We start from the raw sequence: 57,671 nt of genomic DNA on the forward strand, positions 1-57,671 counted from the left end.
TAGCGGTATTGGGATTCCAGAGGCAGATTTACCGCATATCTTTGAGCGGTTTTATCGAGTAGATAGCGTGCGATCGCGCCATACTGGAGGCTTCGGGTTAGGATTAGCGATCGCCCAACAAATTGTCCAGGTACATGAAGGACAAATTATCGCAATCAGCCGTTTGGATGAAGGCTCTACATTTCAAATCAAGCTACCCTTCACGCCTAAACCTTTACCATAACGAGCAATTAATACTGGGCAAGCAAAGATTTTAATTAGACCTCTTAGCAAAAGTACTTTTTGCACTCTCGTGGGAAAAGGGTAAAGGGTAAAGGGTAAAGGGTAAAGGGGAAGGGAAATACAAAACCTTTACCCTTATCTCCAGAGGGGACCCCACCCAATACTTGTCGGGTTTTGGGGAAAAGGGGAAGCAATACTTTTCGGTTAAGGGAGAAAGGGAAAGGTTTTAATTCACCTTTCCCCCTTATCCTTTAACCTTTTCCCAGACCAAAAGAGAGATTGTTAGGCTTATCCGCAAAGTATTGAAAGGGGAAGGGGAAAGAAAAAACCTTTAACCTTTAACCTTTTCCCCAAACCCAATGCCGAGTTGAAAACGCACAAAGCGTGCAGTATTGGGACCCCACCTTTCCCTTTTCCCGACAAATGCCAAGAAGTCTATTGTTAGTGAAGGAATTTCTTGGCTTAAGACCATGCTGTTACTTTCTTGTTACTTTTATCCGGCAATCTGAAAATAAGCGTGAGTTACACATCAGATTGGAGGTCTTAACAAATGAATTTCAATCCTATACCCAGCATCGTTTTAACTAGCTTGTTTGCCTTGCTAATTTCTTTTGAGGTGGAAGCGCAGAAAGCACCAAACCAAATTGAGAATTTGCCAAATGCTCGTGTTACTACTATCTCCGGTCAAGTTACTAAGCTTTTAGATGACGAGTTCATTCTCAACGATGGTAAGGGACAAATCATTGTTGAGGCAGAACCTCAGTTGGGGCAACCCATTAACCTCTCTGTAGGAGAACAAGTCACCGTAGTTGGCAACTATGATAACAATGAGTTCAATGCCCTTAGTATTACTCGTGCCAACGGTGAAACTATTCAAATTCATGACGATTAAATTTCCGATACTTCAGGTTGTTCCCATGAATCTAATTTTGATTGCTGAAGACTAACCGACGTTGCTGAATCAAGGGATGATTCTTGTAGGGTGGGCGTCTCACCATAGGTGTCAAGTTAAGGCAGATGCCCAAATGTCAAGTGAGGTTGCGGCGTTGCGTCGGTGTCGCTGACGCACTGCCTTAACTAGTCCCATAGAGCGTTGATGCTCAACCACCCAAGGAATAAGTTGTAGTTGTGGGTTTTGTAAAAGTGCGCGGTGAAAAAAATACAAACTGCGAAAAACCATTTCGACAGAAATACATTCAATAGGCTGTTGCAAAGCCACAGCTACGTCGGCAGACAAATCATTGAGTACTGCATAAAAAATCCAGGTAGCATAGATTTGCATTTGCACACCATTAGTGCCGCCAACCCATAAATAAGATAAACCCAACAATCTTTTTGTGAGTAAAAATGCATCCTCAATTTTCCAACGTCGGCGATACAAATCACAGACTTGCTGTGGTGAAAGCTGTTGCGGGTCAAGGACATTAGTCAAATAATGATACCAAATTTTACCCCAGAGTACTGACACTTGGCGCATCGGATAACGACAAGGATCAGTATGGTTGAGTCCCATTTGAATAATTTCATCTTTGTAATGAGAACTACTCGAAAGGCAGCGTACTACTTGATAGCGCACCTTGGCTTTTTGTCTAGTTAAAACATATTTTCCTTGCTCAGTCAGGGTATCAAACCACTCAAACCCATAAAAGCCCATATCTGTAATCAGTAAACCACCCACTGGCAGGCGTTGTGTTATTTCACCCCACCATTTGGTTTCGTTGCGTTTGGCATCAGCGTCGAAAAATGCAGCAACTGGGCGATGGCTAAATGCTTCTACTACCATCAGCATCTTTCCCCCTAAAACTGCACCTGTTTTTTCTTGAAGTTGCCCCAAGTGTTTTTTGACTGCTTCCAAAGTCGATGCATCCGCAATCCATACTTCACTAAACTTCTCTGCTATTGATGCCCAAGAAAGTGCAATTTCAATTGGATTTTTTTTGGCTGCTAGGCGCTCTACTACTTGCTCAAACAGCTTACTAAACAATTGTGCTGGCAAGCTCTCAAGCCGTTGAGATAATGCTTGCCGGCTTACAGACATTGCCTCTACCCACAACAATCCTTCAACTTCCAGGCAGCGAAGCACATCTGTTAAATAATTTATTTGTCGATATACCAAACTCAACACTATTGCTGCCATCACGGGTAGGGTTAGTATCCGCGATGCCTACGGCGGGCTACGCCTACGCAAATTTCTCTGTTTGTCTTTTACATCTTTGAGATTGGCAAATGTCCCCGGACTTAACAGTTCAATCAACCGTGATTCTATCTCCTGATTTGTTGGGGCTGGGCAAGTTACCCGATGTCGAAAGTCTGGATTTCCTTGTTTTTTGCGTGGCTTACTCATGGCTATGATTAACACCCTTGTGTTGAGTTTAACCATTGAGTTTGACCTACTTGACAAGTTTCTATTTTTCTTGACACCTATGGCTAGATTCCCATCCCACAAAACTAGCAAAATCATCCCGCAAATATGCAACGCCGACTAATCTTGTTTGCTGTTTTTTCTCTATCACTAGAATGATGGCTACTTTTCCAGTCGCAGACATAATGTGACCTTAGTAGGTATAAAACATCAAATAGGATAGGAGATGAATGTGGCTGAAGAATTTAAAAAAGGCGATCGGGTTGAATGGAACACTTCACAAGGTAAGACAACTGGCAAAGTAGTAAAGAAGCTCACTTCACCTACAGATATAAAAGAACACCATATTGCTGCAAGTGAAGATAACCCCGAATATTTAGTTGAAAGCGATAAGACAGGAAAACAAGCTGCTCACAAGCCTGATGCTCTGAAGAAAGTAGAGGAGTAATGCTTAGTCATGAGTAAAGATGTTAAAGCGGTGATTGACGAGTTTCATCAAGCTGTCAATATGACACCTAAAGAACTAGAATCTTGGCTAAATACGGATGAGTCACAAACTGTCGGGCAAAAGGATGGCGACGATGAGTCAATCGGTCATAAATCTGGACGGCGTATTATCCAGCTATTGCAGAGAAAGGATGATTATACCAATGACGATCTTTCGCACATGAAGAAAGTTATTAGTTACGTCCATCGTCACATGGCACAGAAGCCATCGGGTGATTTGGAACACACACGCTGGTGCTATTCTTTGAAAAATTGGGGACACGATCCACTTAAGTAAAGTACTTTGTAGGCTGCCATTTAGGTGGGCAAATTCCTGCGATCGCCCTAACTGCTTACGCCGCAGAAACGACACAAAAACAAGTTTTTACAGCCGGGTTTCAACTCCATATCGCTAAACCAGCCGATCCTGCCAGATTGGTGGGCTGCGATCGCAGCCCTTGTGAAGAATTGAACTTTTAAAAGCCATCAAGTTTGACGCACGCAGACTAACAGTAAAACTCACGCGCTGACAGTGAGATTGTAGATTAGGTAAAGACGTTGTTTGTCCGTTTCTAACCCAATACTGTTCAGTTAAGCTTTTTTCTCTCCCCCTGCTTCCCCTGCCTGCCTTAACAGATAAATTTCCTTAACCCAAGCGTATTGGTATCTAACCTAGTTCTACACTTGTCACAGCAAAGATGCGATTAATAGGTAAACTAGGAATTTCTTTAGTGTACATCCGAGCAGTTTGAGAGACTGGCTGCAATTGGTAATGTTGAACTAGGTCAATCGCTTGTAGATTTGCATCCGGCACATCAAAAAACACTGGAGCATGAGGATTTTGTGCAAGCAAGGCTTGAAACAATGCTTCAGCAATCTGTTCATCATTAGCAAACAGTGGCCCAACTCTAAAACCTGTATGGGCAGGTCGAATAACTCCGTAACCAGCAAGAGATCCATTTTTGAGAAACCCGAAAGCAGTACTTTCTGGCTGTTCAATCCAATGTTGCAGAAACAGCGATCGCTTAGAAGGAAAAAATTGGCGATCGTAAGCCACCAAATCTTCAAAAGGCACTGTTTTCAGATCCACGATTCCAGCAGGCACAACACCGCCACCTACCCCTTCATAACGAATATGGTTATAAGCGATTTTGAAACCAGACTTTTTGTAGTTATCTTGTTGAGCTACTGCACCATCCAAGCCGATGTTACGATCGGCACCCAGATAGTCCATTGCTGTCTTCCAAATTTTTATACCCAACCCTTGCCCACGAAACTGGGGTTTCACAACGTAAAAACCTATAACGGCAAAGTGTGGATCGTAAGCAACAGCAGAAATGCACCCCACCGGCTCACCATTCAACTCACCCAAGAAAAAACCGCTCTCGTCAGTTTGATAAAAAGATTGAGCATCATACTTTCCTGGATTCCAACCTTCAGTTGCTGCCCAAGTAATCGCCAAATCCATTTCCGATCTGTTCATTGGGCGGATGACGAAATTCTCAGTGGTCATAATATCTTCTTACTGCTAGGCTGTTAACTATTTAACTTTGCTTTTGCAAACTGAGTGATAACTCTTAATATTACTTTTTTGTATAGCTGCGACTTCCAGTCGCTTGAGCATCTTTTATTCAAATACTACTGTTCTATTACCATATACTAATACACGATTTTGCAAGCGCGATGTCTGACGACAAGGCTAGCACCAACGCCATTTTTTTAGCGGTGATTTAAAGATTTTAGGGAAATTCTGACAAATCAAGAGTGAGACTTTGTGCGACACAATTCTAAATAAATTAGTCCTGCTTTTGTCACAATTTTGCAATAGCTCTGTCAATATAACCCAATTTATCCCACTATTTTGCAACGCCAATTATTCTTGCAGACGAGCAATTACACAATGCAAAACTTTAATTTCATTAACAATTCGATCCAGTTCTGTGGAGAGTGGAGTTTGTTCTCGAACGGCTTGTAATGTGGGGGTTAAAGTGTTGGAATTGCTAGCAATCTCTGATAAACGAGCAGTATGTAGCTGTTGGATTTGGGCGTGAATTGCTTCGAGATAGCTATCCAGCGCTGGTAATGGTTGAGGTGGCTGTCCCTGCCCAAGGGCATCTGCTAAGTTTTCCAAAACTTGAACAATGGTATCAGCAAGTCGCTTTACTTCAGGAAATTGGTACTCACCGCTAAATTCCCGCAGATGTTCTGCCAAAGTTGTTACCGAACTGAAAAAGCCACGAATGTATATCATCAGCGTCATTACAGGTTCGATTTCTCCCTGAATGTGACGAGGTTCGCTGAACAATCGTTGAGCTGCGGCGTTGGCGTTGGCGTTCTCTAGTGCTGCTTGGTGGCGTAGCATGTTGATAGAATCAGCAAACGCATTATTTTCTGGATGGAGATAGTTAGCTATTACCTGTTGAAAGTAAGCAAGATTAGCTCGAATTGTCTTTTCCAGTTGTGCAGGAAGTTGCTGTCGTTCCCAACGAGGGAAAAGCAAATAGCTACCAAGCAGTGCTAAGACACCTCCAGCAAAGCTATCGAAGATCCGCAATACTCCAACCTCCCAGCCACCTGCACTAATCATGTTGAGTAGCAAGATGATGGCGGGAGTCAGCAGGATGATAAATATGCTATAGCTTAACGATCGCACCGACATCGCCACAAATACCAGCAGCAGGAAACAAACTGCGATCGCCAATTGATTCTTAACTAGTAAAATCAGAGCAATGCCAATAATTCCACCCAAAATAGTGCCAACAACTCTTTGGACTGTTGTCTGTGACGTTCCACCAAAGTTAGGTTTAAGTGCAACTAAAGCTGTGAGCGTTATCCAGTAACCTCTAGGTAGTTGCAATAGTGAGGCAATTAATTCAGCAAAAGTTGTGATCAGTGCGAGGCGCAACGCATGACGAAAGAGGACTGAATCAAAAGTGAAATTATTTCGCAGCGTATCAATAATCGTAGAACGCTCTGGTTGGGCTGGCGGAGAAATATCTCGCTGGGCAATACTGTTACGCAGTTTTCCTTGGCTTAAATCTGTAACAATCTCTGCATCAGTATGAATTTGCTCTACTAGCTTTGTCAGACTGGCTGTAATTTTGCCAAGGTTGAGGAGATCGGAATATTCATCTGTCTGAGCATTGATGGTTTGATTGAGGATTTGAGAACGCAGAACTTGCCTTTGGTGTTCTAGTGCTTCAAGACTCCGATCCAAATCCCCTAAGTGAGGTGAGTTTTTTCCTTTGGCGATCGCTTGTGATAACATTTGCAAAGCAATTGCCGACTGTTCTAGCACTTGCTGAATTTCTGGCTGTAACCGAGAAAATAGTTGATGTTCAGATGCGATCGCTAATAGTTCGCTCAGTGCTACAACAGAATTGACAATTTGATTTATATCCTCAATTAATACGAGTAATTGATTTCCCCGCAGGGTAGCTCCTCTTTGCCTAGTCCAGATAGTTGTCCAGACGCTACGGGCAGATATCAAGTTCTGAATGACTGTATCCTGAGCTTGCAAAAATCGCTGTTCCCATTCCTGACGATCCTTTGGATTTAATGCTCTCTGGCTTGCCAAGTCCACAAAATTGCTTAATGAGAGATAACAGTTAGCGACTGTCTGTATTGCAGGTACATCAGGACGCACTGCCCACAATCCCAATGACAAGACAGTTGTCCATGTTCCGCCAGCTAGACATAGCCCACAGTGTTGAATAAGAGTAGACAAATTAGAAAATGAAGCGAATCTAGCCAGCGCAATTACAAACATAATCGAAGTAACCAAGCTGACAGATGCAGCCACGTTGCCATAGAGATTTGCTAAACCTGCTATAAATATTACCAAGAACGTGGTCGGGACAGCTAACCAGAGATGACTGCTAACCAAACTTGCGATTAGGAACATTACAGTTACCCCAATCGTAGCTGCGATCATAGCGATCGCTCGCTGACGGTAGGCTCCGTCAACATTTACCATCCCAACAAACCAAGCTGCCATAGTGGCGATCGCACTTTCAGCAGCATGACCTGTAATGATGCCAATTCCAATCGGGACACCCAGTACAAAAAGGCTACGCAATCCAGAGGAAAGGGCGGGTTTACCTGGCTGGAGTTGAAACTGCTGCAACAACCAACCCAGAGGACGTTTATCTGTAAATGACATTATGAAATTGGCGATTATAACAAAGCGCGATCGCTTCTTACAGCATTTTAGCCAGATATAACTGCGTGGAGGATGGCTGTAATATGTCTTTTGAGATTATTCAGTTGTTTAATTTTTACTACGACTAGTTTAACATTAGAGATGATGACTTAAACCATCTAGTAAACCTTCGGCAGTATACTGCAATCCGGTTGAATGGGGTGACTGAGAATTCTTCAATGCCCATGCCAATTTACTTTCTATAAAAGGTGTAGGATTTATTTCAGAAATAAGGTTTCTTTTTTCTTCATTATATAATCCGTAATTATTCCAGAACAATATCCTCTCTAAAGAAACTAAAGCTTGATAGGATTCATTTGGATTAAATTCAGAAGAGTAATTTTGAATAATATCTAGTACTGCTAAAAGTCCGGTTTTTGATGAAGATTTACCAATAGTAAATAATAAACTACTCTTTGCTCTATTTGAATCAATAATCTCTCTTTTTAGGAATTCTACAATTTCTGCTTCTTCGCTGTCAGTTAAATTTATAGTTATTAACTCCTGTTTGATTAAACTATCATATCTACTCAGTCTTTCATCTAGTGGTAACTGCCAAGAATTAATTTCTAGGATGAATGATATATCAGTAATTGCATTACTACGTACACGTTCGTCGTCTGATTTTATATTTACAAAAAGTTCGTTAATTAAATGATTCATAGCTTTAAGGTGATTAATCCCAATTGTTCCAAACCCAAACCGAAACTCCAGAATATCCCCTGAGTAAATTCTATGGATGTATCTAAGATGAAACTTGAAAATTGGGAGATAGATAATTGACAAACGACTGGCTAGAAAACATCATCTCACAACTTCCCGCGTAGGCATCGCTCTGTTGCATTCCTTCGCATATAATAATCACTCAAATACTACTATCCTATTACCATATACTAAAACACGATTTTGCAAGTGCGTAGGCATCGCACCGCTCTTGCTAATACAACTCTCTCCAAATCCTTGCCTTTTCTCACCAAATCATCAACTTCGTCACGGTGGCTAACTCGCACCACATCCTGTTCAATAATTGGGACTGCATTTAAATTAGCAGTGGCATAATGAGCAGTTGCACCAATAATGCAATAACTATTAACCGATAAAAAAACGAATCAAACTAGATTAACCCCTCAAGAGTGAAAGTAAAATAAAATTATCCTCCACTTAAACCCCATCATGCCTATCCCAGAACTCGAACAACAACTCCTTCAGCTTTCCCCCAACGATAAACTGTATATTATCCAATTCCTTGCCCAAAGCCTGACCACACACAACACCCACCCAAACCAACCCACCAAACTTTCAGAATTCTTCCGTCAATCCCCCTTGGCCGAACTCACCGAAGAACTCGACCTTAGCCGAGGCTTGACATTGCTAAAAACCCTCATTGAGTCCCTAGAACCAGAAACCCAAATCGAAACTCCAGAATATCCTCTGACTAAATTCTATGGATGTATCCAAGATGAAACATTCTTTCGCCATCCCCAAGGAAAATAACAAGAACGCGAACCCATCCTGTGAAATTTCTGCTAGATACTAACACTTGCATTATCTATATGCGTGGTAAAAATTTCACCCTAAAGCAGAAACTAGAAACCACTCCTACCAAAGATATTGCCATTTGCTCAATCGTCAAGGCTGAACTATTTTATGGGGCAATGAAAAGTGCCAAACCAGAACGTAATCTTACCTTACAGCAAGAATTTTTAGCTCAATTTATATCACTACCGTTTGACGATTTCGCAGCAATGACATTTGGAATGATTCGCTCTCAGCTAGAAGCATTAGGCACTCCAATTGGAGCTTATGATTTACAAATTGCTGCCATAGCACTGACAAATAATTTAACCCTTATTACTCATAACACCAGAGAATTTAAGCGGATTAATAACTTGCTGATTGAAGATTGGGAGATAGATAATTGACAAACGATTGGCTAGAAAACATCATACAACTTCCTGCGTAGGCGTAGCCCGCACTTCTCTACGAGACGCTGCGCGAACGACAAAGCTCAGTGACCACCGTAGGCATCGCTCTCTTGCATTCTTTTTGGTATAAAATCACTCAAATACTACTGTTCTATTACCATATACTAATACACGATTTTGCAAGTGCGATCGCACCGCTCTTGCTAATACAACTCTCTCCAAATCTTTGCCTTTTCTCACCAAATCATCAACTTCATCACGGTGGCTAACTCGCACCACATCTTGTTCAATAATTGGGCCTGCATCTAAATCAGCAGTGGCATAATGAGCAGTTGCACCAATAATTTTTACCCCACGTTCAAAAGCTCGGTGATAAGGGTTTGCTCCGATAAAGGCTGGTAAAAATGAATGATGTATATTAATAATTTGTGGAAATTGATTAATAAAATCTGCACTAACAATCTGCATATATTTCGCCAATACAACTAAATCTATTTTGTACTTACGTAGTAATTCTAGTTGTTGGGCTTCTTGTTCTGATTTATTATCTTTATTTATGGGAATATGCTGGAAGTCAATATTAAATTGTTCTGCTACTATCTTTAAATTAGAATGATTACTAATAATTAAAGGAATTTCAGCAATAAATTCTTTAGCACATTGTCGCCAAATCAAGTCAAATAGACAATGGTCTTGGCGGCTTACCCAAATAGCAATGCGTGGTACTGTATCAGAAAAACGTAATTCCCACTTAGCACCTAAAGGTTGTGCGATCGCATTAAATGCAGGGGCAATAAATTCTCGCGGTAAATTGAACCCATCTAACTGCCATTCAATGCGCGTGAGGAATAACCCAGCAGCAAAATCTGTGTGCTGATCTGCATGGATAATATTACCACCGTTAGAATAGATGAAATTGGCAAATTTCGCCACTAATCCCCTTCGATCGGGGCAGGAAATCAGCAATGTTGCTGTCGGATTTGTCATGGTAACTTAGAAAAACTAGTGAGATTTGAAGTAGAGTAGCACAGATGTGCTAACCCATTGTGCGTTACCGAAACATACCACAGAAACCGTAATTGCCTATTTACTATTTGTCGGAGTTGGTAAAGGGGTGCTGAGTCCAGGTAGCTTCTGACTATTATCTACAGGTTGTTTCCACTCTGATAGTTCCCGATTTACAGCATTGGCAAAATCTGTAGATACTAACAGCACATTTATATTACCATCAGGTTTCGTAGCAGGGTCAGCTTGAGCATACAATAAACGACCGTTAAAGTTAGATTTACCCAAAATCAACTGATGGCTTTGTCGGTTTTTCAGGGTGATATTGATGGTTGCTTGGGGTTGATCTAGGGCGAATTCTTTAAGTTCTTTTGGTGGAGTTGAGACAGTGCGATCGCTATTACCTTTGACTAACAAATCCATTAAATAAGAAACAATAGCGTCATTTGCTGGGCCCGATATCGGAGATTTGATTAACCACTTGGGGTTACTAGAAGATTCAGGATTACGTTCCAGACTCAAGGTGATTTTTTTTGTTTTGACTGTTAAAGACTGGACATCATCTTCTGCAAAAGAGAAAATTTTCTGCTTTTGCTCTTTGATTTCTTCTCGCTGAGTTGCACCCCGAATTTCATAGAAGTAAACAAAACCACCTAAACCCAGCGCTAGCAGTATCAAAATTAAAGTTGTTCGTGGCAATTTCATTTTTTAGTCATTTGTCATTTGTCATGGGATCTGAGGGAGAATTCATAACTCTAACGTCGTTTCCACCAAATAATAACTGCGATCGCAAATCCAATTAAGGGTAAAAGCAACAGAGATAACAATATTAAAAGATTACCTTGTGCTGTTGTCAGGGTTATCCGTCGATTTTTCGGTTCTTTAGGGCGAATGGAAAGGGGTTGCTGATCCTGTTGACTCAGCCAAGTAACTGAGTTGAGGAATACATCTCCATTTAATTGCTGTTGAAACAAACCATCGGTGGCGAAATCGGAATTTCCTAAAACTACTAGACGGGACTCGGTAGCTGTTTGAGATGAGAGAGTAGGGGAAGATGGTTGAGATGAGGAAGTGGGCAAAGCCTTCCCTTGAGTGGTTGGTGATGGTAGGGTTAACGCTTGCGGAGTCTTGGGTGAGGGTGAAAGAGTCGGGCTAGTCTTGCTTTGAGTGGTTGGCGATGGTAGAGGTGAAGGTGTGGGTGAAGCCTTGGGAGTGAAAGTAGATTTGGGTGTTTGTTTTCTTGTTAAGGCAACACCCAAGGTTAAAGGCCCTTTCAGGTCTTTATCTGCATTAAACTCCAATTTTTCGCTTTGGAGGTCGCTTTCTGCCCAACTGCTGGGGTAGGGTTTGGTTCGTAGCAGTGGAGTAGCCTGAACACCAGGCACAGAGGTAATTTCCAGTGGTCGGGCAATCGGATAAAAGGAATTACCGTTACCGAAATCTTTGGTAATTGGATGTTGACCGTATTCTGTGACTAAGGGCGCAGCAGGGCCAAGTCCCACGACGCTTTCGCCAGAGACATCGACTGCTAAACGATTATCCAGACGAACACCCCACTCTTGTAGCAAGCTGTTAAGTTTGGGATCGGTATTGGGATCGATCATCAGCAATAAGTTACCGCCGCGATTAAGATATTCTTGCAAAGCTTTGACTTCACCCTCAAACAGCCCTCGTTTGGGGCCAGCTACTATCACTACAGCCGCATCTTGAGGAACTTTGGAAGTTTCTCCTAAATTCAGAGGTGATGTTGTAAAGTTTTTATTGCCCAATCCCTGAACTGCTTGTGATATTGCATCTTTACCAGGCGAAAGTTGGCGCTCGCCATGACCTTGTAGTAAGTAAACTTTGGCTGTGGTTGAATTTGTTAGTTGTTGCAGACGACCAGTTAATCTAATTTCTGATAATCGCTCATTTTCATTTATCGTCTGTACTAGTTGCCGTTTATCCCCAGATTCTAAATAAACTTCTCCATAATCTTTGACGCCAAACTTTTCTGCAAGTCCAGGTCTAGCTTGGGGGTCGATATACTCATATTTGAATTTTGAGCTTTGGCGTTGATAATTTTCTAGCAGTTCTCGGTCTTGGGGATTTTGGTTAATATCAAATACCCACACTTTAACTGGCTGTGGTAAAACTCTTACTAATTCGCGTGACTGGGGTGCAAGGGTAAATAATTGAGCCTCTGTTAAGTCTGCCCGTAAGTGATAGCGAGTTCCCAAAAAGTTAATCAATCCCAAAATTGCTAGTACTGCCAAAGTTGCCACTAGGGCATTAGTCCCAGCTTGGGTAGAACGACGGTTCCACCAGTTAGTTTGGTAGCTTTGCAATATTATGCCCAACCCGCTAATGACAATTCCCGTAATTAGAAATGCTAATGGAATTAATCCCCATTGTTCAGAGACTAATCCAACTGTTAAGCCGACAGCAATTAGGAACGGACCCAACCAAAACAGATATTTCCACAGTTTCTTTTTTGCAACTATTTTCATAATTTGTCATTTGTCATTTGTCATTTGTCATTTGTCATTTGTCATTTGTCATTTGTCATTTGTCTACAAATAAATAGTGACAATTTAAAATATATCGACGAAAATTGAGTGACTAAAAATAAGTAGATAAATGAATAAATGGCAACAAAGCGTTTCCAAGAATTACAGGTTTATCAATTATCAGAACAGTTGGCAGATGACATTTGGAAAATTGTTGAGGGATGGAATTTTTTTGCAAAAAATACTATTGGCAAACAGATTGTTCGTTCGGCAGATAGTATTGGAGCCAATATAGCAGAAGGTGTAGGAAGAGGTAGTTTTCAAGACAATAGACGTTTTATAAAAATAGCGAGAGGCTCTTTGAATGAAACTCAACATTGGTTAAGACGGGCTTACACTCGTAACCTTTTAACGACCGAACAGATAAATGCAATCAAAACAATCATTAACGAACTAGCACCCAAATTAAACTCGTACCTAAACTCAATTGGCAATGTCCCAGATGACTAATGACAAATGACCAAGGACAAAGGACAAATGACTATTGCCTTTGAAAGCGCAGTGCATCAATTGATTGAGCTGTGAGAAAGATGCCTAAAAAAATGTAACTGGCAAATAAAATTAAAGCGCTAGTATCAAAAATGCCTTGGATTAATGTGTTGTAATGTTTCAGCAACGATAGATAACCTAAAGCTTCGCCTACAGGACCAGGGACAATTTTGGCGATTAAATCAATCAATAACAATAATAAGATTACTGCAAAGGTAAAAACGGCAGACAAAATTGTGCTGTCTGTTAAAGAAGAAATAAACATTCCTACAGATAAAATTGCTGCTGCTAGTAAGATTAATCCAAGATGACCCAGCAAGGGAATTGAGGGTGTCATTGGTGGATTTGAGCCGCTGATGGCGATCGCTTCCAACACTAGCATGGGTATAACCATTGTGATAAAAAATGTTACGACGCCCAATAATTTACCTACAGCTACCGCCCAATTGGTGATTGGTGAGGTGGCTAACAGTTCTAAAGTGCCCCGCTTCCGTTCTTCGGCATAGAGTCCCATTGAAAGTATTGGCAGGATAAATAACAATAGCCATCCCATACGATCCAAAAATGCTCGGACAAATTCGTAGGGAACATCTATCGGTGGTACTGGTACTCCCAGCTGTTGCCCTTGTACATCTATTGCCGCCACTCCTACCAAAATGCCGTCTGGCCCTAGCAAAATCATCACGAAGAATAACCCGGCGATCAACCAAAATATGCCTGCGATCGCATAAGCTAAGGGCGATACAAAATAACTCTGTAACTCTCGGCGATAAATGGCAATAATATTACTCAGCACTACACCCATTTACGCTGCTTCTCCTTCTTTATCTGCTGCTAAGTCTACCTCAGGATCGAAATTCTTTTCTTCTGTGGTCAGTTGCAAGAATACGTCTTCTAAGGTGGCGTTAACCCGCCGCAGTTCATGTAAACCAAATCCTGCACGCACTAATGTTGTGGCAATATCGCGTCCTGGTTCTTTTCCTGGTTGCGATATCACCCGCAGATAAGCGCGATTTTCCTGGGGTTGATGACCTCCGGCTGTAGGAATTGATTCTATCAGACTTACACCCGCCACTTTTTGCAATACCTGTTTCGCTAGGGCAGCTTCGCCTTCTATTTCCAATTCATAGCCAGAACCACCTGTCAACTGAGTCATTAAGTTTTCTGGTGTATTAGTTGCCACAACTTTACCGCGATTGATGATAGCGACGCGGCTACAAGTCATGCTTACTTCTGGCAGAATGTGCGTGGAAAGAATAATTGTGTGAGTACCAGCTAGGCTTTTAATTAAATTCCGCACCTCAATTATTTGTCGGGGATCGAGTCCAACGGTGGGTTCATCCAAAATGATCGCTGGGGGATCGTGGACGATCGCTTGAGCAATTCCGACACGTTGGCGGTATCCTTTAGAGAGTTTGCGAATAATTACTCTTTGCTTATCTTCTAAGTTGCAGCGTTCGATGGCGGCTGTCACCTTATTGGGGCGATCGCCTGCTGGAACTCCCTTAATGCGGGCGACAAAATGCAAAAATCCCTCCACCGTCATGTCTGGATATAACGGCGGTGTTTCGGGTAAATAACCAATGCGTTGGCGCACAGCTAGGGAATTTTCATGGACATCATAACCAGCAATCCGGGCATTTCCATTGGTTGCCGGTAAATAACCAGCCAGAATCCGCATGGTTGTGGTTTTTCCAGCGCCATTGGGGCCCAACAACCCTAAAATCTCCCCAGGCTCGACGCTAAAGGTGACATCAGTAATCGCTGGGGTGGAACCGTATATTTTACTCAGATGTTCAACTTCAATCATCCGTATAGTGGCGATCGTAAATTATAGAATACCCAATAATCTTAGATCGCAATATTGAGTATAGGGGACTGGCACAAAGATTAGCTGACAAGGGGTAAAGTTCCTGAAAAACCTCTTTAGGCACTTCCAAATAAAAAACATCCCAAATTTTCTTGTGGGATGGGTGTCTTCACCCGTCTCATATTCAGGATGCCATTGCTGCAAATTAAGGCATCAGTCCCTAATAAGCCATTCTCATACTCTGCATAGGAACGAGATAAACGAGAGAATAATGGGAAATCGAGCTTTTTTAGATTTGTGTGTATACCATAGCCAATCTGTACTAGGAGCAGTGTCGAGTTAACTAAGCAAGTATCTTGAAAGAAACTATTTCTAATTTCTCTTTTGAGCGCAGACAAGGGCGAGATTAGCCAGCCACTTGAACGCCCGTTTACTCACCAGCTTGCAAATCGTTGGTGCATCTGTTAGCCATATTTATTAGCAGCTAATCGGTGTTGTTTGGGATGAGAATGTGGAGGATTAACTCAAATTTTGCCAAGGAGATTATGAGGTATGAGGTATGAATGAACCCTTGAACGTCCTAATGGTTGAAGATTCAGAAATCGATGCCATGTTAGTTATCCGTGAACTGCGTCGCGGTGGTTTCGAGCCAATCTCGCAACGTGTCGAAACGGTAGAAGACCTACATACAGCCCTCAATAGCCATACCTGGGATGTGATAATTTCAGATTACCGATTGCCTGGATTCAATGCTCCTATGGCTCTGGAAATAGCAAAGCAGAGTCAGAAAGATATTCCTTTCATTCTCGTTTCTGGCACAATCGGCGAAGTATCTGCTGTGGAAATGATGAAAGCAGGCGCTCATGATTATGTAATGAAAGACAACTTAAGCCGATTGCCGGTGGCGGTGCGTCGAGAACTTCGGGATGCTCAAGTGCGGGCAGAGCGCCAACAAGCCCAAAATCTGTTACAAACATTAGCATCTAATATACCGGGAATAATTTATAGCTTTGTACATCATTTTGATGGTTCTATTGTCTTTGAATACATCAGTTTCGGCTGCCTGGATCTTCTAGAATTAACACCAGATCAAGTTTTATCAGATGCCTCTCTGTGCTTTGCACAAATCTATATTGATGACCGTGCTGGATGTTATACGGCTGCCAAACAAAGCGCTCAAACTTTAAAACCATTCTTTTATGAATGGCGATTAGTTACACCCTCTGGCAAACTGAAGTGGGTACAGGCAAGTGCGCGTTCAGAGTGTCGAGAAAACGAGGATATTGTTTGGCATGGGGTTTTATTAGATGTGAGCGATCGCAAACATGCAGAAGAACAGATTATTCACAATGCCTTACACGATCCGTTGACAGATTTACCGAATCGGACGCTTTTGATAGAACGGTTAGAATTATCAATTAACCGAGCCAAACGAATAGAAACCTATCGTTACGCCGTCTTATTTCTCGATCTAGATCGATTCAAAGTTATCAATGATAGCTTAGGACATTTAGCTGGAGATCAACTACTTAAAAGCATTGCTCAGAAGCTAAAAACTCATCTGCGAGAAATTGATTTAGTTGCTCGAATCGGTGGTGACGAATTCGTAATTCTGCTAGAAGGTATTTCTGGTATTGAAAAAGCTATTCAAATTACTGAGCGGATTTTAAAAGATTTTCAAACACCATTGATCCTGAATGATTCGGAAGTGGTTATCAGTACAAGCATCGGTATTGTCTTAGGAACAAAGAACTATGCTCGCGCCTCCGATTTACTCCGAGATGCCGATATTGCCATGTATAGAGCCAAAGCTCAAGATAGAAGTTCCTACAAAATTTTTGATATAGAAATGCATACTCAAGCCGTAAATCGGCTAACTCTAGAAACCGATATCCGTAAAGCTCTCGAACGAGAAGAGTTTGTTATATACTATCAGCCGATTGTTGACATACTTGGCGATGCCTACGACGGTTCAAGCCAACACATTAGTCGCGAATTGCAGCTGCAAGCAGCTCGGCTGATTGGATTTGAGGCATTAGTGCGTTGGCAACACCCAACTCGTGGGTTTATTTTGCCGGAGGAATTTGTTCCTGTTGCCGAAGAAACGGGGCTAATTGTGCAAATCGATCGCTGGATGTTCTACAAAGCCTGTCAACAACTGGCAAACTGGAAAACCAAGTTTGCTAGTCACCTTCCACTCAAGATGAGTATTAATCTCTCTGCTCAAGATATTCGCCAAGCTAACTTAATTGATGGCATCGATCGAGCACTAGCCCAAACTGGTTTAGAAGGCGATTCCATAGCCCTAGAAATTACCGAGAGTATGTTAATTGACAATATCAGTCAGACAATTGATTTATTAACCCAATTAAAGCACAGAAAAATTCAAATCAGCATTGATGACTTTGGTAGTGGTTATTCATCACTCAATTATCTTCATCGTTTACCTGCTGATAATTTGAAGATCGATCGCTCCTTTGTAAGTCAGATGCAGGAAGGGAATCGTAATTATCAGGTCGTTAGTACTATTATTGCTTTGAGCAATCAACTCGGATTAGCCGTTATTGCCGAAGGTATTGAAACACCACAACAACTTCAATGGTTACAGGAACTTGGGTGCGAATTTGGTCAAGGTTATGTGTTCTCTAAACCTCTAAAATATGAGACAGCAGAAGTACTTCTAGCAAGTCAAATTATGTATTTATCTTCTGGTGAATCCGGCAACAAATGCGCTAATTAAAAAATCAGAAAAAGCTCTTAGCAAAGTCAAATTATAAGTAGGCGATCGCGTTGTGATTATCTGTAATGCTTAAGTAAATATCCTGACAATATTAAATTTTTACTTATGCATTCAAATTTCAATATTGATGGCCACCAAATAAATAGTAGTATAACAGTTAATGACCGACAGCCAATATGTTATGTTTATCTCTATCCCGAACCAGATATTTTTCTAACCCTCTTCCATCAGTCTTGCAGGAAGCAATCGCTGCAAGGCTTACGAGACTCAGCTTTCCGAGTTTTGGCTACATTTTTGAATTTATATTAGAAAATAAAGCCTCAAACCTTTATTAAGTCATAGTTTCAGTTTTCTGCTTCGATTATTGTTTTCTGAGAGTGATGGAAGAGCGCTAAGTAAGTCGGTGAGAATAAATCAAAGTACATTAAGTAATGTAAAAAATATTGAGATGAGTTTGTAGTTAAGGCTTCATCCCTAATTTGAGTACTAAAGTCTTTACTACATACAAACCTTGAATTATTCATGCTGCTCCACTTATAATTTTTGTTATGAATTAGTTTTGTGTTTGTATTTAGTATTTTAGATTAGCAAAACAGTGCCATTTATCTTGATGGATTGAGCTAAATTTTTCCTTTACATATCAGATAGCTAATCAATAAACCTCTAGCAAAAGAGGTTTTTATAACTCAGGAAAAATCTATCTGGAGATAAGTTACTAAAATTTACAAACTAGCTTAGGGTATATACAGCCTCTGTAATGAGTATTGGTTGTTCCAAAAACTTTTCATGCCCCATATTCATTATTCTCAGTTACTGCGTTATGGCATCGTTGTATTAATTGTCGCACTTGCACTAGTGCTAATGTTGATGCTAGACCCCTGGTTAAACATGAGTGGAACTCCTTTCCTACTGTTTTTTAGCGCTGTAATGTTGAGTGCTTGGTATGGTGGTTTGAAGTCAGGGTTGTTAGCAACTTCTTTATCTGCATTACTGAGCAATTACTTCTTTCTCCCCCCAGCTTATGAGCTGAGTTTTGACTTATCTAATTCTGTACGAATAGGGTTGTTTGCATTACAAGGATTGCTCTTTAGTATCTTATGTGAGGCATTAAAGACTGCGAAAAGACGAGCTGATATAAATCTGCAACAGCTAAGAGTTAGTGAAGAAAGATTTCGATTAGCGTTAAGTAGTTCAGATATCGTGGTTTTTCAGCAAGATCGTGATTTGCGATATCAGTGGATTCATAATCCTCAAGGTTTAGACACTGCTGAGGAAATGTTAGGTAAGTCTGATGATGAATTATTTCCAGCCTCAGTAGCAGAGCAGTTGCAGGCAATTAAGCTAAAGGTAATAGAGACTGGTGTTGCAATCCGTGAAGAAGTTTATCTGACAACTTCTGGAGAAGACTGTTTTTATGATTTGCTAGTTGAACCACTAAGGGATGCAGACAATAGCATTTTAGGTATTACCTGTGCAGGTGTGAATATTACTGAGCGCAAGCAGGCTGAGGAAAGACTCCGCTATATTGCCCAAATTAGTAGTTTACTCTCTACTTCGCTAGATTATGAACAAACCTTAGAACAGATCGCTAAAATCTCAGTTCCCCAACTAGCTGATTGGTGTAGCGTCGATATTTTAAATGAAGATGGTTCCATTCGTCGCTTACCCATTGCCCATGCAGACCCATCGAAAGCAGAGTTGGCGCGTAAACTTCAAGAGTATGTGACAGATTACAAGGGTGCAAGTGTAATTACTAGAGTACTGCAAACCGGGCAAAGCGAATTGATCTCAGAGGTATCTGATTCGCTATTAGTGGCAAGTACTCAGAATCAGGAACACTTAGAACTTGTTCGGCAATTGGGCATGAAGTCTGTAATGATTGTGCCGTTAATCGCAAAAGGGCGAGTACTCGGCACTATCAGCTTTGTCACCGCAGAATCAAACCGTCGCTACGATCGCACCGATCTAACTTTAGCAACAGATATTACCCATCGTGCGGCCTTAGCAGTGGAAAATGCCCAACTTTATCGAGACATCCACCAAGCTTTAATCCATTATGCCGAATCTCTATCTCTTCTAGATGCGCTGCTAGAAGCGGCTCCTGTTGCCGTATGCTTTTTGGATCGGGAACTACAATATATCCGCATTAATCAAGTTTTCGCTGACATTAACGGTTTAACTATAGAAGAACATCTAGGACGCAAATTTAGGGAAGTTTTGCCAGCGATGGCGGCTGAGTTAGAGCCACAGTTACAGCGCGTGTTAGATACTGGAGAACCCCTGCTGAATATGGAAATCAGTGGTGAGACAAGAGGACAACTAGGACGTTACGGTTACTGGCTCGGCAACTATTACCCAGTTCATAACACAATGGGTGAAACGGTAGGAATTGGCATTATTTTGGCAGATGTGACAGCAGCCAAGCAAACAGAAGTTGCTTTACGAGAAAGCGAAGAAAGATTTCGGGCAATGTTCAATCAAGCAGCTGTTGGTATTACCCTAGTAGGGTTGGATGGACGATTTCTGCAAATTAATCCTGCCCTATGCGAAATTACTGGGTATAGCCATGAAGAGTTAATTCAAATGAACTTTCAGGAAATTACCCACCCTGACGACTTAGAAGTTGATTGGGAAAACGCTCGGCGAGTTTTAGCAAAAGAAATTAGTGGTTATTCCTTAGAGAAGCGCTACATCCGCAAAGATGGTTCCATAGTTTGGGTAAATCTAACTTCATCAGCAGTTTGGGATGCGAAGGGACAACCAATGTATGCATTAGGCATTATTGAAGATATTAGCCATCGCAAACGAATTGAAGCCACACAAAACTTTTTAGTCGAAGCCAGCACCTTACTAGCTGCTTCATTAGATTATGAAATCACCTTGGAAAGTGTGGCAAATCTAGCAGTCCAAACTTTAGCCGATTTGTGCATTGTAGATGTCTTTGAGGAAGATTGGTCAAGTAAACAAATTGCGATCGCAATTGCCGATCCCACAAAACTGAATATTTTAGACGAAATCCGACGGCGTTATCGACCCAAAACTAAAGCCAAACAGCTTGTACGGCAGCTACGCTTAGGAATATCTGTCTTTTATCCCGAATTATCTGACTCACATCTTCTACAGATGTCTGAAGACAACGAACATCTGCAATTGCTGCAAAGTTTGGGTATTCGTTCTCTGATGGTGATTCCAGTTCGTTCCCGCGGGCAATTATTTGGAGCAATCTCTTTTTTTACCGCCGAATCTGGTCGGTACTATCAACAAACAGACTTGGCTTTGGCAGAAGATATTGCTCGGCGGGCGGCGACAGCCATTGATAATGCCAGACTTTACCAGGAAACTGAACGGTCTGTCAATCGCACAGTACTTTTACAAAAAATAACTGCTGCCTTCTCGGAAGCCTTAACTCCCCAACAGGTGGCTGATGTAGTAGTGAACCAAGGTATTGCCGCCTTGGAAGCTACTGGTGGTTCCGTTGTCTTACTTACTGAAGGAAATACTACCCTAAAAGTTGTGCAAGCAATTGGCTATCCGCAAACGCTCATAAATACTTCGACAAGTTTTCCGCTAACAGCACCTAACCAAATAGCAGAAACAGTCAGAACTGGGCAGCCGATTTTTTTAGAAAATTTAGCAGCCATGATTGCTAGATATCCCGACTTAGCAGATGTTGTGACTGTTATAGCGAATAATGCCTGGGCTTCCATTCCCTTGATAGTAGAGGGTAAAGTAATTGGGGCTTTGGGATTAAGCTTTACTCCTCTTCAAATATTTAACGAAGAAGACCGAGGATTTATGTTGACACTGGGACAGCAGTGTGCGCAAGCGATCGCTCGCGCTCAACTTTACGAAGCTGAAAAGACTGCCAGGGCAGAAGCCGAGACAGCCAACCGGATTAAAGATGAATTTCTCGCTGTCCTTTCCCATGAACTCCGAACTCCCTTGAATCCGATTTTAGGGTGGGCAAAGTTACTCAGAACCCGCAAGTTCGACGAAGCTACTAAAATCCGGGCTTTGGAAACCATCGAGCGGAATGCCAAGTTACAAACCCAATTGATTGGAGATTTACTTGATGTTTCGCGGATTTTGCAAGGTAAGGTTAGGTTAAATCTCCATGCAGTGGATTTGAAAATAGCGATCGCAGCTGCACTAGAAACAGTACGTTTGGCAGCAGAAGCCAAATCGATTCAAATTCAAACGGTATTAAGTAATGATATCGGCAAAGTTCTTGGCGATGGCGATCGCTTGCAACAAGTGATGTGGAATCTCCTCTCCAATGCCGTTAAATTCACACCTACAGATGGGCTTGTAGAAGTACGTCTACAGCAAGTTGGTTTAGATGCTCAAATCCAGGTAATTGATACAGGTAAAGGAATTAACCCAGAATTTTTGCCCTACGTCTTTGATTACTTCCGGCAAGCAGATGCTAAGACAACCAGAGTTTTTGGTGGATTGGGATTGGGACTGGCAATTGTACGTCATTTAGTAGAACTTCATGGTGGCACAGTTCAGGCAGAGAGTCTGGGAGAAGGACAAGGAGCTACTTTCACAGTCAAACTACCTTTGCTTAAAAATTCTGAGTTGCGAGTTAGCAGTAGTGAGGCTTCTCAAGCAGAACTCAGTACTGAGGAGACATTACTGGCTGGAGTGCAAATCCTGCTTGTGGACGATCAAGCCGATGTGCGAGAATTTTTTAGCTTTGCGCTGGAACAATATGGCGCGACGGTAACGGCAGTTGAATCAGCAGATGAAGCGCTGCAAACATTAGTGCAATCCCAGCCAGATATCCTCTTAAGCGATATTGGAATGCCCTTGATGGATGGCTATATGTTGCTACGCGAAGTGAGAAAATTACCGCCAGAGCAAGGCGGGCAAATACCTGCGATCGCTTTGACTGCTTATGCAGGAGAAATTAACTACAACCAAGCAATGGCAGCAGGTTTTCAAAAGCATCTACCTAAACCCGTCGATCCAGTGGATTTAGCCGCAGCGATCGTTAGTCTCATTGCGCACACTTCACCTTTAGAGTAAATAAACTCTTAAATTTCTCTTTTTTACTTTATAAATTAAATAGTGCGATGTGCGACTTATTCTTGAAACCCCTCTCCAAACCTCTCCCCGAAGCAGGGAGAGGCTTTAAGTCTTGCTCCTCTTCCCTTGTAGGGAAGGGGCTGGAGGTTAGATTTGAGAGAAAGTTGCACACCGCGTTAAATATGTATTTTTTATTTTTCTTCAGAAATTTGCCGTTTGCAACTTGATGTTATAAATTGGTGCTCAGATTTTAATCAGAGATTTATTTACCAATGAAAACCCAACAGTTCAGTTCAACAACCCTAGAAAATAGACCTACCAAGACCAAGAAACAGTCTTTTCCTGGTAGGAGTATTGGTACTCCTAAAGTACCATTTCATAAATGCCATAAAATAGTACAACAACATGAGTTACTTAGTGACTGGGAACACGCGAGTTAATTTAGTAACGTACTCTAGCTAGCTACGATCTAGGCTGATGTACTACTCTCGGTATCCAGTCAGACATTAACTGATACCAATTCTCTATGAAGTTGCATTTAATAACGAGGTGATGATATGATCCCATCCACAAATAGAAGCGTAGTTCCCATCCACAAATAGAAGCGTAGTTTACCGCCGTAGGCATCGCTTCTGCTGAGATGGAACCCTTGAACCTGTTTTAACTTCCGTCTTAATTGATCTTTAGGCCCCTCGTTTGTTCACCATCAAATTTTCTTAGCACCTTGGTATCAAGAAATGGAAAAGTATTTAGTCACCAAAGAAGAGATTGAGTCTTATGAAGGACTAGAAAAAACACATTTTCTCAACTCCAATGCTCGCAGACTGAATAAGTCTTTAGGGGATTTGACAGGTTTAAACAATATCGGTTTCCACATCATTGAAGTAGAGACTGGACGTGAATCAACGGAGCTTCATATGCACTATCACGAAGAAGAGTGCGTATACGTTCTTGAGGGAGAAGCTGAGGCAACAATTGGAGAAAGCGTTTATCCAGTTAAAGCGGGAGATTTTATTGGATATCGCGCTGGTGGTAAGCCGCACAACCTGAAAAACACGGGCAATTCTATATTCAAATGTATAGTGGTTGGTCAAAGGCTAGACCATGATATCGGTGATTATCCAAATTTGCAGAAGCGTATATATAGGAGCAAAGGTTTAAAGTGGAATCTGGTCGATATAGAAAATATAGCTGAACCAGTAGCAGGTAAGAAGGCATAACAGGTAGAATGCATTTCCTCATGATTTCTTTGGCTCTATTGCCATGAGCCAACAATTTGAGTATTCTTCTTCATGCAGTTCATTTGCGGGCAATAGCTTTACTTTCACAAAACCACATTTTTCATAGCAGCGAATAGCACGATAATTATCAACGTGCGGGTCTATGACAATTTTATGAGCTTGACACTGTTCAAAAAGATAGTTGATAAATACTGACAGCATTTTTGTACCGATTCCCTTGTTCCAATAGTCGGTTTCGCCGATAAACAAGTCAATCGCATAACCCGATCGGTTTGGTCGAAATGATACAATTGTCTATCAGTTTACGATAATTCATTGAGCGTACAATACTGCAAATAACCAATGGCAATATTTTGATAGTAGAGGAGGCAAGGAATAACCAGTTCATCTCCTCTAACCATCGGTTTGTAAGTTTCTATAATTCTTTCTAAGGGAAAAGGATTATCTCTTCCCTCATAAAATTCTAAAACTTTTGCATTAGTTAAACATTTTGCCATCAACTCATAATCATACATTTCATCTTGCATGAGACGAATAGATACTTCGCCTTTTTGAATCAGCATATCTTGTCTAGATATCAATACAGTTCAGTTAAGCAATTTTTCCCTTCTCTTTCTTCTCTCTGCCTCCTCTACGAGACGCTACGCGTTGGCGAAAGCCTCTCGTAGATTTCCTCTTTCTCTAAGTAGAGAACCAAATAATCATACTTTTGGCTGAGTCAAACAATTTTTAAATCAGCGATGCAATGATATTAATACTCATAGCTAGAATGGTGGTATTGAAAAAGAAGGATAATATGCCATGTAATAGAGTCAAGCGTCTCATATCGGGTGATGTTGTCTGCACATCTGAAACTTGACTGGTCATGCCGACTACAAATGAATAATATAAAAATTCCCAGTAGTCTGGATAGTCGTTATGAGGAAAATCTAAACCTCCGATGATTTCTTCACTATGATTACGATTAATATATTTGTAATAGCTGTGTGCATATTGCACTGCAAACATCGTATGCACTAGTAACCAGGAACCGACAATGGTCATAATTGAAAGTATGACATGTAGGGTAAGTATAATTGTTGACAACCCTTTTTTATCAGTTAATAAAAACCCAATGGCTAAAACACTGGCACAAGCCGCAGCAATCACCAGCATAAATATAGCCAAATGTCCTTCATATTCACTCTCAGCATAACGGCGAATTTTTTCTGGGTTAGCCTTGGTCATTTTCCACCACGTTATAGCTAAGAAAAAGTCAATACCGGAGTTCCAAGCACAGAGAATGCGAGTAGGTAAGTGCAGAGAATGTGGCAGGATAACTGAAACTAATACAGCAAGTCCGATAGCAAGAATCAGTCGGGGTCGGGAGTCAAAGTTTTTAAATAAATTAAGTTTCACAAATATTGCGATCGCAGAGTTTAACTAATTCGTAATTCATAATTTTCGGTGAAACATTACACCACATTACACAATCGTCATTCCAGATTTTACTAGGGTCTGAATCCACATAAGTAGATGGACAAAATATTTACAACCATTGCAAACTTAGTGAATCAATCCAATACTCTGCGAATGTCTCACTCGTAATAACATTGTGTAATTAATTTTGTCCAACTACTTCTTTATCTTCCCAGTCTTTAATCTCCAGTCCTTAGTTCAATTACAAATTACTTGAATTTGGCTCTAATAGTCTCTATTCGTTGACGATTAACACCCAAATCGCTCTGACCTAAACGTGAAGCTGAACGCACGTGGATAACATTGGCATTCTGGTCTAGATAAAATTCTACATCATCCACAAATCCCAGTAAAGCACTTTTAAATTCTGCATATAAATAATCTTGACTTTCGGTAATGATTTTGGTTCTTGGTAAAGACTCAATAATCTGTTTAAGATTAGTAATCGCTTCTTCTGGAGTAGATGTAAAAGTCAGTGGTGCAATTTGGTGAGATGCATCTGGACTCTGACTAGAAACACAGTTAGGGGAATTAGGGCAGGATGCTAATTTACCGTTGCTAATCCCTAAATTATTTGGTCGTTTGCCAGCAAAAACCATAATTATGTCTCCGGGTAAGTGAATAAATATACTCTCACAGATTTGTTTGAATCACTGTAATACTTTGCTGCGATCGCATCTTCTGGCAAATGACAGATTCACTAAAACATCGGTAATGCGATCGCTCTTTATGACTCAATACGCTTGGGTTAGCGCCAAAAACCTTAAGTTGTGTATGTTGTGTTTGTTGGGTTGCGCTTTGCTTCACCCAACCTACAATTTTTCACAAAGCCAACTGTATTGCTTTATGAACTCAATATTTGACTTTTTCATAAAAAAGCCTGTATTCATTGCTCAATAAAGCTTACAGGCTATATTACATCTATACAAGTCACTTCAGACTAGGCGATACTCAAATTAACTCGGACAATCAAATCGTTGTAATCTCGATCGCCGCCATTTGCCAAATCCTCAAAGCCAAAAGCGTTATTCCCTAACAGACGAATATGATCTGCTTTGTCAGTATTAGCGCCCAAGAAGGAAAAGTAAACTGCCGGATCGTTATTGGGATTGCTATCAAGAATTGCATCAGCCCCGGCATTAACAATGAGAAATGGAACGAAAATAGCACCAGGTTGGAAAGTGCCTGTAAAACTTGCTGTACCTTCGTTAGCCACACTCAAATCAATACCAGCGACACGGTTACTAATAGCAGCTTGAGTATAACCCGCCTGTCCAACAAGCACATCTGCTGTACCATCGCCATTGGTATCGATGCCACCATTCTGATCGGTTATCTGATAAAAGCCGACAAAGTTGTTAAAAGCTGCTTCTCTATGAACTACAAATTCGGCTTTCACTAATTGTTTCACATCCCGCAAATCAATTAGTTCGGGTTCATATTTTCCTTGAATACCAGTACCTAGAGGTGGATCTTGCTCTGTTGCTGCAATCTTGACAACCAAATTCTGGAAGTTGAGAGAGAACCCTGTATCGTCCACATTCGTATCCGAGGAAAAAAGCACCTGAGAAAAAGGGGTTTGTCCAGATAGCACCGCCTGAGTAGTGCTGCTACGGATTAAATAAAATCTTAGGTTGCTCTCAGAGTTGAACTCCAGTAACCTGCTGAGGTCTGTGGGATTAAAACCATTGGGTAGTTTGGCAAGAGATGAAAGAAGCACTGTTGCTCGTTGGAGAGCTAGTTCGGTGTAATTTGCAGCACCAGGGGCTACGCCATTAATTCTCCCTTCTGCATCGTCAACGACAAATACACCCAGTTCATTGACTTCTTCAGAGGTGTTGCTTTTAATCTTGACTAAGAGTTTGGCTTTTTCACCGTTAACTTGATTTTTGATCGTAAAGATATCACCTGTAATTCTTGTGAGTAGGCTGATTGATTCAGTCTCAGCAGTAATCCCTTGAGCAATGGTGAGTGCAAATACATCACTGACTTCAGCCCCAACCGAATCTTTGGCGGTAACTTTGATGTTCAAGCTACCCAAGTTATTATTCGTAGGAATGCCACTGAAAGTACGCTTATTAGGATTGAAGGTTAACCAACTGGGTAGTGGGTCGCCGTTGTCTAAGGTAGCAGTGTAGGTTAGGGTATCTTCAAGATCCACATCGCTAAAAGTGTTTTCAGGAATGGTGAAGTTAAAGGTAGTGTCTGCCGTCACTTTTTGGTCAGCGATCGCTCGATCTAGAATTGGTGGATTGTTAGCTTTAGCAATTGTGAGTGCAAATACATCACTAATTTCAGCAAGAGCCGGATCTGTGGCGGTGACTTTAATATTCAAGCTACCCACATTATCATTCGTAGGAGTGCCACTGAAGGTAAGCTCGTTAGCATTGAAGGTTAACCAACTTGGTAGTGGATCGCCATTGTCTAAGGTAGCGGTGTAGGTCAAGGTATCTTCAAGATCGACATCGCTAAAAGTGTTTTCAGGAATGGTGAAGTTGAAGGTAGTTTTTGCTGTAGCTTTTTGGTCAGCGATCGCCCGATCTACAATTGGTGCGCTATTGAACTTAGCAACTGTTAATACAAACACATCACTGACTTCATCCCCAGAAATATCCTTAACAGTGACTTTGATGTTCTGATTACCCAAATTCTCCATCGTTGGAGTACCACTAAAATTCTGGGTAGCAGAATTAAAAGTTAGCCAACTGGGCAGTAAATCGCCGTTTTCGAGAGTAGCAGTGTAGGTGAGGCTATCGCCAGCATCGATATCAATGAAGGTATTTTCTGGGATAGTGAAATCAAACTGCGTATTTATGACTACCTTTCGATTAGCGATCGCCTCAATTAACTCTGGTGCATCGTTAACGTTCTTAACAGTGAGTGCAAAATCATCACTGACTTCAACCCCAAAAATATCTCTAGCAGTAACTTTAATGTTGAAGTTATTCACATCCGCATTTAAGGGAGTGCCATTAAAGGTTTTGGTAGCAGCATTGAAGCTTAACCAACTGGGTAGAAGATCGCCATTTTCGAGAGTGGCAGTGTAGGTGAGGCTATCGCCAGCATCGACATCAATAAAGGTGTCTTCTGAGAAAGTGAAATTGAAAACCGTGTCTTCTGTTGCTTCTTGGTTAGCAATTTCATTCATCACCTCTGGCGCATCATTGGCGTTTTTAACAGTGAGTACAAACACATCACTGACTTCAGTAAGAGCCGTATCTGTGGCAGTAACTTTAATATTCAGAATACCAACGTCTACATTTAAAGGAGTGCCACTGAAGGTTTTAGTATTAGCATTAAAGCTCAACCAAGTCGGCAGAGTGTTGCCATTTTCCAAGGTTGCAGTGTAGATGAGATTATCGCCAGCATCGATATCAATGAAGGTGTCTTCTGAGAAAGTGAAATTGAAAACCGTGTCTTCTGTTGTTTCTGGATCTGCAATTTCATTCCCCACCTCTGGCGCATCGTTGGTGTTGTTAACGGTAAGTACAAAAACATCACTGACTTTAGCAAGAGCTGGATCTGTAGCAGTAACTTTAATGTTGAGGCTACCCACGTTTGCATTTAAGGGAGTGCCACTGAAGGTTTTGGTAGCAGCATTGAAGCTCAACCAACTGGGTAGAGAGTTACCGTTTTCGAGAGTGGCAGTGTAGGTGAGACTATCGCCATCGATATCAATGAAAGTGTTGTCTGGGATAGTGAAGTTGAAAACTGTGTCTTCTGTTGCTTCTTTATCTGCGATCGCCTGAAATACCTCTGGCGGATCGTTGGTGTTGTTAACAGTGAGTACAAAAACATCATTCGCTTGAGCAAGAGCCGTATCTGTAGCGATAACTTTAATGTTGAGGCTACCCACGTTTGCATTTAAGGGAGTGCCACTGAAGGTTTTGGTAGCAGCATTGAAGCTCAACCAACTGGGTAGAGAGTTACCGTTTTCGAGAGTGGCAGTGTAGGTGAGACTATCGCCATCGATATCAATGAAAGTGTTGTCTGGGATAGTGAAGTTGAAAACTGTGTCTTCTGTTGCTTCTTTATCTGCGATCGCCTGAAATACCTCTGGCGGATCGTTGGTGTTGTTAACAGTGAGTACAAAAACATCATTCGCTTGAGCAAGAGCCGTATCTGTAGCGATAACTTTAATGTTCAGGCTACCCACGTTTGCATTTAAGGGAGTACCACTGAAGGTTTTGGTCGCAGTATTGAAGCTTAACCAACTGGGTAGAGAGTCGCCGTTTTCGAGAGTGGCAGTGTAGGTGAGACTATCGCCATCGATATCAATGAAAGTTTTGTCTGGGATAGTGAAGTTGAAAACTGTGTCTTCTGTTGCTTCTTTATCTGCGATCGCCTGAAATACCTCTGGCGGATCGTTGACGTTGTTAACAGTGAGTACAAAAACATCACTGACTTTAGCAAGAGCCGTATCTGTAGCGATAACTTTAATGTTCAGGCTACCCACGTTTGCATTTAAGGGAGTACCACTGAAGGTTTTGGTCGCAGTATTGAAGCTTAACCAACTGGGTAGAGAGTCGCCGTTTTCGAGAGTGGCAGTGTAGGTGAGACTATCGCCATCGATATCAATGAAAGTTTTGTCTGGGATAGTGAAGTTGAAAACTGTGTCTTCTGTTGCTTCTTTATCTGCGATCGCCTGAAATACCTCTGGCGGATCGTTGACGTTGTTAACAGTGAGTACAAAAACATCACTGACTTTAGCAAGAGCTGGATCTGTAGCAGTAACTTTAATGTTCAGGCTACCCACGTTTGCATTTAAGGGAGTGCCACTGAAGGTTTTGGTCGCAGCATTGAAGCTTAACCAACTGGGTAGAGAGTCGCCGTTTTCGAGAGTGGCAGTGTAGGTGAGACTATCGCCATCGATATCAATAAAGGTATTGTCAGGGATAGTGAAGTTGAAAACCGTGTCTTCTGTTGCTTCTTTATCTGCGATCGCCTGAAATACCTCTGGCGGATCGTTGACGTTGTTAACGGTGAGTGTAAACACATCACTGATTTGAGCAAGATAAGTATCCGTAGCAGTAACTTTAATGTTCAAGCTACCCACATTCTCATTTAAGGGAGTGCCACTGAATGTTTGAGTAGCAGCATTGAAGCTTAACCAACTGGGTAGAGAGTCACCATTTTCGAGAGTGGCAATGTAGGTGAGAATGTCTTCAGGATCTTGATCTTGGAAGCTATCTGAGATTGTGAAGTTGAAATTTATATCTTCTGGAGTATCTTTGTCTGCGATTTCGTTCAGTAGCACTGGATTTTGGTTAACCCTGTAGCGTGCCACAGCAAAGTTATTGGCGCTTACTCCCGCGACTGTTATCGTACCATCGTGTTGGATAAGAGCATAGGCATTATCAGTAGTATTTGTGCCGATATCAGTAGTGATAATGCCAGTAGTGTTGAAATTAGTGTCAAGACTACCATTGCTGTTGTAACGTACTAAAGCAAAGTTATTGCTACTCGAACCCGCCACAATAATTTTGCCATTAGCTTGCACGCTAACGCTGTAGGCTATGTCAGTACCGCCCAAGTTAGTAATAACCTTGCCAGCAGTACCAAAGTTGGTGTCGAGACTACCATTGCTGTTGTAACGTACCACAGCAAAGTTATTATTACTCACTCCCACTAACAGAATTTTGCCATCGTCTTGCAGGGCAATGCTGTAGGCTATGTCAGTACTGCCCAAGTTATTAATAAGCGTGCCAGCAGTACCAAAGCTGGTGTCGAGACTACCATTGCTGTTGTAACGTACCACAGCAAAGTTATTATTACTCACTCCCGCTACCAGAATCTTGCCATCGTCTTGCAGAGCAATGCTTCTAGCAATGTCAGTACTGCCCAAGTTAGTAATGACCTTGCCAGCAGTACCAAAGTTGGTGTCGAGACTACCATTGCTGTTGTAACGTAAAACAGCAAAGTTACTATTACTCACTCCCGCTAACAAAATCTTGCCATCGTCTTGCAGGGCAACGCTATAGGCTATGTCACTACTGCCCAAGTTATTAATAACCGTACCAGCAGTACCAAAGCTGGTGTCGAGACTACCATTGCTGTTGTAACGTACCACAGCAAAGTTACTACTACTCACTCCCGCTACCAGAATTTTGCCATCGTCTTGCAGGGCAATGCTGTAGGCTATGTCAGTACTGCCCAAGTTAGTAGTGACCTTGCCAGCAGTACCAAAGCTGGTGTCGAGACTACCATTGCTGTTATAACGTACCACAGCAAAGTTACTAGTACTCACTCCCGCTACCAGAATCTTGCCATCGTCTTGCAGGGCAATGCTGTAGGCTATGTCAGTGGTATTAGTACCAATATCAGTAGTGACTTTGCCATCGCTATCAAAGCTGTCATCAAGAACTACAGGTAGAATCGAAGCGTAGGCTGTTATTACTTCTTGCTCAAACGCTAAACGAGGAACAATAGGCGCTGTAGAAACCTCCAGTTCCCAATCACCACCTAATGCAGCACTCCCTGTCAAGTCATCAGAGGCCGCTACTACTGCACCTGTCAATTCGCTCAGACAGCGTATAAACAATACACCTGGCTCGGTTTGAGCAACTTTGCAACCATATAACAGTAGTTGTGCATCTTCACCCAAAGCATTTGCCCAACCCATAAGTTGGGCTGCGTAACGATTGAGCGTTTCGTTGTTGAGTTTACTGTTGCCCAAATAGATGCACCCAGGTGCGCCGTGGGAAACAATGTGTAGACTATTGACTCCCTGATGAGACTCCAGCACTTGACTAATTTGCTCAATGCCATCTTGGTTGGCATCTAAGACTACAACTGAGGTATCTGGTAATACACCCATTACCAGACTTTGGTAGTCATCAACCTGTGGGTCAATAAAAACTAGACGAGTAGGATACAGGTCTAAAGTTGGTTTAATATTAATGCTGTTAGATATTTTCTGTATAGTAAAGTTCTTATTGCTACTATGCTTTATCATAATTTTCCAAGAGTAAATCCCTGATATTCAGCAAAAATGAAACTTTTTGCAGACGTTTCTTGTAGTTGCTTTCACTTTCAATGTAGGAATAAAATAAATCCTTTCCCTCGGTAAATCCACCAGTTTAATTAATGAAGATTTAGAAGTTTTGGGCATAGAAAGTAGCTGAAACTTTTGATAAAAAAACTCAGTACACATCTATATCCCGACGTTGCATATTTGCGGGATGATTTAGCAACGTCTAAAATTTTCCTCCAGTTTCACCTGCTTGCCTCAATTCATACCACTGTTCTGCAATGCCCTATTTCCAGATTTCCTGTTCCCTCCCTATACAAGTAAGTTCAGGAATCAAATCGGATTCCTATATGATCCGGTAAGTATCGTCTAAATGAAGAGAGATTTATGACGCAAACAATTTCAATTAACGACTCCGGGCGCTTGCAACTCACGCCGTTAGAAATCCCATCCCGTCTGCTGTTGGGGCCAGGGCCATCTAATGCCCACCCCACAGTTCTCCAAGCGATGAATACTTCACCTGTTGGGCATCTTGACCCAGCTTTTCTCGCACTCATGGATGAAATTCAGTCGTTGCTACGCTACGTGTGGCAAACAGAAAACTCACTTACCATTGCAGTCAGCGGTACGGGAACAGCTGCAATGGAAGCAACCATCGCCAATGCTGTAGAACCCGGTGATGTAGTTTTAATTGGTGTAGCTGGTTACTTTGGTAATCGCCTCGTGGATATGGCTGGACGTTATGGCGCTGATGTGCGAACCATTACCAAACCTTGGGGACAAGTCTTCAACTTGGATGAACTCCAAACTGCATTAAAAACTCATCGTCCAGCTATCTTAGCTCTAGTTCATGCCGAAACTTCCACGGGCGCACGTCAACCGTTGGAAGGGGTCGCTGATTTGTGTAGTGAATTTGGCACTTTGTTATTAGTGGATACGGTGACAAGTTTGGGCGGTGTTCCCTTGTTTTTGGATACTTGGGGAGTTGACCTAGCTTATAGTTGTAGCCAAAAAGGGTTAGGTTGCTCGCCTGGTGCTTCTCCCTTTACAATGAGTGCGCGTGCAGTTGAGAAATTGCAACAGCGGCAAACGAAAGTTGCAAACTGGTATTTAGATATGTTGTTGCTGGGCAAGTATTGGGGCGCTGAACGCACCTATCACCACACAGCACCCATTAATTTATACTATGCATTGCGGGAAGCACTACGTTTGCTTGCAGAAGAGGGATTAGCAAATTCCTGGCAGCGGCATCAAAAGAACGTAGAATATCTCTGGGAAGGTTTAGAGAATTTAGGACTGAGTATGCACGTTGAGCAAGAGTATAGATTGCCAACGCTTACCACTGTCCGTATTCCAGAAGGGGTAGATGGAAAAGCGATCGCTCGGCAGTTACTCAATGAACATAATATTGAAATTGGCGGTGGTCTTGGCGAACTCGCTGGAAAAGTTTGGCGCGTGGGATTGATGGGCTTTAATAGTCGAAAGGAAAGTGTTGACCAACTTTTAGCCGCACTACGGCAGGTTTTGCCTAAGTAGTTTTGATATCAGGTGCGTTAACAGTAACTTAACGCACCTGAGAAAAAGAGCATCGGGCTAAGTTTACTGCGAGAAAAAACCAACAACCAGTAGAGGCAAGAGTATTAAGACAGATACAATCAAAACCAGGGTCGCTGGCTCGACTTTAATGTGGTTATCTTGTGGATCGCGCATTTGGCACTATCTCGAACAATAAATATATTAACCAAGCCTAAATGATGGTTACTTTTTTTCCAAGCCCAATCAGGTTTAGAAGTGTAAACTTTTTAGCCCATCAGCTTATTTCTTCCAAGGCAATTTAGTCCCCATTTCAGTTAATGCTGAGAAGATAAGATAGAGAATGAGTAACCCAGCAGCCGCAAAGAAAGCGAGTAAATCGTTATCCATAAATGCCCCACGCTAAAACTTCGCTAATCATAGCGGAATCATCTAATCTTTAGCATTTTTCTGAGTCTGCAATCTTTGATCTTCTGGGTGCAAACTGTACCAGCCATACCAGTGACGAACTGCTAGCCAAACCGCTGAAAGCAAACCCGCTAAACTAAGGGTTAATCCGCTAAACGGTACTAATAATCCAAAAATTGGTAGCACTGCTCCAGCAATAGTAGCCACGATCGCAGCCAGGGAAGCACTGCGGCTAGCTCCCAATCCCCATGTTAAGATTAGTAAGATGATAGAAATTAACGTCCAAGCCAACTGAGCATTGATAACGCGAGCTAGATAAGTCAAAGTCAACAGACAAGCAAAGAAAATACTACCAGCGATCGCAATATTTCTAAAACTCATTGGCAGTGACAAATATAACAATAATATCCACCACAAAAATATTGCTGGTGCTAGCAATAAAAGCCGCGGAATAATCCCCGTGTGACGAATGGGTTCAGTGTTAGTAAAGACTCCAAAGGGATTTTTGACTGAAACATTATCGTCAAATATCCAAGTAAATTGAGTACTGCGTCCGTTAACTTTAATCTCATTCGGTACAACACCACTAGCAAAATCGACCGGGGCAAAGTTAGCAATTGCTGTGAGGTGAAAATTAGAAAGCAACTGTCCCGTTGCACTATAAACCCAGCGAGGCCCGCCTTGAGCCTGATAGGTGACTCGAAAGGTAGTTTCTTCTCCTGGTTGCAGCTGGAAGGGAAAGCCATAGTCTCCCGGATTAGTTTGTTGTAGCCTAGTACCGTTACGCTCTACTTTGTAGCCAGCAAGAAGTGTGTAGCCATTAGGTGGCGATGCTTCAAAAAAGAAATTATTAATATCCTTGAGTTGGTTAACTACTTTATAATCAGCAGCGTATTCCACGCGATAAATTGAACTGCGACCTGGAACATCTACGCTTTGGTCAAGCTTAACTTGAATTTGCGAACCAGCCAACGTCATGAAGCGAGCGATCTCTCGTGTTTCATTTACCTTGACTATTTTGCCATTGACTTGGGTGTTATAGGAGTATGGCTCTCGAATCGAGTAGCGAACTTGCGGGGCAGATTGTTCGAGCTTTTCACCTGCGACACTTTCAGCCACTTGAGCCACCCTTGTTTGTTCCCAGTAGTGATAGCGATTGCTCAAAGTTGAACAGAGGAAAAATCCCGGAACTAACAGAACTAATATTAAAGTTAAATGCTGTAATCCCCGCAACAGTTGGGAATAACGAACAGCCCATTCACCAATGAATATAAATTGTTCCGGCTGGCTGCGACGCAGAGAAAAACTGATGAGTGCGATCGCAACTCCCAAAGCTACGACCAAAAATACTAATAATAGTGAAGCTTTGAGCGCTTGGGTTCCAAATTGAACAAGCTCAACTGGATGCGTCAAATCGGGTAATCCGGGAATACCTTGAGCAGAAGATGACATTGGTTGATTTTTGCAGAATTTGGAGAACCAGACCAATAAAATCTCTTAAAAGTTTCTGGACAATAGTTTTATTTGATACGCAGACCATTTGAAGAAATGCTGCGTTGGCGTAGCCAGCCTTCTGTCCCTGACTTGCTCGCCTGTAACTTGGTATAAACACCAAAAACCCGGTCATAAAGACCGGGTTCTTGAGGGAAAACAATGGGGATATATTCCCCGAAGGTTAGTTATAGAGGTTCAGTATAATATCGATGCTCTGATATTTACTACCACGCCATTGTTACCCATTCCGGAAAATTAGCTAAGAATTTTTGACTAGTCTTCTTTGATCTCCTAAAATACAGCAACCTACTGGTAACATCAGCGTGTAGGATTGATAAATATTAATTTTCCGGCTTTTGCTGATGAACAATGCATTTGGTAGCTGGCAAGAATGGCTAACAGTATTCACCTATCTAGGTTTTACCGTCTTCATTATCTGGCGCGTGTTTACCGCCGAGAAGAATTAAAAAAGCTGCATATCATCTCACCAGGGCCTTTTTGCTCAAAGGGCAAAACAGTCCCAGCTTGTTGAACCTTGACTCGTTCGCGACAATTGTAAACCTCTGTAGGTCTTTTTATGCCATCTACGCTAACAATTGCCTTGTATTCCCAATAATTTTTGGCACTTCGGCTGATACTGAGAATGCAAATCTGGTGGCGGAGACCGTCGTAGACAGCATAATTGCGGCATACAGATGCAAAAGCCGGATAGACTACGGAGAAAGTTAGTATTAATAGCAACAGAAATATTATGTATTTAATCTTGCTCATAAAAAATTGTTTAACATTATTTGGAAATATTATTAGATTTTTCAACCCTTTGAGTTGATTCAATTACTTTTCCTAGTTTGACGGACGAGAGATTGCAACCCCATAGCACACAAAGCATGAGTTAATTGAGAAAGTCAGATTACATCTGGCTGGGTTCCCACCATTTGTATCTGTAGTCTTCTTATGGAAAATTGATATAACAACAAATGTGCAAAAAAAGTCAGTCGTAAGGACGATAAAATTGCAACCAAAAACAAAATTTGAGCAATCTGGGATTACACGCTGTTTTGCAGCAATACTGCTCTTTGGTCAAGTGTGGCTACATTTACTCCAAGGGAAAACCTACTATCGCAAGATTTTGCAACATCTTGTTACCGCTGGGCCAGGTTCTATCTCTCCAGTTCTCCTTGTCAGCGGTTTTGCAGGAATGATTTTTACTATTCAAACGGCGAGAGAATTAGTGCGATTTGGGGCTGTTGATGCAGTGGGAGGTGCTTTTGCCTTAGCTTTTTGTAGAGAATTGGCTCCAATTTTGACCGCTAGTATTATGGCAGGACAAGTAGGTTCTGCTTTTGCAGCAGAAATAGGTGCAATGCGAGTCACCGAGCAAATTGATGCACTTTATATGCTCAAAACCGATCCAATTGATTATCTAGTACTTCCTAGAGTAATTGCTTGTTGTTTGATGGTGCCTTTGATGACAATTTTGGCTTTAGTTACAGGCATCATTGGCGGAGTTTTTGCCGCATCAAAGTTCTACCAAATTATTCCCGAAACATTTTTAGAATCAGTCAGAAATTTTTTAGAACCGTCAGATTTGTTTATTATTTTGCTAAAAGGGTTTATTTTTGGAGTGCTGGTTGCTGTGATTGGCTGTAGTTGGGGTTTAACTACTAGAGGGGGAGCAAAGGAAGTAGGAGAATCGGCAACAAAAGCAGTTGTTACTAGTTGGGTATCAATTTTTATTATGGATTTTTTCCTATCTCTACTGCTGTTTGAACAGCCTGCATTTTGAACCCAAGTAAGTATTGAACAAAACAAAATTCCCGACTTTTTAATAAGTTGGGAATTTGAGCTACAAAGGAAATTGTAGGTAAATAATACTGCTTCTAAAGGATTGGCGTAACCCAACCCAGGCAATACCTTTCGGTTAAGGGGAAAAGAAGAAGGGGAAAAGGGAAAAGAAAAACCTTTAACCTTTGACCCTTAACCTTTTCCCCAAACCCAATTTCAAGTTAAAAATGCTTAACCAAACAGTATTGCCAACCCAGGCATCGCTTGCTTTTTCGGATATACTTCATCACGTTAGCGGAATTTGAGAATATATGAACTTGTAGATTAGCGCACCCAAAGCTAAACCTCCCAATGAAAAGATAGAGGCAGTCGAAAAAGCTAACCCTTCCCTAAGACCCGCTCTTTGAAAGTCTATCCTGACTAATATAGTCGCTGAAATAATGAGTAAAGTATCAAGAAATACCCGAAACCAGGCAATCATAATAAAGAATAAGAAAGCTGCTAAGACGGCAACGCCAAAAGCCCTGGTATTTGATTGAAGAAAAAGACTGTAATAATATGTCATCTTCGGCCAAGGAGCGGTCAACGTTATGATTAAAAGCAAGATAGCAATTACAGTTGCCACCCACACAAATATAGGAGCACGTGTTTCTGATATTACCCAGCCCAAAGTACTGTAACTCAGCAGTACTAGTGCCAGGGACACCCAAGGAACTCTTTTCAAAATTGACATGGGTTTATATTTCTAGTATAGGGTTAAGGTCTTATCGCATAAATTAAGTGTAGTAACTCAAGACTTTATTTTGCTTGAGGACTTGCTCAGTTATGATAGTCGTTCTCCCTTAACGATATCCCACTATCAAAGGAGTTTTTTACGATATGGAAGGAAGTGAGACAAGAAACCAGAAGTTCTTACAGATAAAATTATGTAGATTTTGAATATATGGCTTAAACTAGTAAGTTTAGCATCATATTTTTATAGCTTCAATCAATAGATTTTTATGCTGTTCCCAAGAAAGCTAAACAAGTTTGTCGAAAATTGCGGTACAAAGTAGTTAAAGATTTGTAAACTGTTAGCAGCCGAGTAGCCGCGTGTCACATCTTGTTAAGGAATTATCATGAGACAACTTGTTATTGCTGAACGCGTATGCCTCATTGGTCATATCGCGTCAAAAGCCTTTGGACTGGTAGGGATGCTACTGGTAGTACCTAATGCCGAAATAATTTTCAACTTATCGCAGGTAGGAGAAACTGCCGTACAGTTAAGTATGGCTGGCGGCGGTGTAGTTGATATCATCTTAGGGACAGTAGCTGTCTCTATTTATGCCTACCGGACTTTGGGATTAGGAACTTGGCTAGCATTTATGCTACCAGCTATGTTTATCTCTTTGGGAAGTGAACTACTGGGAACTAGTACAGGGTTTCCATTTGGTGATTATAGCTACTTGAGTGGCTTGGGTTATAAGATTGGAGGGCTAGTTCCTTTCACAATTCCTTTATCCTGGTTTTATGTTGGGCTGTCGTCTTACTTAATTGCGAGAACTGGTTTGAAAGTGGCTCAAAAACCCAGTTGGGGTCGCCATATTGCTGCGATAGGTGTTGGTGCTTTACTCTTCACTTGTTGGGACTTTGCCCTTGAACCGGCTATGAGTCAAACTTCTCTGCCCTTCTGGTATTGGGAACAACCAGGAGCTTTCTTTGGAACACCTTACCAAAACTATGTAGGTTGGTTTGGTACTAGCGCCCTGTTTATGAGTGTGGCAGGATTATTGTGGAGAAATACCTCGATTAAATTAGAGCGATCGCAACTCAATCTGCCCTTAGTCGTTTATTTAACTAACTTTGCCTTCGCCGCCGGACTCAGCTTGGCAGCTGGCTTTTCTATCCCTGTGTTACTCGGCTTATTGCTAGGTGTGATTCCGGCTGTGGTTCTGTGGTCAAGGAGTTCAACCACATCGGCTCAAGTTACTGTTGAACCAGTAACCAAAGAAGTATCAGTAGCCAAGGTTGAAGTTGCCTTGAAATAAGCCTATTTGGGACTGGGGGCACAACTCTTAGAGAGGCTGCGCCAACAACAAGCTACTTCGACTGCGCTCAGTACAAGTCAGTGCATCGCTGGGGACTTAGGATTGGGAAGGGAGAAGGGAATAAACCAATACTCAATGTCCTATGTCCTATGCCCCATGCCCATTTATGTTGTATAGTCGCAATTTTAATTGTTAAGTATTTTGACAACAGTAGACAACGCTTTGATAGTAGAAAGCGCCATTTCTCTTTTATTGCTACTTATCCAAGTACCAGCAACGGCGATTTTGTTTTCGCGCCTATTAAAGGGGCCAAGACGCCATCCTCCAATAGAACCCCAACAGCCGACACCTGAGCTTTTGGGTAGGGTTAGCATCGTTGTTCCCACACTGAACGAAGCGCTTCGCATTAGCCCTCTGTTGGCTGGTTTAAGTCAGCAAAGCTATGAAGTTCGGGAAATTATGGTTGTAGACAGTAAATCGAGTGATGGTACCCCCGATTTAGTCAAAGCCTCACAGCAGAAAGATCCGCGCTTTCGCCTGATGACAGATGATCCCTTACCCTCTGGTTGGGTGGGGCGTCCTTGGGCGTTGCATAACGGTTTTCTATGTAGCTCCGAGGCTAGTGAGTGGTTTCTGGGGCTGGATGCTGATATCCAACCGCATCCTGGTTTAGTTGCTGGTTTGGTGAAGACAGCCGAAGCACAAGGCTATGATTTGGTTTCTCTCTCACCCCAATTCATTCTCAAATATCCTGGGGAGTGCTGGCTACAACCGGCTTTGTTAATGACTTTGCTTTACCGATTTGACCCAGCGGGGATCAATACAGAGCAACCAGAACGGGTAATGGCAAATGGGCAGTGTTTTTTGTGTCGTCGCTCCGTTTTAGCTGCTGTAGGTGGTTATAGCAGTGCGAAGAGTTCTTTTTGTGATGATGTCACGTTGGCACGCAACATTGCTATCCAAGGTTATAAGGTCGGCTTTTTAGATGGCGCAAAGGTATTAAAGGTACGTATGTATGAAGGGGCGATGGAGACGTGGAAAGAATGGGGGCGGAGTCTCGATCTCAAAGATGCAACTTCTCGTTCTCAGTTGTGGGGAGATTTATGGCTACTCACATCTGTTCAAGGTCTACCCCTTTTTATTGTCCTGACTTTTTTGTTGATTTCTCCCATACTCCCACATTCGCCCATTCCCCTACTTCTGCTACTGGGACTGAATTTATTGCTGTTGGTGATTCGCTTTGCGATGCTAATAGCGATCGCACCTTCTTACGATCGCACAAACGCTAAAGGCAGCTGGTTATTTTGGGTTTCCCCTTTGGCCGATCCCCTAGCTGTGCTAAGAATCTTCTTATCTGCGTTACGCACCCCGCGCGAGTGGCGAGGACGCAAGTATAGTGCTGAGTTATGAGTTATGAGTTATGAATTTTCAACTCCTCACTTCTAACTCCTAACTCCTCACTCCGTACTCTCTACTCCCTCACTCCTCTTGCCCTCCTACTCGATCCCCGCGTTCCAATTCCCAAAGAATTTGATTTCCTTCACGGCGTACCCGTGACACTATCCAGTTTCGCCAGCGCCATTGATCTCCACGACTGGTGACAGCGCTGGCGTGGACATCCATCAAGTCTGCTAACTCAGAACTGGTGATTAAGTAGCCTTTTTCAGAAATTTCGTCAGCTATACGCAGAGTTTCGACCAAACTGCGGAGTTGCGAAACCCTCATTTCTGGCGGTTTTTCATCGGTTATGGCCGCAGTTGGCCCAGTTGATGGTTCCATAACGGTTATTTCTGGTGCAGAAGTACTGATTTTTTGCGGACTTTGGTTAGTTATTCTAGAGTTTTTTTCATAATCAGCTACTTTTGCTACATTTAGTTGATTTTGGGAAGGTAAAGATTTATAAAAATCTGTGGAAGATAATTGTTGTAGCGAAGGGGTTTTGCCACTAGCATATGTGCGAGCGATCGCATCACAACGTTCGTTACCTATGTTACCAGAATGTCCCCGAACGTATTGCCATTTTACTTGTTGGGTATTGAGTTCATCTAAGATTTCTAAAAGGTCTTGGTTTTGGACGGGTTTACCATCTGACTTTTTCCAGCCTTTGTTTTTCCAGCCTTTCACCCACTTGGTAACACAGTTAATCAGGTATTCGCTATCGGTATGAAGGGTGATGGGTTGGGCTTGTTGAGATGTTTGCAGGAATTCAAGGGCAGCGATCGCAGCTTGCATCTCCATTTTATTATTAGTGGTATGAGGGGATGCATCGCCCATTTCGTGGATTGAGCCGTCGCTGAAGTAGACGACAACACCCCAACCACCAGGGCCAGGATTGCCGGTGCAAGCACCATCGGTGTATATGCTTTGAATTATGGGTTGGGTGGACATGTTTAGGGTATCGAACCGCGAAGGCAAGAGTTATTAGCGGCGAATTTTTTAACAATATCCAGGCTATTATACTGATAAAAGCTCTTAATTCTGACTCCTGACTTCGGAATTCTTCTTTTGATGTTCGGTAATTCTTTGAGCTAAAGATTCAATCGCTTTTTGATGGTGCTTCTTACTGATTACTCCGAACGATAAGCAACACGGAGACTTTGGATTAAAATCACCAGAGATGCGATCGCCATCAACCCGCCCCAAAACCAGTAAGGTAAAAGCAAATATCGCTGCATTTGTGCCGTATCAGATGCACCAAGGGGGCCAGCAGAACTACTAAATAGATAATCGAGTTGATGGTACGTACTTACACAAGCTTGTACACCCAGAAATTGAATGATAAACCCTTGCGCCCAGCGAGGTGCTCTCAGGGCAATACCTAAGATTATTAAACCTAGTAAGGGAATTGCCACCAATCCAAACCAGGAACGCACCCAAATTAATGCGGAAAACAGCAAAAAACTTCCTAAAATTTTTAAGCAAAGGGTTGCTGCTGTAAAACTGCGGGAAGCCAAAATCAAAGCTGCACCAGCAAGAGGTGGTCCCATTGGGCCAGCTGCGGCGATTATTGCCGGGCCAATTGGCCCCAATGACGACCGGATGCCATAAGTTGCGACACCAGAACCATTGCTAAAAATCTGCAACTTCTGAAACTGTCCCCCTAATAGCAGTGCCATTAAGCCGTGACCCATTTCATGAAACCAAGTTGCCAGAATTGTAAATGGGTATAAGATATAATCTCCTCCTGGTACTTGCCACAATAAAGCAGTTGCGATCCCTGCTGCAACTAGCCAGGTTAGCCCCATACGTTCAACAACTGGCGGGGCTTCTTTGGTCAGCAAGGTTTCAAAATTTTTACTTGGTTCCCTCATAGGTCACTCAATTTTGGATTTTAGATTTTAGATTTTAGATTTTCTGAAAAATTCAAAATCTAAAATTGGCAGTGTATTTCTATCCATCCTAGTGTAATTATTAAAGTAATGGAGTTACTGGACAATGTAATAATTTGCACATCGAAGCGACGGCTGTCAACTATGGCGCTATCAATAACAACATAGTTATCCGTCGCTTGTCTGATGCAGTTTATTTGTTGCTCCTCCAAAATGGATGCCGGAGGATGGGCAGAAAATACTTAGACTGGTGTCACAATTTAGCAAGATTCAGTTAAGCAAGTTGAAAGAGGAATGTCATCAAGTCTCCTTTACCTAAGCTGATGCGATCGCCTGGTCGCAAGCGATGACGGTTCCCTGGTAAAAGTGGCAAATTATTAATGTAAGTGCCATTAGAACTTCCCACATCCTCTACATAATGGGCATCTCCCTCGACGCGAATATCTGCATGAATCCGCGAGACAATTTCGGAATTGGGAAATCCTGAAACATCTATATCTGGAGGAATCCGGTCATTAGGCTTGCCGATATGAATCACAGAGAAATTTTGCGGCAATTCAATTAAGCGATCGCTTTGAACGTGGATTAACCGGGCTGTAACCTGCTGCAATTGCGTTCTGGCAACAGTTGCAGTTGGTGCTGCTGGCGGGGGTACTTCGGCTTCAGAGGCTGGTACTGGTTCCACAGGTGGTGGAGTCGGAATACTACTTTGTCCAGAAACTACGGGTTGAGCTACAACGGTTGACACAGGTTCTGGAGGGCTGCTTTCTGCAACAGGTATCTGTGGCGTAGGTTCTGGGGGAACTACCATCTCTGTTGGTGGTAAAGATGATTCGGGAGGATGGGAGTTAGTAGAACCGCTCATTCCCAAAGCATCTGGTTGTAAAAGTTCTAACAATGGATCGGGTGGAACTAACGCTGGCACTTCCACGGGAATATCGGGAGTGACTGTTGTAGCTACTGCGGGATGAACGTGTGGAACTCCTGCGGAGTGAAGGTTATAGCCACACTGACCGCAGAATGCAGCATCTGCCTGCACAGTTGCCCCACAACTGGGACAATTAGTAGTCGCAGGTAACGGTGTATAACAAGCTTCACATTGGACAGCGCCGTCAGGATTGGGATGATTGCAATTAGGGCAGACGATCATCGATATTTAGCCTTTGTTCAAGATCATCATAAATAGTAGGTAGGACTGGCAAGCAGAGGGCGGTCCTAGCTTTAGATTCTAGCAATTACTGCTAATGGAACAATGAATTGGACACTCTTGGGCGGGGAAGGGGAGCAGGGGAGCAGAGGAGAAGTTCAGTAAGTTTTTCCCCTCTGCTCCTCTGCCTCTTGTGCCCCATGCCCAATTCCCAAGTTTGTTTAATGTTGAAGTTCTAAACCTGCTGCCGCATCCAGCAGCCACCAAAGTTCTCCTTGGGGCTGAATTAAGCGGGATGGGTAAGTGAAGTCATCGGCTACAGGTGCAAAGACTTGTGCTAAAGCTGGTCGTTTATTAGCACCAGCAACCAGAAAAATCACGCTACGAGCAGAGTTGATGAAGGGATATGTGAAACTTATCCTGGGGTTTCCGTCTTTGTTACCTACGGTAACTAGGCGATCGCGTACTTTCAGAGCCTCTGTGTGGGGAAACAAAGATGCAGTATGTGCATCATCACCCATTCCTAGTAATACTACATCCAAGGGGGGAAACTCGACCCCAGAAGAATTGAAAAATTCTTTGAGATGTTGTTCATATTTGGCAGCAGCCAGTTCTGGATTGGCTTCTAAAGTTGGTACGGGGTGAATGTTAGCCGCTGGGATGTCAACGCGATCTAGCCACGCACGACGCGTCATCAGTTCATTGCTATCGGGGTGATCTGGTGGTACGTAACGCTCATCTCCCCAGAATATATGAATTTTATCCCAAGGCAGTTTTTGAGTAGCGATCGCTTCGTATAACGGCTTAGGTGTACTGCCACCAGATAAGGCGATAGTAAACCGCCCCCGTTGCTCAATGGCAGTTTCTAACTTGGACAGAATTAATTCTAGCGCTCGTGCAACCAGCGCCGGCTGATCCGGTAGAACTTCAACAGTTTTGTTCATGGCTTCATCATCATATTGCTGGCTTCTGGCAATACAATACCGAACTTATTACAATCTCCCTTTTTAACTTTTGAAACATTTAACATCGTGGATTAAGTAAACTGGAAAAACGTAGACCTCCTTATCACCTTCAAGGGTAAGTTTTCAGTAGTGAGTCGTACTAACTACTCTCATGATTATTTTATTTACATCCAGTTACTTGATACTTTGTTGATTAACGCCATCAAGGATACATTTATTAATTCTTATTAAAAATTAATAAAACTAATTAATCACAAACAACGTTTCCCAGTTAGGGATCGCTTCACGTTGGGCAATTAATAATTCCTGAATTCCTTTTTCGGCTACATCTAGCATTTGATCCAACTGAGTGCGGCTAAAGCTGCCTTCTTCGGCTGTTCCTTGGACTTCAATGATTCCCAGGTGTTGATTCATCACCACATTAAAATCTACTGTTGCAGCCACATCTTCGATATAATTTAGATCCAAAAATGGCTCACCCTCCAGTAATCCTACGGAAACTGCTGCTACTTGTCCACACAAAGGCGATCGCTCCAACACGCCTTCTTGCAATAATTTAGAAACCGCATGAGCCAACGCCACAAACGAGCCTGTAATGGCTGTTGTCCGAGTTCCGGCATCTGCTTGCAACACATCAGCATCCACAGTCAGCGTGCGTTCTCCCAATGCCTCAAAATCCACTGCTGCACGTAAGCTGCGGCCAATTAAACGTTGAATTTCTTGCGTCCGTCCAGATAATTTCAATAATTCCCTTTCTTGGCGTTTTTGGGTAGCCGATGGTAGCATTCGGTACTCAGCAGTTAGCCAACCTTTACCAGTTCCTTCGAGAAACTTCGGAACTCCCTTATTAACGCTAACAGTACAAAGTACCTGAGTATCACCGCATCTTGCGAGAACAGAACCGGGGGCAAAGCGGGTGAAACTGGGGTGAAAGCTAATCGGACGTAGTTCGTAGGAAATCCGACCGTCAGGACGCTGCCAAGCCATTGGAATTGCCTCAAGTTTTACAATACTGCCTTAAGATTACCTTAGTGTTATTGGGCATTGGTAAGAAGGGTAAAGGGGAATGGGTAAGGGGGAAAGGGTTTATTTCTTCATCCTTTACCCTTTAACCTTTAACCTTTTCCCCTCTCTTGTTGCTTCCCCTGCTCCCCTGCTCCATGCTTCTCTTCTAAGGAACTGAAAGCAGAGTCAAAATATTTTGCTGCACCATCTCTGGTGATTGGTCGCCGTTGATGGTCAATAAACAGCGGCGACGATCGTAATATTCTAGGATGGGAATGGTGCGATCGTAGAATAATTCTACACGGCGCTGCACGATTTCTGGTTGGTCATCTGGTAGCGATCGCCCCAAGGATCGACTAACCATCACTGCTTCCGGGACTTGGAGATAAATTGCCCAATCTAACTTTTGCCCTAAATCATCCAATAAAAAATCTAATTCTTCAGCTTGGAAGGCAGTACGGGGATAGCCTTCTAACACCCAATCGCAGTTAATATCTGGTTGTCTAAGGCGTATTCGGATCAATTCAACGATCATTTCGTCTGGAACTAACTCCCCTTTTTGCATGTAGGGCCGTGCGTGGTAGCCTAGTTCACTCAAGCTAGCGTAAACCGAAAGAGAAGTCCGGGGATCGGCTTCCAACCATCGAAATTCCGGCAGGGGCTGATTGCCAGATATTGCTTCTCGTAAAATCTCACCTGTGGAAATCAGAGGAATATCAAAGTATCTGCAAAGCCTTTGTGCTTGAGTGCTTTTCCCCGATCCTGAACCTCCCAGAATCACCAATCTCACAACGATTTACTCCTCATCCTGTCAAATTCACTACTAGCTAAGTCTGTTTTGCCCAAACAACCAACAAATCTAACATTTAGCGATTTTTAGGTTTGTGCCTAGCTTTTTTAAATAATTGGAACTGTAAGTCTTATGTTTTCATTTTTACAACTTATTTCCGAGAAAAGACGAAAATTGAAGTCAAAATAACTCTTGACTTCAATACAAACCTAGTGTTTGACTAAGAATGCAATTTGCCAAATCCACCACACCTGTGAAAAACAGATTGATTATACAGGCAAATTTGCCAGTTTCACCGCCAGTAATAACCCTTGACTTATTGTATTTTTTTGAACTTAACTTTATGGTTGCCCAGCTAGAAACTCAAAGTATCAATTCAACCCTAACCCTACCATATCCAGTTGAAGGACTAGTGCAAGTTTTCACTAGTTCTCATCGCAACTTTTTTACGAGCGTGATGGCTCAATCACTGAGAATAGCTGGACAAGGAACGCCAGTATTAATAGTGCAATTTCTCAAAGGAGGCATTCGCCAAGGACACGATCGACCTATACAATTAGGACAAAATTTAGATTGGATTCGCTGTGATTTGCCTCGTTGTATCGATACACCACATTTAGACGATACAGAAAATCAAGCCTTACAAAAGCTGTGGCAGCATACACAACAAGTTGTGTGTGCGAGTAAGTATTCTCTCGTGGTGTTAGATGAGTTAAGTTTAGCGATTAACTTTGGTTTAATTCCTGAAACGGAAGTTTTAGCGTTTTTGGCAAAACGCCCTCCCCACGTCGATATCATTCTCACAGGACCAGAGATGCCCAAATCTCTTCTCGATGTGGCAGATCAAATTACAGAAATCCGTCGGAGTTATCGACCTTAAACAAAATACTCAGTTCGTGCTAATATATCGAGTCTGCTTAAATTAACGTTAGTAGCGAACTAGTGATTAAGAACGATATCTGGATTACTGAAATGGCTCAACAGGGTTTGATTTCGCCCTTTGAGCCAAGCCTAATACGTCACCTTGAGAATTTACCTGTAATTTCATTTGGTCTTAGCAGCTTTGGCTATGACATCAGACTCTCACCAGATGATTTCCGCATTTTTAGGCATATTCCAGGCACTGTAGTAGACCCTAAGAATTTTAATCCTGAAAACTTAGAGCGAACAGAACTCCATACTGATGTTAATGGCAAATACTTTATCCTCCCTGCCCACTCCTATGGACTTGGGGTTGCCCTTGAAAGGCTGGAAATACCAGATAATATTACAGTAATTTGTATAGGTAAGAGTACTTATGCTCGTTGTGGAATAATTGCAAATGTAACTCCAGCCGAAGCTGCTTGGCGCGGTTACTTGACACTAGAGTTATCCAACGCCTCTAGCGCTGATTGCCGCATTTACGCCAGTGAAGGAATAGTACAGTTGATGTTTTTGGAGGGAGAACCCTGTGCTGTTAATTACGAAGCACGACAGGGTAAGTATCAAGACCAGCTAAAGGGTGTAACTCTAGCTAAGGTTTAAGCTCCAAAAGAATTATTTAATTTTCTCTCTGCTTTCTTTAGGAAGTGTCTGTATTTCCTGTTGACCTAAAGGCTGCACAATTTGAACTATTGTTAAAACTATGGTTGCAATAGTTAAGATAATAGTAAAATAGGTCTGATTTGTCTCAATAAAATCTCTAACTCTACTTAATAAATCCTTTCTAGAGTTTCCGGCAATTTTTTTAGCATCTTTTGTATAAGGAATAACTCCTTCCCTGACATCAAGTACATAGAGCGTACAAAAATCTTGTCCTTTCTTAAGCTGAACTGTTCTTTTGCCTAAATTGAAAACTGTGATAGAAAGTTTTCCTTCATATCCAGGGTCTATCTTTGATGAGGTGTTAGATAACCCATCTTGCAGAAGAGATACTTTTGGAACTACATGGCCAAATCTAGATTTGGGAAATTGAACTGATTCAACTGTCTCAATAATGACGGCAGAACCTGGTTGAAGAGATATTCTGCCATTCTCCAACAGATCAGTTTTACCGGAGTCTCTATGATCTCTGTATTCATCACCAACTCTTAAATCATAGCTGGCATTGCTAGATTTCGTATTATGAATTTGTTTGATATTGAGATTCTGTATAAAAATTACATCTCCTTCAAGACCACCAGCTCTCTCGTACTCTTCCCTGGTTTCTACGACTGTTCTATTGCTACCATCCAATATAAATGGGATAACACTCATTGTTTTGTTACTTGTGAAATAGTGTAATTGATTATACCCTATTCACTTTGATAGATACCCAATTATTTAAGGTGCTAATTTTAGCTTACCTAGATGCTGCTTTTTATACGATTGTACGATCGCTCTAAATCATACCCAAAAATTAGAGTGCGATCGCTTGCTTTATCCCACTGCAAATTCTGTCAGCTTTCGCATATAAGGAGGCTGATAAGCCAGCACTATATCTTGCTTAGGAATACCATATTCTATTAATTCATTAGCCACACCAATCTCAGTTCCATCATACTGAATCCAAATCTTACCATCTCGAATATCTAGATGAATTAAACAGCCATAAACTCGACGACGATTTTCCCAACCCGTATTCACAACTTGATAATGATCTTGTTGTACATCAAAAATAGTTTGCCGTTCGATTTCACCATAGGCAGGTTTAACCTGAGCATGATTTGTCAAAACTTGCTGGATGATTTTTCTATACTCCGCTAGTTTATCCATTGTACAATTACCTCATTTTCCGGGTCAAATACTAGCAGTTTCAATTGATATTCATGAATACTCAGTTGTGGCAATTGCCGTGAGAAAAAATCTTCATAAGTTGCTAGCGGAACAGCTAAATAGAGAACTCGCTCTGGTTCTTTTAGTTTTAGTGCTACTCGATAATTTAAACATTGTCCTAAAGCTGTATGAAACTCGGAAATCGCAGAAGGAGCAACAAAACTCTTGATTTCTACAGCAATTCTTTCATCTTGCTTTTGAGCAGCAATTAACCGTTCTGCACCCAGATCGATTTGCAGTTGTCCATCTGCTAAATCAATAGACAGTGGATCGTGTGTAATTGTCCAGCCATCTTTTTGCAACGCCACTCTAACTAAATTATGGAAAATATCTCTTGCAGACATTCATTAAAATTTTAAGTGTAATAACTCGAAAATTTTATAGTCTAAACTTTCATCATATTCTAGCTCTCAGGCAGGAGTTGGAGCGATCGCTTTATCCTACAAAACATTCCGTAACTCTTGAATTGTATTTGCTACAACAATTCTGCGTAAAATCTCTTTCAATTGCTCTAAGTCAGAAATTTGCGAAATTTGCGACATCAACTCCAAACCATCGCTGCCAAATTTCGCCTCTAAACTTGTTTCGATGCTAGAGATTATTCCACGTACTTCTCCTCGTGCTTCTCCTTCTGCTTGTCCTCGTGCTTGTCCCTCACGTAAAATTTCTTGATACCAAGGTGACTCTCTTAAGACTGTCATATCCCACCTCATGATTTCCTGAACTAAAGTACTTTCTAATACAAAGGTTGCAAAAAATGCCAGAACTGTCTCAAGTTGATTTAATTGCTCGTCAGCACGCAACATTCGCAATGCTTCCCTAATTGTAGACTCGTTTTCTCCGCCTTTGAGAATTGGTACAAAGGGAAGCAGCGACGGTAACGGCGTCTCAAAAGCTATATTTACGTCAACTTCCCAGAGATTGATTACGCGGTAATCTTGAATTGCTCTTAACCCGATAAAATTGGATGCAAAGCTTGTAGGTATTTCACTGTTGCTGATTTTGAGAATGTTAATCAGTACAGGGTAGGTTTGTAGTTTATATTTCTCTTCCGCAAGAGCCGCATAAGCACGCATCCGACGCGGCATTTCTGATGTGTGGCGTAATTGTAACTCATTGAGGATGAGAAATTTCCCGTATTGAGGACTTTCAGCCTGAATTACAACATCGCTTTGTCGGCTAATCCATTGGAATTCTGTATTTAAGATTTCGCCTATAACAATGTTGAGAATTCCTGTCACCCATTTTGCCCAATTATTTGGTGCAAGGCTGATTAATTTTTGAGTGCTAATATCGACAGCTTTGTTCATCAAAAAAAGATAGATGCGATCGCCCTAAATCAAACCCAGTAAATCCGAGGATAATCGCTTCGCGTTATCCTACCGTAAATTGTGTCAACTTTTAGCCATTATCTAAGGTGCTAACCTGGCTTTACCTAGACGCTGCTTTTCATACCATTGTGCGATCGCAGGTGCCCAATCTTCAAAATGAGGCCACATCATTTCGCACAACTTTTGAATTTCCAGTTGAGCATCTTTCTTATTTCTCAGGTCACAAAAATGCAAGAAAGACCTTAAATTAAAACTAACTACAAAATGCTGGCGATAATCAAAAGGCACTTTACCTCTGGCGTGTTCTTCAGACATTCCCGCTTCAAAATCAGCTTTATATCGTTTAGCTGCTTCTAAACACCACTCCAAATCTGCTGCTCGTTGCTCTGGTGAATAGTGATACTTTTTGCCCTGTCTATCAGTGTAATAACCAACGGGACGTAGATAAAAAACATCTTCTATGTCTTTCTTGCCTTCTACTACGTCAATAAATTGGTTGCCTGTATATCTAAAAGATTGCACATCAAATGATACAGAAACGCGATGAGTCCGCGCCTGCTGCATCACACTGTGAGGAAAGTAGCCACAATTGAAAACAATCTGGGGATGCTCTAAAGGTCCATAGTGTCCCCTCTCACCCGCTAAAAGCCGCTTAACAATAACTTCGCCGCTTTGTGACTCAGAAGGCCAGGAGTCGCGCTCATCAAACACAAACCCATCAGTATAGTCCTGGTGCATCGCGGCATAAATCACCTGCTGCGGGTTTGGTGTTTTGGCAATAACCTCTACTCGAAATCGATGCATTAGCTGTTGGGGAATGGATTTGTGATTGAAAGTGCTTACGCACAAGGAGCGGAGCCTGTTGCTTAGACATGGCTTTGAACTCGATTCATCATCATATCTTTTCTCTGGCTTGCTTGGACTACTACTTGATTAGATTAAGATACTTTACAAATATTAATAACTTTGTTACAGTTATTTACATAAAGAGAAGACAGGGAAAAATCCATGCGTACAAGTACTGCTATCATTGACGACCAAGGCAAACTGAACAACTTTGCGATCGAGCCAAAAGTATATATAGATGAGCAAGGCGATCGCACTGGTTTCACTCCTTATGCAGAAATGCTCAACGGTCGTTTAGCAATGATTGGTTTTGTCTCTCTGATAGCATTAGAAGTATTCACAGGACACGGGATTGTTGGTGTTTTGGCAAGTCTGTAAAAACTAATTTATTTAACATAACTCTCAAAAAATGATAAGAGACGGTAAATTTACCGTCTCTTATTTTATGGAAAACTTAGTGCTAGAATGAATCGCCGTGCGATTCGTTGTGAGTGAATCCCGGTATCCAGTCCGCAAATAGACTCACCAACTCGCAAGAGTTGAACTCTCAATAAAAAATTTGCTTTAAAGCAAAATCTCACGATAAATCAATACTTTCACCCCACTTGTGGAGATCCTCAACACAACTTCTACTTGTTGAGCATGCTTGACACTATATTTTCAATCTCCTGGGGTGGTTGCCCGTCGCTAATTGCAATCTCTACCTCTGCTTTTTTGGATCTCGCGATCGCGCTATCGACATTACCCAGGTAACGGCGGTTTTTCTTCGTAAATGCACAACGCAGCTAGCAAACGTCTACAATTTTAACTTCTCACCGCGAATCGAATAATCTAACAATTCCATTGGGTGAATAACTGAAATTTTCTTACCTTGCGACTGCAAATGCTTAGTAATTTGCAAAGTACACCCAGGATTAGCAGAAGCAATTAACTCAGCATCAGTATTCAACAAATTCTCTACTTTTTGCCGACCCAATTCTTCAGAAACTTCTGGTTGCAGCATATTATAAACCCCGGCACTGCCACAACATAAAGCTGCATCTATTGGTTCTCTCAACTTCACCCCTGGAATTTGTCGCAACACCTGACGCGGTTGGACGCTAATCTTTTGTCCATGCAATAAATGACAAGCATCTTGATAAACTAAATTTAAGGGTTTATCTGTCAACGGTGAAAGTTTCGCTGTTAACCCAACAGTTGCCAAAAATTCTTGAGCATCTTTAACTTTAGCTGCAAAATCCTTAGCCTTTTCCCGATATTCTAGGTCATCTTCTAAGATATGACCGTACTCTTTTAAAGTATGACCGCAACCAGCAGCATTGATAATCACGAAATCTACATCTGTCTTGGCAAAACTATCAATCATCTGTCTTGCTAAAGCTTTTGCCTGTTCTGTTTGTCCTTGGTGTTCGGGAAGCGCTGCACAACAACCTTGAGATTTGGGAATCACAACTTCACAACCATTCGCCGTTAAAACGCGAACTGTTGCTTCATTCACGGGTGAGAAAAACAGCCGTTGGACGCAGCCCAAAATTACCCCAACTCGATACCGCTTTTCACCTTTAGCAGGAATCACACTAGGCAAATTATCTTGAAAAGATTTGAGAGTAATTTCTGGCAGAATTGATTCCATTGCTGCCAAACGGGGCGATATTTTATTCAGTAAACCTGTAGCCCGAAATAACTTAGCAAATCCTAACTTTTGATAAACTAACAACGGAACTAATAAAACCCGTAAAAGATTGGGATAAGGAAACAGGGAAAATATCAGTTGACGAAAAAATTGATCTGGTAAACTGCGGGGATAATTTCGTTCAACTTGATGACGAGTTGCAGAAATTAACTTGTCATACTGCACGCCAGAAGGACAAGTACTCACACAAGCAAGACATCCCAAACAAGAATCAAAATGTTCTACTGTTGCCGTATTGAGGGCAATTTCACCCTCATTAATTGCATCCATTAAATAGATGCGTCCTCTCGGAGAATCCATCTCCTTACCCAACACCCGATAACTGGGACAAGTCGAAAGACAAAATCCACAATGGACACAACTATCAATCAACTTCGGGTCAGGCGGATGACTCTCATCAAAGCCCTTCAAATTCTTTAAACTAGCCGTATTATTAACAGAATTTTTTGAAACTTGCATATTTCTCTTTTTCCCCTCTCTATCTCAGCGTCCTCTGTGTCTCTGCGGTATGTTTTCTTAAACTAAATTCCACCCACAAAGCGACCAGGACTTAAAATATTCTTACTATCAAACTGTTCCTTAATACGGCGCATCAACGGCAAACCATTCCCCGTATAACCCCAAACATCTATTTGTTCTTTAACCCCAACTGGTGCTGACAGAATTGTTAAAAAACCTTTATTAGCTTGAATGCTTAGGCGCAGCCCGCCGTAGGCATCGCTTCCAGCAGAGCCTAGCTCATCGCGGATTTTCAAAACCTGATTTTTACTTTCTAATTGTAACAAACCTAAACCACTACTAATATGAATTAAACCCAACTCCACTTGAGCCAAAATCTCCACAGCAGCAGTAGGTAACACTCCTATTTTGCAGGTAATTACCGATTCTGTAGCAGTACTATGTATTCGTTCTTGCAATCTCTGCCATAGATTAGCTTCGTCACCATCGGCAAAAATTGCTCCATTTAACCCTAACTTTTGCCCAACTTCCAAAACTCGGTTTGATTGTTCTTTAACACTCTCACTAATACTTTGAAACCGAGCAATTAATCCCAGTCCTTCACCCAATCCTAAACTAGACACCAATTTAGTTGATAGCAAATCAGCCTGAACTGGTGTTAACGCCGAACCTCGAAGGATATCAGCTGCTTGAGATACAGCCTCAGCTTTACCAGTTAGTACCACCGTCCCCGATGCCTCGGCTAACGGATACAGGCGAAAAGTTAATTGACTAATAAAGCCTAATGTGCCATAAGACCCCGTAAGCAACTTCATCAAGTCATATCCGGCGACATTTTTAACTACTCTTCCCCCAGCTTTGGCGATTTGTCCATCAGCACGGACAAAGGTAATACCTAATAACTGGTCGCGTACACTACCATAGCGTTGCCGCAGAGAACCTGTATCACCTGTGGCGACAATACCGCCAATGGTTGCCGACTCTGGTGCTGTGGGGTCAAGGGCGAGAAATTGCCGCGATTTTGCCAAAAGTGCTTGCAAATCGGAGAACTTCATCCCAGCTTCTACGGTGACAGTCAAATCGCCAACGGCGTGTTCAATCAGTTGGTTGATGCGTTCTGTACTAACTACAACATCGATGCTTTTCGCTAAACCACCCCAGCTAAGTTTACTGCCACTACCACAGGGAAGGACGCGCCAGTTATTTGCGTGAGCCTTGGTAATGACTGCGGCTAGCTGTTCTTGGCTGCGGGGATAGACAATACAACTGGGTGAATTTCCAGAAGCTATAGCCTGTTGGATACGTTTTTGCTGACTGAGTTCGATATTTTCCCAAAGGCAAATAGCATTTTCTTCACCGACGATAGATGCAAGTTCAGAAGCGCAGACGCCTTGCGGCTTGTCGTTAGACATCGCTTTCATTGAGTTTATTTTTTTACGCCCTACTTCTAATTTACTGGCTAACCTGACCAAAAAAGCGCATTGCCATTAATACACAGTGGGTTTAATATGAAAAGCTACAGTAAAACCACTTGTATATCTTGGCGAAGAGGAGGAAAAATATTTTTCTACACTATCTTCAGCCCAATCTTACGATCTAAAAGATAAAAAGCTAACAATTAGCGACTATTCGGGTAGAAGAAAGTTGAGCTTTGTTAAAGCTAAATAAAGTTATGAGGCTCTTGTATTAAGAGCGATCGCGCTTTGGTTGGATAAGGCTAATACCTTAACCAACCTATAATTTTGTGAATTTGCTGATAAACTTTGAAGTTTAAGTGGAAAAAGTAGTAGATGAGTAAATTTCACTCATCTACTACAGGTAGAGTTAGGAGACAATTTGCATATATACAAGATATTTTATAGAAAAAATTATCAATTATAGGGGTGTTAGTTGAATAGACTATAGAAGTTGGGAGATAAGTATAAGTGTAGTCTGTAAAGAATTTTAATATTGCAATAAAAGTACAATTTTTGAGAATAAATTTATATGATTCTGATTAACTTTAAAAAAAAGTAACAGATGGGTAAAAATTACCCCTCTGCTACAAGCAAACGGAGGTATAAACTTAATTATTTAATTGGCATGAACCAATTCTTGAGGCGCTGCGGCATCATATTCTACAGCTTTAACAAATTCCTTGAGAACGTCTTTGAGTCTTTGCTCAATTTCCTCATCTAATACGACGCTGTTATCGGCTTGTCGTTGAATTTGTTTGTCTACCGCATAAATAGTAGCTAGGATATGCCGCGCTCCTAATTCAGATAACACGGGTTTTAGGGCATATTCAATTGCCAATAAATGAGCGATGGTTCCACCCAGAGCAATTGGTAACACGGGTTTACCTGTTAATGATTTTTGTGGCAGCAAATCTAGAAATGTTTTTAGCACTCCTGTATAAGCAGCTTTGTAAATTGGGGTGGCAATAATCACACCATCTGCCTTTGCTAATAATTCTTTTGGCTGTTCTAATGCAGGGCTATCGTAACGTCCAAAAACTAAATCTTCAGCAGGCAAATCCCGAACTGAAATAATATCTACATGCAAGCCTTCTTGCTGTAAAAGCTGGGCAGTGTATTCGACAACACCATAGGTTCTAGATGGGTGGGTTGGACTACCTGCGATCGCTAAAATATTTGTCATTCAATTAAACTCCCAATTTCTAAAACGGGTTCAGTATGTTTTGCAGTTTTAGTATTCATCGCTGATGCTGTGTTGACCTTTTCACTGAGAATTTTATAGGGACGACGCAAACTCATACTCTCTACTTCCCAGATGTAACCATGAATAACTACATCTTGGGGAATTAAAGGAGAATTCTGCAGTAATTCCACCTGCTGTGTGCAGATTTCATCCACATCAGTAAAGGTTTTGATCCATTTGGAAAAAACGCCTTTTGGTAGCTTCAATTCTGGCAAAGCAGGATCGACACTAACTCGATCCACATCAATACCTTGATTTCGCAATACCTCACTGAGAAAGTCTCCTGATGCTGTCATCATGCCACATTCAGTATGATTAATAACGATGATTTCTTTTGTGCCAAAAAACTGTGTAGTTAACATCGCTGACCGAATTGCATCATCTGTAACTAACCCCCCAGCATTACGGAAAATATGAGCATCTCCTTCCCCAATTCCTAATGCTTTCTCCACTGGTAAACGTTCATCCATGCAAGCTAGCACCCACAAGCGTTTATTGTTAGGTATTCCCAACTGACGACGCAATGCCCACGCTTCTTTTTCTGAGATTTTTTGGTCGATTTGTTGGTGCAGCATAGCTATTAATCTCCTAGTTCATAACTACTAGGATATGGACGTTGCTCTTTCTTGAAGCTTTTGCTTAGGGAAATCTTCATTTGCCACAATCTCGCCAAATGGACTTAAGACGTGTTGCTTCTCCACTGCGGGTAAATTTTCTAATGGCAGATGGGGAAATAGAAGTTCTGCAACTCGATAAGCTTCCTCTAGATGGGGATAGCCAGAAAGGATAAAGGACTCAATTCCCAAATCTGCATATTCCAACATCCTGGCAGCAATGGTTTGGGGATCGCCTACTAAGGCTGTTCCCGCACCACCCC

52 protein-coding genes and 3 pseudogenes (2 of these 55 cut by a window edge) are annotated in these 57,671 nt (G+C 41.8%); 19 read left to right on the top strand and 36 right to left on the bottom strand.

Annotation, left to right across the window (positions count from 1 at the left end; genetic code table 11):
* Positions 1-223, top strand: the 3' end of a protein-coding gene (locus V7K53_RS29465; RefSeq protein WP_335201009.1) for a sensor histidine kinase. Its footprint begins 1,073 nt before the window's first position; the window shows 223 of its 1,296 coding nt (coding positions 1,074-1,296); its start codon lies beyond the left edge, outside the window; the stop codon is at positions 221-223.
* A gap of 549 nt (positions 224-772) precedes the next feature.
* Entirely contained in the window at positions 773-1,114 is a 342-nt protein-coding gene (locus V7K53_RS29470) for a DNA-binding protein (RefSeq protein WP_322683310.1), read from the top strand.
* A gap of 111 nt (positions 1,115-1,225) precedes the next feature.
* Here V7K53_RS29470 and V7K53_RS29475 read toward each other — a convergent pair.
* Both V7K53_RS29475 and V7K53_RS29480 read right to left on the bottom strand, forming a co-directional pair.
* Positions 1,226-2,572: pseudogene (locus V7K53_RS29475) on the bottom strand (IS4 family transposase).
* A gap of 55 nt (positions 2,573-2,627) precedes the next feature.
* A complete protein-coding gene (locus V7K53_RS29480; protein ID WP_335201011.1) occupies positions 2,628-2,768 on the bottom strand; it encodes a hypothetical protein in 141 nt (46 codons plus the stop codon).
* 48 nt (positions 2,769-2,816) lie between these two features.
* Between V7K53_RS29480 and V7K53_RS29485 the strand changes: the two genes are divergently transcribed.
* From V7K53_RS29485 to V7K53_RS34155, 3 genes and pseudogenes are all read left to right on the top strand, one after another.
* The gene (locus tag V7K53_RS29485) at positions 2,817-3,032 is read left to right on the top strand and encodes a DUF2945 domain-containing protein (protein ID WP_322674149.1); all 216 of its coding nucleotides are present in this window, start codon (positions 2,817-2,819) and stop codon (positions 3,030-3,032) included.
* Between the two features lie 9 nt (positions 3,033-3,041).
* Complete coding sequence (locus V7K53_RS29490; protein ID WP_335201013.1) at positions 3,042-3,368, top strand: DUF3140 domain-containing protein; 327 nt, start codon at positions 3,042-3,044, stop codon at positions 3,366-3,368.
* 23 nt (positions 3,369-3,391) lie between these two features.
* Positions 3,392-3,542 (top strand): annotated as a pseudogene (locus V7K53_RS34155) (response regulator); the annotation flags it as partial.
* Positions 3,543-3,737: 195 nt separating this feature from the next.
* Here V7K53_RS34155 and V7K53_RS29495 read toward each other — a convergent pair.
* The 4 genes and pseudogenes from V7K53_RS29495 to V7K53_RS29510 all read right to left on the bottom strand — a co-directional run.
* On the bottom strand, positions 3,738-4,583 hold the full coding sequence (locus V7K53_RS29495) for a GNAT family N-acetyltransferase (protein ID WP_335201015.1): 846 nt from the start codon (positions 4,581-4,583) through the stop codon (positions 3,738-3,740).
* Positions 4,584-4,943: 360 nt separating this feature from the next.
* Entirely contained in the window at positions 4,944-7,232 is a 2,289-nt protein-coding gene (locus tag V7K53_RS29500; protein WP_335201017.1) for an FUSC family protein, read from the bottom strand.
* 135 nt (positions 7,233-7,367) lie between these two features.
* Positions 7,368-7,934: a hypothetical protein gene (locus V7K53_RS29505; protein ID WP_335201019.1), complete on the bottom strand. Its 567-nt coding sequence runs from the start codon at positions 7,932-7,934 to the stop codon at positions 7,368-7,370.
* Between the two features lie 198 nt (positions 7,935-8,132).
* Positions 8,133-8,350, bottom strand: a pseudogene (locus V7K53_RS29510) (formyltetrahydrofolate deformylase); the annotation flags it as partial.
* Between the two features lie 94 nt (positions 8,351-8,444).
* Here V7K53_RS29510 and V7K53_RS29515 point away from each other — a divergent pair.
* A complete protein-coding gene (locus V7K53_RS29515; RefSeq protein WP_335201021.1) occupies positions 8,445-8,765 on the top strand; it encodes a hypothetical protein in 321 nt (106 codons plus the stop codon).
* Positions 8,766-8,785: 20 nt separating this feature from the next.
* The gene (gene vapC / locus V7K53_RS29520; RefSeq protein WP_335201023.1) at positions 8,786-9,193 is read left to right on the top strand and encodes a type II toxin-antitoxin system tRNA(fMet)-specific endonuclease VapC; all 408 of its coding nucleotides are present in this window, start codon (positions 8,786-8,788) and stop codon (positions 9,191-9,193) included.
* A 135-nt stretch (positions 9,194-9,328) separates the two neighbouring features.
* Here vapC and purU read toward each other — a convergent pair whose 3' ends face one another.
* From purU to V7K53_RS29535, 3 genes are all read right to left on the bottom strand, one after another.
* Positions 9,329-10,183, bottom strand: coding sequence for a formyltetrahydrofolate deformylase (purU, locus tag V7K53_RS29525; RefSeq protein ID WP_335201025.1), 855 nt, complete (start codon positions 10,181-10,183; stop codon positions 9,329-9,331).
* A 96-nt stretch (positions 10,184-10,279) separates the two neighbouring features.
* Positions 10,280-10,906, bottom strand: coding sequence for a DUF4340 domain-containing protein (locus V7K53_RS29530; protein WP_335201027.1), 627 nt, complete (start codon positions 10,904-10,906; stop codon positions 10,280-10,282).
* 50 nt (positions 10,907-10,956) lie between these two features.
* On the bottom strand, positions 10,957-12,690 hold the full coding sequence (locus V7K53_RS29535; protein ID WP_335201028.1) for a GldG family protein: 1,734 nt from the start codon (positions 12,688-12,690) through the stop codon (positions 10,957-10,959).
* A 138-nt stretch (positions 12,691-12,828) separates the two neighbouring features.
* Here V7K53_RS29535 and V7K53_RS29540 point away from each other — a divergent pair, with 138 nt between their 5' ends.
* Positions 12,829-13,200, top strand: a complete 372-nt coding sequence (locus V7K53_RS29540; RefSeq protein ID WP_335201031.1) for a four helix bundle protein — start codon at positions 12,829-12,831, stop codon at positions 13,198-13,200.
* A 31-nt stretch (positions 13,201-13,231) separates the two neighbouring features.
* Here the strand turns inward: V7K53_RS29540 and V7K53_RS29545 are convergent, their stop codons facing one another.
* A complete protein-coding gene (locus V7K53_RS29545) occupies positions 13,232-14,044 on the bottom strand; it encodes an ABC transporter permease (RefSeq protein WP_335201033.1) in 813 nt (270 codons plus the stop codon).
* The gene (locus tag V7K53_RS29550) at positions 14,045-15,049 is read right to left on the bottom strand and encodes an ABC transporter ATP-binding protein (protein WP_335201035.1); all 1,005 of its coding nucleotides are present in this window, start codon (positions 15,047-15,049) and stop codon (positions 14,045-14,047) included. It lies immediately after the preceding gene.
* Positions 15,050-15,608: 559 nt separating this feature from the next.
* Here V7K53_RS29550 and V7K53_RS29555 point away from each other — a divergent pair.
* From V7K53_RS29555 to V7K53_RS29570, 4 genes are all read left to right on the top strand, one after another.
* Positions 15,609-17,789, top strand: a complete 2,181-nt coding sequence (locus V7K53_RS29555) for an EAL domain-containing protein (protein WP_335201037.1) — start codon at positions 15,609-15,611, stop codon at positions 17,787-17,789.
* A 786-nt stretch (positions 17,790-18,575) separates the two neighbouring features.
* Positions 18,576-22,820 (top strand): PAS domain S-box protein, encoded by a 4,245-nt coding sequence (locus V7K53_RS29560; protein WP_335201039.1) that lies wholly within the window; start codon positions 18,576-18,578, stop codon positions 22,818-22,820.
* Between the two features lie 272 nt (positions 22,821-23,092).
* Positions 23,093-23,260, top strand: coding sequence for a hypothetical protein (locus tag V7K53_RS29565; RefSeq protein WP_334715838.1), 168 nt, complete (start codon positions 23,093-23,095; stop codon positions 23,258-23,260).
* A 297-nt stretch (positions 23,261-23,557) separates the two neighbouring features.
* Positions 23,558-24,040: a cupin domain-containing protein gene (locus V7K53_RS29570; protein WP_335201041.1), complete on the top strand. Its 483-nt coding sequence runs from the start codon at positions 23,558-23,560 to the stop codon at positions 24,038-24,040.
* 18 nt (positions 24,041-24,058) lie between these two features.
* On the opposite strand, the gene V7K53_RS29575 is transcribed toward V7K53_RS29570, so the two are convergent.
* From V7K53_RS29575 to V7K53_RS29600, 6 genes are all read right to left on the bottom strand, one after another.
* The gene (locus V7K53_RS29575; RefSeq protein ID WP_335201042.1) at positions 24,059-24,310 is read right to left on the bottom strand and encodes a GNAT family N-acetyltransferase; all 252 of its coding nucleotides are present in this window, start codon (positions 24,308-24,310) and stop codon (positions 24,059-24,061) included.
* A 53-nt stretch (positions 24,311-24,363) separates the two neighbouring features.
* On the bottom strand, positions 24,364-24,624 hold the full coding sequence (locus V7K53_RS29580) for a hypothetical protein (protein WP_335201043.1): 261 nt from the start codon (positions 24,622-24,624) through the stop codon (positions 24,364-24,366).
* A 166-nt stretch (positions 24,625-24,790) separates the two neighbouring features.
* Positions 24,791-25,459: a DUF1345 domain-containing protein gene (locus V7K53_RS29585; protein WP_335201044.1), complete on the bottom strand. Its 669-nt coding sequence runs from the start codon at positions 25,457-25,459 to the stop codon at positions 24,791-24,793.
* 269 nt (positions 25,460-25,728) lie between these two features.
* Positions 25,729-26,118, bottom strand: coding sequence for a DUF1499 domain-containing protein (locus V7K53_RS29590; protein ID WP_335201045.1), 390 nt, complete (start codon positions 26,116-26,118; stop codon positions 25,729-25,731).
* A 34-nt stretch (positions 26,119-26,152) separates the two neighbouring features.
* A complete protein-coding gene (locus V7K53_RS29595) occupies positions 26,153-26,326 on the bottom strand; it encodes a hypothetical protein (protein WP_335201046.1) in 174 nt (57 codons plus the stop codon).
* Between the two features lie 133 nt (positions 26,327-26,459).
* Entirely contained in the window at positions 26,460-32,474 is a 6,015-nt protein-coding gene (locus V7K53_RS29600) for a putative Ig domain-containing protein (protein WP_335201047.1), read from the bottom strand.
* A 402-nt stretch (positions 32,475-32,876) separates the two neighbouring features.
* Between V7K53_RS29600 and V7K53_RS29605 the strand changes: the two genes are divergently transcribed.
* Positions 32,877-34,025: an alanine--glyoxylate aminotransferase family protein gene (locus V7K53_RS29605; RefSeq protein WP_335201049.1), complete on the top strand. Its 1,149-nt coding sequence runs from the start codon at positions 32,877-32,879 to the stop codon at positions 34,023-34,025.
* A gap of 429 nt (positions 34,026-34,454) precedes the next feature.
* Here V7K53_RS29605 and V7K53_RS29610 read toward each other — a convergent pair whose 3' ends face one another.
* A complete protein-coding gene (locus tag V7K53_RS29610) occupies positions 34,455-35,882 on the bottom strand; it encodes a hypothetical protein (protein ID WP_335201050.1) in 1,428 nt (475 codons plus the stop codon).
* Positions 35,883-36,371: 489 nt separating this feature from the next.
* A complete protein-coding gene (locus tag V7K53_RS29615) occupies positions 36,372-36,695 on the bottom strand; it encodes a hypothetical protein (RefSeq protein WP_335201051.1) in 324 nt (107 codons plus the stop codon).
* 241 nt (positions 36,696-36,936) lie between these two features.
* Here V7K53_RS29615 and V7K53_RS29620 point away from each other — a divergent pair, with 241 nt between their 5' ends.
* On the top strand, positions 36,937-37,710 hold the full coding sequence (locus V7K53_RS29620; RefSeq protein WP_292733175.1) for an MlaE family ABC transporter permease: 774 nt from the start codon (positions 36,937-36,939) through the stop codon (positions 37,708-37,710).
* A gap of 285 nt (positions 37,711-37,995) precedes the next feature.
* On the opposite strand, the gene V7K53_RS29625 is transcribed toward V7K53_RS29620, so the two are convergent.
* On the bottom strand, positions 37,996-38,442 hold the full coding sequence (locus V7K53_RS29625) for a hypothetical protein (RefSeq protein ID WP_292733172.1): 447 nt from the start codon (positions 38,440-38,442) through the stop codon (positions 37,996-37,998).
* Between the two features lie 385 nt (positions 38,443-38,827).
* Here V7K53_RS29625 and cruF point away from each other — a divergent pair, with 385 nt between their 5' ends.
* Positions 38,828-39,736 carry a gamma-carotene 1'-hydroxylase CruF gene (gene cruF / locus V7K53_RS29630; protein WP_335201052.1) on the top strand — a complete coding sequence of 303 codons (909 nt, stop codon included), beginning with the start codon at positions 38,828-38,830 and terminating at the stop codon, positions 39,734-39,736.
* 201 nt (positions 39,737-39,937) lie between these two features.
* Positions 39,938-41,146, top strand: a complete 1,209-nt coding sequence (gene cruG, locus V7K53_RS29635) for a 2'-O-glycosyltransferase CruG (RefSeq protein WP_335201054.1) — start codon at positions 39,938-39,940, stop codon at positions 41,144-41,146.
* Positions 41,147-41,215: 69 nt separating this feature from the next.
* Here the strand turns inward: cruG and rnhA are convergent, their stop codons facing one another.
* The 6 genes from rnhA to V7K53_RS29665 all read right to left on the bottom strand — a co-directional run bounded on the left by rnhA (position 41,216) and on the right by V7K53_RS29665 (position 46,972).
* Positions 41,216-42,124 (bottom strand): ribonuclease HI, encoded by a 909-nt coding sequence (gene rnhA, locus V7K53_RS29640; protein ID WP_335201055.1) that lies wholly within the window; start codon positions 42,122-42,124, stop codon positions 41,216-41,218.
* 179 nt (positions 42,125-42,303) lie between these two features.
* A complete protein-coding gene (locus V7K53_RS29645; RefSeq protein WP_335201056.1) occupies positions 42,304-43,047 on the bottom strand; it encodes a M50 family metallopeptidase in 744 nt (247 codons plus the stop codon).
* Between the two features lie 292 nt (positions 43,048-43,339).
* Positions 43,340-44,215, bottom strand: a complete 876-nt coding sequence (locus V7K53_RS29650) for an FHA domain-containing protein (RefSeq protein WP_335201057.1) — start codon at positions 44,213-44,215, stop codon at positions 43,340-43,342.
* A 218-nt stretch (positions 44,216-44,433) separates the two neighbouring features.
* Positions 44,434-45,156: a 6-phosphogluconolactonase gene (gene pgl, locus V7K53_RS29655; RefSeq protein ID WP_335201059.1), complete on the bottom strand. Its 723-nt coding sequence runs from the start codon at positions 45,154-45,156 to the stop codon at positions 44,434-44,436.
* Positions 45,157-45,420: 264 nt separating this feature from the next.
* Positions 45,421-46,164: a ribonuclease PH gene (gene rph, locus V7K53_RS29660; RefSeq protein ID WP_335201060.1), complete on the bottom strand. Its 744-nt coding sequence runs from the start codon at positions 46,162-46,164 to the stop codon at positions 45,421-45,423.
* Positions 46,165-46,348: 184 nt separating this feature from the next.
* Positions 46,349-46,972 (bottom strand): adenylate kinase family protein, encoded by a 624-nt coding sequence (locus V7K53_RS29665; protein ID WP_335010443.1) that lies wholly within the window; start codon positions 46,970-46,972, stop codon positions 46,349-46,351.
* A 343-nt stretch (positions 46,973-47,315) separates the two neighbouring features.
* Here V7K53_RS29665 and V7K53_RS29670 point away from each other — a divergent pair, with 343 nt between their 5' ends.
* Entirely contained in the window at positions 47,316-47,852 is a 537-nt protein-coding gene (locus V7K53_RS29670; RefSeq protein ID WP_335201080.1) for a P-loop NTPase family protein, read from the top strand.
* A 62-nt stretch (positions 47,853-47,914) separates the two neighbouring features.
* The gene (gene dcd, locus V7K53_RS29675) at positions 47,915-48,496 is read left to right on the top strand and encodes a dCTP deaminase (protein WP_196515520.1); all 582 of its coding nucleotides are present in this window, start codon (positions 47,915-47,917) and stop codon (positions 48,494-48,496) included.
* A 12-nt stretch (positions 48,497-48,508) separates the two neighbouring features.
* Here the strand turns inward: dcd and V7K53_RS29680 are convergent, their stop codons facing one another.
* The 5 genes from V7K53_RS29680 to thyX all read right to left on the bottom strand — a co-directional run bounded on the left by V7K53_RS29680 (position 48,509) and on the right by thyX (position 51,900).
* A complete protein-coding gene (locus tag V7K53_RS29680; protein ID WP_335201061.1) occupies positions 48,509-49,207 on the bottom strand; it encodes a dCTP deaminase domain-containing protein in 699 nt (232 codons plus the stop codon).
* Between the two features lie 162 nt (positions 49,208-49,369).
* Positions 49,370-49,705, bottom strand: a complete 336-nt coding sequence (locus V7K53_RS29685) for a XisI protein (protein WP_335201063.1) — start codon at positions 49,703-49,705, stop codon at positions 49,370-49,372.
* Positions 49,693-50,109, bottom strand: coding sequence for an element excision factor XisH family protein (locus V7K53_RS29690; protein ID WP_335201064.1), 417 nt, complete (start codon positions 50,107-50,109; stop codon positions 49,693-49,695). Before V7K53_RS29690 ends, V7K53_RS29685 begins: the two co-directional genes overlap by 13 nt.
* Before the next feature lie 96 nt (positions 50,110-50,205).
* Positions 50,206-51,075, bottom strand: a complete 870-nt coding sequence (locus tag V7K53_RS29695) for an Rpn family recombination-promoting nuclease/putative transposase (RefSeq protein WP_335201065.1) — start codon at positions 51,073-51,075, stop codon at positions 50,206-50,208.
* Positions 51,076-51,177: 102 nt separating this feature from the next.
* A complete protein-coding gene (thyX, locus tag V7K53_RS29700; protein WP_335201067.1) occupies positions 51,178-51,900 on the bottom strand; it encodes an FAD-dependent thymidylate synthase in 723 nt (240 codons plus the stop codon).
* Between the two features lie 204 nt (positions 51,901-52,104).
* On the opposite strand from thyX, the gene V7K53_RS29705 reads away from it, so the two are divergent.
* Positions 52,105-52,320 carry a chlorophyll a/b-binding protein gene (locus V7K53_RS29705; RefSeq protein WP_094348273.1) on the top strand — a complete coding sequence of 72 codons (216 nt, stop codon included), beginning with the start codon at positions 52,105-52,107 and terminating at the stop codon, positions 52,318-52,320.
* Positions 52,321-52,738: 418 nt separating this feature from the next.
* Here the strand turns inward: V7K53_RS29705 and V7K53_RS29710 are convergent, their stop codons facing one another.
* From V7K53_RS29710 to ssuD, 5 genes are all read right to left on the bottom strand, one after another.
* Entirely contained in the window at positions 52,739-54,094 is a 1,356-nt protein-coding gene (locus tag V7K53_RS29710) for a (Fe-S)-binding protein (protein ID WP_335201068.1), read from the bottom strand.
* 62 nt (positions 54,095-54,156) lie between these two features.
* Positions 54,157-55,515 carry an FAD-binding oxidoreductase gene (locus V7K53_RS29715; protein WP_335201069.1) on the bottom strand — a complete coding sequence of 453 codons (1,359 nt, stop codon included), beginning with the start codon at positions 55,513-55,515 and terminating at the stop codon, positions 54,157-54,159.
* 652 nt (positions 55,516-56,167) lie between these two features.
* Positions 56,168-56,734: an NADPH-dependent FMN reductase gene (gene ssuE / locus V7K53_RS29720; protein WP_335201070.1), complete on the bottom strand. Its 567-nt coding sequence runs from the start codon at positions 56,732-56,734 to the stop codon at positions 56,168-56,170.
* Positions 56,731-57,369 (bottom strand): beta-class carbonic anhydrase, encoded by a 639-nt coding sequence (locus tag V7K53_RS29725; protein WP_335201071.1) that lies wholly within the window; start codon positions 57,367-57,369, stop codon positions 56,731-56,733. Before V7K53_RS29725 ends, ssuE begins: the two co-directional genes overlap by 4 nt.
* A gap of 27 nt (positions 57,370-57,396) precedes the next feature.
* Positions 57,397-57,671 carry the end of an FMNH2-dependent alkanesulfonate monooxygenase gene (gene ssuD / locus V7K53_RS29730; protein ID WP_335201072.1) on the bottom strand. Its footprint extends 886 nt past the window's final position, so the window shows 275 of its 1,161 coding nt (coding positions 887-1,161); its start codon lies beyond the right edge, outside the window; its stop codon occupies positions 57,397-57,399.

The organism is Nostoc sp., from assembly GCF_036917355.1.
In the GTDB taxonomy this organism is placed as follows: Bacteria; Cyanobacteriota; Cyanobacteriia; order Cyanobacteriales; family Nostocaceae; genus Nostoc.

What these genes read in the sequence shown, in the direction of transcription:
- V7K53_RS29470 (WP_322683310.1), top strand. Translation starts at nt 773, where the DNA reads ATGAATTTCAATCCTATACCCAGCATCGTTTTAACTAGCTTGTTTGCC.
- V7K53_RS29480 (WP_335201011.1), bottom strand. Translation starts at nt 2,768, where the DNA reads ATGTCTGCGACTGGAAAAGTAGCCATCATTCTAGTGATAGAGAAAAAA.
- V7K53_RS29490 (WP_335201013.1), top strand. Translation starts at nt 3,042, where the DNA reads ATGAGTAAAGATGTTAAAGCGGTGATTGACGAGTTTCATCAAGCTGTC.
- V7K53_RS29495 (WP_335201015.1), bottom strand. Translation starts at nt 4,583, where the DNA reads ATGACCACTGAGAATTTCGTCATCCGCCCAATGAACAGATCGGAAATG.
- V7K53_RS29500 (WP_335201017.1), bottom strand. Translation starts at nt 7,232, where the DNA reads ATGTCATTTACAGATAAACGTCCTCTGGGTTGGTTGTTGCAGCAGTTT.
- V7K53_RS29505 (WP_335201019.1), bottom strand. Translation starts at nt 7,934, where the DNA reads ATGAATCATTTAATTAACGAACTTTTTGTAAATATAAAATCAGACGAC.
- V7K53_RS29515 (WP_335201021.1), top strand. Translation starts at nt 8,445, where the DNA reads ATGCCTATCCCAGAACTCGAACAACAACTCCTTCAGCTTTCCCCCAAC.
- purU (WP_335201025.1), bottom strand. Translation starts at nt 10,183, where the DNA reads ATGACAAATCCGACAGCAACATTGCTGATTTCCTGCCCCGATCGAAGG.
- V7K53_RS29530 (WP_335201027.1), bottom strand. Translation starts at nt 10,906, where the DNA reads ATGAAATTGCCACGAACAACTTTAATTTTGATACTGCTAGCGCTGGGT.
- V7K53_RS29535 (WP_335201028.1), bottom strand. Translation starts at nt 12,690, where the DNA reads ATGAAAATAGTTGCAAAAAAGAAACTGTGGAAATATCTGTTTTGGTTG.
- V7K53_RS29540 (WP_335201031.1), top strand. Translation starts at nt 12,829, where the DNA reads ATGGCAACAAAGCGTTTCCAAGAATTACAGGTTTATCAATTATCAGAA.
- V7K53_RS29545 (WP_335201033.1), bottom strand. Translation starts at nt 14,044, where the DNA reads ATGGGTGTAGTGCTGAGTAATATTATTGCCATTTATCGCCGAGAGTTA.
- V7K53_RS29550 (WP_335201035.1), bottom strand. Translation starts at nt 15,049, where the DNA reads ATGATTGAAGTTGAACATCTGAGTAAAATATACGGTTCCACCCCAGCG.
- V7K53_RS29555 (WP_335201037.1), top strand. Translation starts at nt 15,609, where the DNA reads ATGAATGAACCCTTGAACGTCCTAATGGTTGAAGATTCAGAAATCGAT.
- V7K53_RS29560 (WP_335201039.1), top strand. Translation starts at nt 18,576, where the DNA reads ATGCCCCATATTCATTATTCTCAGTTACTGCGTTATGGCATCGTTGTA.
- V7K53_RS29565 (WP_334715838.1), top strand. Translation starts at nt 23,093, where the DNA reads ATGAAAACCCAACAGTTCAGTTCAACAACCCTAGAAAATAGACCTACC.
- V7K53_RS29570 (WP_335201041.1), top strand. Translation starts at nt 23,558, where the DNA reads ATGGAAAAGTATTTAGTCACCAAAGAAGAGATTGAGTCTTATGAAGGA.
- V7K53_RS29580 (WP_335201043.1), bottom strand. Translation starts at nt 24,624, where the DNA reads ATGCTGATTCAAAAAGGCGAAGTATCTATTCGTCTCATGCAAGATGAA.
- V7K53_RS29590 (WP_335201045.1), bottom strand. Translation starts at nt 26,118, where the DNA reads ATGGTTTTTGCTGGCAAACGACCAAATAATTTAGGGATTAGCAACGGT.
- V7K53_RS29600 (WP_335201047.1), bottom strand. Translation starts at nt 32,474, where the DNA reads ATGATAAAGCATAGTAGCAATAAGAACTTTACTATACAGAAAATATCT.
- V7K53_RS29605 (WP_335201049.1), top strand. Translation starts at nt 32,877, where the DNA reads ATGACGCAAACAATTTCAATTAACGACTCCGGGCGCTTGCAACTCACG.
- V7K53_RS29610 (WP_335201050.1), bottom strand. Translation starts at nt 35,882, where the DNA reads ATGTCATCTTCTGCTCAAGGTATTCCCGGATTACCCGATTTGACGCAT.
- V7K53_RS29615 (WP_335201051.1), bottom strand. Translation starts at nt 36,695, where the DNA reads ATGAGCAAGATTAAATACATAATATTTCTGTTGCTATTAATACTAACT.
- V7K53_RS29625 (WP_292733172.1), bottom strand. Translation starts at nt 38,442, where the DNA reads ATGTCAATTTTGAAAAGAGTTCCTTGGGTGTCCCTGGCACTAGTACTG.
- cruF (WP_335201052.1), top strand. Translation starts at nt 38,828, where the DNA reads ATGAGACAACTTGTTATTGCTGAACGCGTATGCCTCATTGGTCATATC.
- rnhA (WP_335201055.1), bottom strand. Translation starts at nt 42,124, where the DNA reads ATGTCCACCCAACCCATAATTCAAAGCATATACACCGATGGTGCTTGC.
- V7K53_RS29645 (WP_335201056.1), bottom strand. Translation starts at nt 43,047, where the DNA reads ATGAGGGAACCAAGTAAAAATTTTGAAACCTTGCTGACCAAAGAAGCC.
- V7K53_RS29650 (WP_335201057.1), bottom strand. Translation starts at nt 44,215, where the DNA reads ATGATCGTCTGCCCTAATTGCAATCATCCCAATCCTGACGGCGCTGTC.
- pgl (WP_335201059.1), bottom strand. Translation starts at nt 45,156, where the DNA reads ATGAACAAAACTGTTGAAGTTCTACCGGATCAGCCGGCGCTGGTTGCA.
- rph (WP_335201060.1), bottom strand. Translation starts at nt 46,164, where the DNA reads ATGGCTTGGCAGCGTCCTGACGGTCGGATTTCCTACGAACTACGTCCG.
- V7K53_RS29670 (WP_335201080.1), top strand. Translation starts at nt 47,316, where the DNA reads ATGGTTGCCCAGCTAGAAACTCAAAGTATCAATTCAACCCTAACCCTA.
- V7K53_RS29680 (WP_335201061.1), bottom strand. Translation starts at nt 49,207, where the DNA reads ATGAGTGTTATCCCATTTATATTGGATGGTAGCAATAGAACAGTCGTA.
- V7K53_RS29685 (WP_335201063.1), bottom strand. Translation starts at nt 49,705, where the DNA reads ATGGATAAACTAGCGGAGTATAGAAAAATCATCCAGCAAGTTTTGACA.
- V7K53_RS29690 (WP_335201064.1), bottom strand. Translation starts at nt 50,109, where the DNA reads ATGTCTGCAAGAGATATTTTCCATAATTTAGTTAGAGTGGCGTTGCAA.
- V7K53_RS29695 (WP_335201065.1), bottom strand. Translation starts at nt 51,075, where the DNA reads ATGAACAAAGCTGTCGATATTAGCACTCAAAAATTAATCAGCCTTGCA.
- thyX (WP_335201067.1), bottom strand. Translation starts at nt 51,900, where the DNA reads ATGCATCGATTTCGAGTAGAGGTTATTGCCAAAACACCAAACCCGCAG.
- V7K53_RS29705 (WP_094348273.1), top strand. Translation starts at nt 52,105, where the DNA reads ATGCGTACAAGTACTGCTATCATTGACGACCAAGGCAAACTGAACAAC.
- V7K53_RS29710 (WP_335201068.1), bottom strand. Translation starts at nt 54,094, where the DNA reads ATGCAAGTTTCAAAAAATTCTGTTAATAATACGGCTAGTTTAAAGAAT.
- V7K53_RS29715 (WP_335201069.1), bottom strand. Translation starts at nt 55,515, where the DNA reads ATGAAAGCGATGTCTAACGACAAGCCGCAAGGCGTCTGCGCTTCTGAA.
- ssuE (WP_335201070.1), bottom strand. Translation starts at nt 56,734, where the DNA reads ATGACAAATATTTTAGCGATCGCAGGTAGTCCAACCCACCCATCTAGA.
- V7K53_RS29725 (WP_335201071.1), bottom strand. Translation starts at nt 57,369, where the DNA reads ATGCTGCACCAACAAATCGACCAAAAAATCTCAGAAAAAGAAGCGTGG.